Below are 52,787 nucleotides of genomic sequence, written 5' to 3'. Positions count from 1 at the left end.
TTCGAAAAAACTCGTACAAGTGATACAGTGCGCAGATGAAACGCACTTCTCTGCCTGAACCGGCTGCCGAGCCGGCCGATCTCCCTGAGCCGTTGCCGGAACCTGCCGTGGCGGATTTGCAGCTGGAAGCGATATTTGGTGCGCTGGCCGACCCGTTGCGCCTGACCATCGTGCGCAAGCTGATGCTGGAATCCGAGGCGTATGACCACCCGTGCGGCTGGTTCGGCTTCGATCGCCCGAAGTCGTCGCTGACCCACCATTTCAAGGCGTTGCGAGAAGCCGGCGTGCTGCGCCAGCGGCAATACGGGCTTGAACGGCGCAGCCGCGTGCGCACGGAGGATCTTGACGCCAGGTTTCCCGGCTTGCTGCAGTTGGTGATCGCGTGGGAGCCCTCCGGCGAGTAGCCGGGCCGCGCCGGCGGTGCGATTAGGGAGGGGCCTTAGCTTGCTGCCATGGCCCGCAACGTGCCGAGCAGCACCTGCCGGCAGTTGCGCACCATCTTCTCTTCGGGGTCCCGGTACCCCGTCAGCAGCCAGGCCGCTCCCACGTTGGTCATGGCGCCCACCAGTGCGAGGCCGATGATGCGGTGATCGGCGCGCAGGTCGGCATCATCGGCGCCAGGTGGCAGCGCGTTCGCCATGATCTGCTTGCCGAACTCCAGCAGGTTGCGCTGGTAGGTCGAATCCGTCTCCGGGCTCACGCCCATCACTTCCAGCAAAAGCACGCGCGCCGCGCACGGGTCACGCAGAAACGCAAAGAACGCGTGCAGGCCGGCGTCGACGCGCGCCTCCAGGGTGCCGTCCACGGCGGCCGTGGCTTGCGACACCTGGGCACGCAGGTCCTCGGCATGCTGTTGATAGGTTGCACGCAGCAGCGCTTCGGTGCTGTCGAACGCAGCGTAGAAGTAGCGATCGTTCAGCTTCGCTTCCTGGCAGATCGCCCGCACCGTGGCCTTGCGGAATCCCACCGTACCGAAGACGCATGTGCCGGCACGGATGAGCGCTTCTCGGCGCTCGGCCGCACGTGCTTCCGGCGCCACACCCCCATAGGGGCGGCCTTTCTTGGCCGGTGCGTTGGCCGTTTCAAATGTTTTCTCCATTTCGCTATTTGACGTCAGGACGCTGAAAAATTAAAGTGGTGACAACGTACACCACATTTAAGGCGAAAATCGCCGAGCCGCCAACCAGGAGGGCGCATGGAGACGACGATCGAGAGGGCAGCCGCTACGCAACCGCCCCGCAGCCGGGCGACTGCATCGGAGTCTGAGTTCGATGTGCTGATCGTTGGTGCCGGCCTGTCCGGCGTGGGTGCGGCCTACCACCTGCGTGAGCGTTGCCCATCGGCCCGCTTCGCCATCCTTGAGAGCCGCGCGACGATGGGCGGCACGTGGGATCTGTTCCGCTACCCCGGCATCCGCTCCGACTCCGACATGTTCACGCTCGGCTACAGCTTTCGCCCGTGGCATAGCGACAAGGCCATCTCCAACGGTCAGACCATTCTCGATTACATCCATGACACGGCGCGTGTGTTCGGTATCGACAAGACGATCCGGTACCAGCACAAGGTGACTGGTGCGAGCTGGGATTCGGCCGCCGCGCGTTGGACCGTGCGCGTGCTGCGCACCGATGGCGAGCGCCAAGAGGAGCTGCACTACACGTGCAAGTTCCTTTACATGTGCAGCGGCTACTACGACTACGAAGAGGGACACGCGCCAGCTTGGCCGGAGATGCAGCAGTTCCAGGGCCGCATCGTCCATCCGCAGCATTGGCCGCAGGACCTGGATTACGCAGGCAAGCGGGTCGTGGTGATCGGCAGCGGCGCGACCGCCGTCACGCTGGTGCCCGCGATGGCCGATACTGCACAGCACGTGACGATGCTGCAGCGCTCGCCCACGTACATCGTGTCGCGGCCGGAGCAGGATGCCGTGGCCAACTCGCTGCGCCGCTGGTTGCCTGCCGGGCTCGCGCACCGGCTCGTGCGCACTAAGAACGTGCTGCTGACGATGTACTTCTATGGCCTGGCGCGCCGCAAGCCCCGCGCGTTCAAGGACTTCATCATCCGCATGGCCGGCAAGCAGATCGGACCGGACTTCGACGTGCGCAAGCACCTTACGCCGCGCTACAACCCGTGGGACCAGCGCCTGTGCCTGGTGCCCGACGGCGATCTGTTCAAGACGATCCGCTCAGGCCGCGCATCCATCGCCACCGACGAGATTGAACGCTTCACGCCCACCGGCCTGCAGCTCAAGAGCGGTGAGCATCTCGATGCTGACGTGGTTGTCACTGCCACCGGGCTCAAGCTCAAGGTGCTGGGCGGTGCGTCGGTGACCGTTGACGGGCGCCCCGTCGACCTGTCGCAGACGGTGTCGTACAAGGGCATGATGTACAGCGGCATTCCGAACCTCGCATCGTCGTTCGGCTATACGAATGCATCGTGGACGCTCAAGGCCGAGCTGATTGCACAGTACGTGTGCCGGTTGCTCAACCACATGCAGGCACATGGCTACGACGTTTGCGTGCCCCGGCTCGACGATGAAGCGATGGGCCGCGAGCCCGCCGTCGACCTGACCTCGGGCTACATCCAACGTGCCGCGACCATCCTGCCCAAGCAGGGCACGAAGCAGCCCTGGAAGTCGTATCAGAATTACGCGCGCGATCTGATGATGCTCAAGTTCGGGTCGCTTGCCGACAGTGCGATGCAGTTCGAGCGCCGCGGTCAGCCGGTCGGCGCCGAGCAAACCGCTTCATTCACCTCGGGGGCATTGTGAACAGCATCATCCTGACTGCCGTCGCAATCTTGATTGCGGTGATCGCCGTACCGGTGGCGTTCACGTTTGTTACCGCGCGTCGCGTGACCAACGGGTTTCCGCCGGAGGGCAAGTTCATCGATATCGATGGGGATCGCGTGCACTACGTCGATCAGGGCAGCGGCCCGGCCATCGTGTTCGTGCACGGCCTGTGCGGGAACCTGCGCAACTTCGCGTATCTGGAACTGGAGCGGCTGACGCAATCGCATCGCGTGATCCTGATCGATCGGCCGGGGTCAGGGCGCTCGTTGCGCGGTGACGCGTCTCCCGCCAACGTCTACGCGCAGGCACGCACGATCGCGCGGTGCATTGAAAGGCTGGGCCTGGAAAAGCCTGTGCTGGTGGGACATTCACTGGGCGGTGCGATTGCGCTGGCGGTCGGGCTCAATCACCCGCAGGTGGTTCGTCGTCTGGCCTTGATTGCACCGCTCACGCATGCGGAGAGCACGCCGCCGGGCGCATTCAAGGGACTGGTGCTGCCGTCAGCGCTGGCGCGTCGGCTGGTGTCGTGGACGCTGGCGATTCCGATGTCGATCATTCATTCGCGCAAGGCCGTCGAGGCCGTGTTTGCGCCCGAGTCCATGCCGAAGAGCTTCCCGTTCAAGGGCGGTGGCCTGCTGGGGCTGCGTCCGCACGTGTTCTATGCCGCGTCGTCCGACCTGGTGTCCGCGCCGCAAGACTTGCCGGAGATGGAGCGCCGGTATGCGTCGATGACGGTGCCAGTGGACGTGCTGTACGGCAAGGGAGATCGCATCCTCAACGTCAAGCGTCAGGGCGAAGCACTCAAGCAGAAGCTCGACCGCGTGAACCTGCGCGTCGTGGCGGGTGGTCACATGTTGCCCGTGACGCAGCCTGCGTTGACGACGGACTGGGTGATGGGGGTTGCGGCACCGGCATCCGCGCCGGCGCAGCCTGTGGTGCTTGCCGGGTAGGCGCACAGCCGAAACTTCGGAACAACAAAGCCCCGTTGATGCGGGGCTTTGTTGTTTTTGCTGTCGCCAAGATGAGTGCGCCTGGGTTCACTCGCCAACGTTGATCCAGAGATGCCGTTATAGGCCGGAGCCCTGCCATTCCTTGCGGTCTATGGCCGCGTCCCCTGCGCAAGGGGTATCGCACCCGGACGACGTGCGCGGCACACTCCTCGCGGCCACGCAGCTGCACGCAACCCTCGTCAAGAACAACCATGCTCATCAAGCTCGCTTCCGGCGATCTCCGGTTTGACAGGCCCATCGACTTCGCCATCTACAACGCCGACGGTGCCCTGCTTCTCCAGAAGGGCCAGGTGATCACGTCCGACATTCTGCTGCAGCGCCTGTACCGTCTCGGCTATCGGCGCAACAGCGTGCATGCCGGAGGGTTTGGGCTGAAGCCCGTCCACGCACCGGCCATAGAGAAACATCCATCGCCGGAAGCGAACGAGCAGGACGCTGAGGGCACCGCACCCAGCAGCGATGCCGACGCGTTGCTCACCAAGCCGTCGTCGCTGCCGAATTTCACGCAGAAGGTGGAGTTCTTCCACCTGACGACCGGTGACACCAAGGATGTGCTGCGCGTGGAGTTGGTAGGCGTGATCCCCGGGCAGGCGTTGATCGTGCAATGCGTGGTGGACGAGCATGCCGCCGCGTTGACCGTGGGCGTGCAGTACGACGCGCGGCTCTTCACCGGCTCGCGGCTGTTCAAGTTTTCGACCGCGTTGCTGCCGGAAGCGGCAGGGCCGTTCGGCTGCTATTTCCTGCGCTATCCGGAGGCCGTTGCACAGGCGCTCGTCCGCAAGCATCAGCGCGTGACCACGGCGTTTCCGGGCGAGTTGTCCTCCGGCGAGTATCAGCGTGCGGCTGTCGATGTGGTGGTCGAGAACGTGAGCACCACGGGCGCTGGCGTCTCGGCCAAGGAAGACTTCCTGATCGTCGGCCGCACTGCAAGGCTCCGGGTGGACTTGGCCATCGAGCACCGCGTACGGCCCATCACGGTATTCGTCGAGGTACGCAACCGCCGGCAGGAGGGTGAGCGCTTTGTCTACGGCCTAGAGTTCTCCCGCATGCCCGAAGAGACGCGGCGCGATATCAAAGACTTCGTGCTGGAGAGCCTGGCGCTGCAATGAGCGCTGGCCACCTTGTCGGCAAACGTTTTGCCGTCTGACCCATAGCAGTTCCCCGGATTTCCGCCTTCTCAACTTCTTGCCAGAGTCGCCGATAGAACAGTGCCGACAAGGGCAACGGCCGACTGCAATGTCGCGCCGCTTGGGGGATGCGAGGAAATGCATAAGAAAGAAGGCGAGGTGGTGTTTCGCCGTGCGGGGCTATTGGACATTCCGTCGATCTATCGACTGATCCAATTGGGGAGCGTGAACGGTGCCTACACCGATCAGTATCTAAGCGGCAAAGGCCACGTCTTGCTGCTCAAGCAGTTGCTTGGCGCGTGCCTGTCTTTGTGGCTGGCCGATGCATGGATCGGCAGCGGGCTGTCGCCGCTTGCGGTGTTGGAGCACGGTGAGGAGTTCATCGGGTTCACCTGACTGCGCGGGGCGTTGGACAACGGGCAGCCGCTGGTGAGCGTGCTGATGTTGTCGATTGCCCCCGAGTATTCCGGCAAGGGATACGGACTCGCGTTGCTTGGCAACATCGTCCGGCGGGCGCCCAAGGGGGCGGTGGTACGCGCCGAGTGCACGCGATATGCCAACCACATGAAATCGCTGCTGCGCCGAGCCGGGTTTGTCCGGCGGCGGCACGGTGTGGTGCCTTCGGGCTGTGTTGGGCTCGATGTCTATGAAAAGACCGTCGAGTAGATTGGATTGACCGGAGGGGGGGGGGGGCGAGATTTAGTGAGCCCTTGAACGGGCGGAGCAGAAAAGACAAAAGGCCACAAGCTTGCGCTTGTGGCCTTTTGCTTTATTTGGTGGCGAATCAGGGACTCGAACCCCGGACCTGCGGATTATGATTCCGTCGCTCTAACCGACTGAGCTAATTCGCCGAAGAAGCGAGATTCTACTGTCTTCGGCGAAGATGTCAACCCCCTTCGGTCAGTCGTTGCGATAAATATCCACGTCCTTGGTCTCCCGCACGAACAGCACGCCGATCACGAAGGTGATGGCCGCGATCCAGATCGGGTACCACAAACCGTGATAGATATTGCCGTTCTGGGCCACCAGGGCGAACGAGATGGTCGGCAGCAGCCCCCCGAACCAGCCGTTGCCGATGTGATACGGCAGCGACATCGACGAGTACCGGATGCGTGTGGGGAACATTTCCACCAGCATCGCTGCGATCGGGCCGTAGACCATGGTCACGTAGATCACCAGGATCACCAGGATCACCAGCACCATGATCGTGTTCATCTGCGCCGGGTCAGCCTTGCTCGGGTAGTTGGCGGCCTTGAGCGACTCGCTTACCTGTTTCTTGAAGTCGGCGATCTTCGCCTTGCTCTCGGCGTCGAAGCTCTGGCCGTCTGCCGTGCGGCTGGCGTTGAGCGAGGCGATCTGCTTACCCGCAATCGACACCGAGGCGACCGTGCCGGCCGGGCCCTCAAGCGTTTCGTAGCTGGCCGACGACTGCGCCAGCGTGCGCTTGGCGATGTCGCACGACGAGCGGAAATCCACCTCGCGGGCGATCGGGCTGCCCTGGAACGAGCACTCCTTCGGGTCAACCGTGATGGTGATCTGCGCGGTCTGCTGGGCACGCTCCAGCGCCGGGTTGGCGTAGTGTGTGAGCGCCTTGAACAGCGGGAAGTAGGTCAGCACAGCCAGCAGGCAGCCGGCCATGATGATCTTCTTGCGGCCGATGCGGTCCGACAGCGAGCCGAAGAACACGAAGAACGGCGTGCCGATGGCCAGCGCCACCGCAATCAGCACGTTGGCCGTGAACGCGTCCACCTTCAGCACCTGCGTGAGGAAGAACAGCGCGTAGAACTGGCCCGTGTACCAGACCACAGCCTGGCCGGCGGTCAGGCCGATCAGCGCCAGGATCACGATCTTCAGGTTGCGCCATTGGCCGAAGGCTTCCGTCAGCGGGGCCTTGGAGGTCTTGCCCTCGGCCTTCATCTTCTGGAACGCCGGCGATTCGCTCATCGACAGGCGGATGTACACCGACGTGGCCAGCAGCAGGATCGACACCAGGAACGGGATACGCCAGCCCCAATCGTCGAAGGACTTGCCGGTCAGCTCGCGCACCACCAGGATGACGATCAGCGACAGGAACAGGCCCAGCGTAGCCGTGGTCTGGATCCACGACGTATAGGCGCCGCGACGGCCATGCGGCGCATGTTCGGCCACATACGTGGCAGCGCCGCCGTACTCACCGCCCAGTGCCAGACCCTGCAGCATGCGCAGCGCGATCAGGATGATCGGGGCCGCCACGCCAATCGTGCCGTAAGAGGGCAGCAAGCCGACGATGAACGTCGACGAACCCATGATGACGATGGTGACCAGGAACGTGTACTTGCGCCCGATCATGTCGCCCAGGCGGCCAAACACCAGCGCGCCGAACGGCCGTACCAGGAAGCCCGCTGCAAAGGCCAACAACGCAAAGATGAAGCCCGCCGTCGGATCGAGGCCCGAGAAGAACTGCTTGGCGATGACTGCCGCCAGCGAGCCGTATAGATAGAAGTCGTACCACTCAAACACCGTCCCCAGCGACGAGGCGAAGATGACCTTCTTCTCCTCCTTCGTCATGGGCGCGGGCTGAACGCGCCCGGTGGGCGCATTCGGTGCACTCTGCACGGTTGCCATGTTGTCTCCTGTTTTCGTCGAGTTCTCGTCGATTTGTCCCGCTGGGCATGGACATGACAACGCAAAGCAACCGCCCGCGGAATTGTGAACGATTGTGGAAAGCGAAACTTACTGCGTTCTGACACGAATGCCCCGCAAACGGGGCATTTTTATCGGGGTATACACGAGGATGTGCGCGTTGCGTCGCAGCGCAAATTCGCTGCTTCAGCGCATCAAATGGAGGGCGGTGCGGGCGGCTCGTGGGCGTCGGTTTGCGGTGCATCGACATCTTGCGATGCAGCATCGGCGGCGCGATTCGTGCGCCACGCATAGATCACCGTGATCAGCACATAGACGATGGGCGCGCCCTGGCCCGCCACCCAGTAAGCGAACGGCCAACCGAAGAAGCGCATCGACAGATCGCGCGCAAAGAACGCCACCACATAGGTGACGACGAACCACACGCCCAGCAGCGCAGCGATCCAGCGCATGTTGGCAATCCAGCGGCGGCGTGCGGGCGTTCCGGGCGTGATGCTCATGCGGTGGTCTCCCCATCCGGCGTGCATCGGTGCAGCGTGATGCGAAAGCGCGCCCCGGCCACGCGTGGCGAGGTCTGGTAGACGTTGTCGAGCACCTCGATATCGCCGCCGTGCTGCTGCACGATCTCGCGCACGATGGCCAGGCCCAGCCCGCTGCCCTCCGCCTGCGTGCCAAGGATGCGATAGAAGCGCTGCATCACACGTTCGCGTTCGGCCACGGGGATACCGGGGCCGGTGTCATCCACGTCGATGAACACGAACGGCTCGAACGGCGCGGTTGTCACGCGCACCGTCACATGGCCGCCGTCGGGCGTATAGCGGATGGCGTTATCGAGCAGGTTGTTGAGCATCTCGGCCAGCATCGTCGCGTTGCCGGAGATCAAGACCGGGGGGCCGGGTTCTTCGAAGCCGAGGTCGATCTGCTTGGCCCACGCCTTCTGCAGCCAGTCGGCCACCACCTCGCGCGATAGCGCACAGATGTCGAGCGGCACCAGGCCGTCGGTCGCGCCCATGTTCTCCATGCGCGCCAGCGAGAGCAGTTGCTTGACGAGGTGCGCCGTGCGATCCGAGCTGTCGGCGATATGGGCGAGCGTGCGGCGCAGCTCGTCGGGCGATTGTTCACGCTGGGCCAACTCGGCTTGCATGCGCAGGCCGGCCAGCGGCGTTTTCATCTGATGCGCGGCATCGGCAATGAAGCGCTTCTGTGTCTGTACCGACTGCTCCAGGCGCCCGAGCAGGTCGTTGAACGATGCCACCAGTGGTGTCAGCTCTTGCGGTGCAGCGCCTTCGTCGATGGGGCTGGTATCACCCGGGTTGCGCGCGCGGATGCGCTCCTGAATCGCATTGAGCGGCGCCAGCCCGCGCGTGAGGCCGAACCACACCAGGATGACCGCCAGCGGCAGGATCACGAACTGCGGCAGGATCACGCCCTTGATGATTTCGTTGGCCAGTTGCGCACGCTTGTCGAGCGTTTCCGCCACCTGTACCAGCGCGGGTTTGCCGCCGTTCATGCCGGGCCGCTGCACAAACGTATACGCCACCCGAATCTCCGCGCCGTGGATACGGTCGTCGCGCAATTGCACGAGGCTGCCGGCGTTGGCGTCTTCTTCGGGCGGCAGCGGCAGGTCGCGATCCCCCGAGACGAATTCGCCGTTCTCGCCCAGCACCTGGTAGTAGATGTTGTCGGTCTCATCGGCGCGCAGGATCTCGCGGGCGGAGATCGGCAGTTGCAGCGTCACGCGCCCGTTGACTTCGCGCAACTGCTGACTGAGTACGATGGCGCTCGATTCCAGCGCGCGGTCGTAAGGCGCATTTGCGATCGACTTGGCCACGAGGTACGTCACCGCAATGCTCATCGGCCAGAGCAGCAACAGTGGTGCGAGCATCCAGTCGAGAATCTCGCCAAACAGGGATCGGGCGACTGGCCCGGTGGCGTCGTCTTCGAGATGTGGGAGGGTGTCGGCGAGGTCGCGGTCGTCAGCCTGGGGCGCGGCGCTGTTGCGCGGTACGCTGGATGCGTGAGGTGCGCGGTGGCGACGCCACGGCCAGGCCAGCCGATCAGCCATGGGCCGCAGTCGAGGTGGCGGGGGTGGCGGCGCGCTCCAGGCAATAGCCCAACCCGCGCACGGTGGCAATGCGGATGCCGTCCACCTCGATCTTCTTGCGCAGGCGGTGGACGTACACCTCGATGGCGTTGTTGCTGACTTCTTCGCCCCAGCCGCACAGGTGGTCGACCAACTGCTCCTTCGACACCAGCCGGCCCACGCGCGCCAGCAGAATCTCCAGCAGCCCGATCTCACGCGCCGACAGGTCGATCATTTGGTCATGGATATAGGCAATGCGCCCGACCTGGTCGAACGCCAGCGGGCCGTGACGCACGAGCGTGGCGCCGCCGCCCGTACCGCGCCGGACCAGCGCACGGACACGCGCTTCCAGTTCGGACAGGGCGAAGGGCTTGGCCATGTAGTCGTCGGCGCCCAGGTCCAGGCCCTTGACGCGGTCTTCCACGCTGTCTGCGGCGGTCAGGATCAGCACCGGCAGCATGGCCCCGCGCGAGCGCAGGCGCCGGAGCACCTCCAGCCCCGACAGGCGCGGCAGCCCCACGTCGAGGATCAGCAGGTCATAGGTCTGGGCCGTTTGGGTGGCAAGCGCCGCGTCGGCGGCGGCCCCATCTTCGGCCCGGTCGACGGCATAGCCGGCCTGGCGCAGCGAACGGGTCAGCCCGTCGGCCAGGGTGGCGTCGTCTTCGGCTATCAGGATGCGCATGCGTGTCTCCCCGCGATGCCGGGCAGGGTGTCTGGCCTGCCCATCCCGCCTGCTACATTGTTTTCACGCGACAACTGCGTTGGAGACTTGTCAAAACCACTGGTTTTTTATACAGTACTCCGAACTCGCGGTGCTGTAGTCTTGGCGGCGCTAAAGTATCAAGATTGGTTCTAGCGTCAGGCCGTGCAGCTGATCCGCTGTTGCGAACAAACGCAGGAATCATCGGCCCTTGCGGCCCATTTATACACCAAATCGCACGAAGGACGACCATGGAAGACGGCAAGAAGGCAGCCACGATGAGCGCAGAAAAGCAGAAGGCGCTGGCTGCCGCGCTCGCGCAGATCGAAAAGCAGTTCGGCAAGGGCTCCATCATGAAGATGGGCGATGCTGAGGTGGAGCCGGTCCAGGTCGTGTCCACCGGCTCGCTGGGGCTGGACGTGGCGCTGGGCGTTGGCGGTCTGCCGCGTGGCCGTGTGATTGAGATCTACGGTCCGGAATCGTCTGGTAAGACCACGCTGACGCTGCAAGTGGTTGCCGAGATGCAGAAACTGGGCGGTACCTGCGCTTTTATCGACGCGGAACATGCGCTTGACGTCACTTACGCCGACAAGATTGGCGTGAGCGTGCCGGACCTGCTGATCTCCCAGCCGGACACCGGTGAACAGGCCCTGGAAATTGCCGATGCGCTGGTGCGCTCGGGTTCGGTTGATCTGATCGTCATCGACTCGGTGGCTGCCCTGGTGCCGAAGGCTGAAATCGAAGGCGAAATGGGCGACGCGCTGCCCGGCCTGCAAGCCCGCCTGATGAGCCAGGCACTGCGCAAGCTGACCGGCACCATCAAGAAGACCAACTGCATGGTCATCTTCATCAACCAGATCCGGATGAAGATTGGCGTGATGTTTGGCTCGCCGGAAACCACCACGGGCGGTAACGCGCTGAAGTTCTACGCTTCGGTGCGCCTGGATATCCGCCGCATTGGCTCGATCAAGAAGGGCGACGACGTGGTCGGCAACGAAACCAAGGTCAAGGTCGTCAAGAACAAGGTGGCGCCGCCGTTCCGCGAAGCCATTTTCGACATCCTCTACGGCCAAGGCGTGTCGCGCGAGGGCGAGATCATCGACCTGGGCGTCGAAGCCAAGATCGTTGAGAAGTCCGGCGCCTGGTACAGCTACGGCGGCGAGCGCATCGGTCAAGGTCGCGACAACTGCCGCGAATACCTGCGTGAGAACCCCGATCTGGCTCGCGACATCGAGAACAAGGTCCGTGAGGCGCTGGGCGTGACACCGATGAGCGCCATCGCAGTGGCCGAGGAAGTCGGAGAAGAGTAATTGGGTTGGCCGCCGGCGCAGATCGGCGGCTCTATCGAGCTTCATACGCCTGCCGTCCCCCAACGGTGGGCGTTTTCTTTTGGGGCGTAAAACCGCATGCCGTTGCCGCGTCAACCGCTATCACTCAAGGCGCGCGCGCTGGGCTATCTGTCCAGGCGCGAACACAGTCGTGTCGAACTGCGCCGCAAGCTGGCGCCGCACGCCGAGTCTGCGGAGGAGGTGGATGCGCTGCTGGATTGGCTGGAAGGTGAGAACTGGCTGTCCAACACGCGCTTTGCTGAAAGTGTGGTGCACCGCCGCGCGGGCCGCTACGGCACTGCCCGGTTGATGCAGGAGTTGAAAACCCACCAACTCGGCGAAGAGACGCTGGGCGAGGTTAAGGCACAACTGCAGAGTACCGAAACCGCCCGCGCCAAGGCACTCTGGGAAAAGCGCTTCGGCCGTCCACCGGCCGATCTGGCTGAGCGCGCCAAGCAAGTTCGCTACATGATGGCGCGCGGGTTTTCACGCTCGGTGGTGTCGCGCATTATTTCAGGTGCAGATGAATTGCTGGGCGACGATGACGAATCGGCCTGAACGTCGCTGATCTCGCAACAATTTCCGCAGACAATCCGCCTGTGCACCGATGTGACGGGTTGCACCCACGACGGTTGTTGCAACCCGTCTGACACTGCATTGCAGCATGTGACCCGGCGCGGTCGTTGCGACGTGTTAAAATCCAAGTCTTTGATACCGTCCTCTACTTCGGTTGCAGGGCGGTTGTGTTCGTGTGTGGCGGCTGATGCGCTGCTGCATACGTCCCGTAGGCGATGCGCGAGATCCGCGTGCGCCGCCTCCATCGGTCCTATCGGTCTGTCTGGTCCATGCCTCTGTCTGCTCCCGTCCCGCGCGTCATGCGCCACCGCCGTGCCATCACGGTGGAGGCTTATTTGCGAGAAGACGGCCTGTGGGACATCGAAGCGCGCCTGACCGACACCAAACCGCGTGATATCCCGCTGGCCAGCGGTGGCGTACGCCCCGAGGGTGAGCCGCTGCATGACCTGTGGCTGCGCGTGACCATCGACACCCGCATGAACGTCGTGGATGCCGAAGCGTGTTCCGACTGGGTGCCGTACCCCACACACTGTGACACGATCGGCCCGGCCTACCGCAAGCTCATCGGCCTGAACCTGATGAAGGGTTTTCGAAAGGCCGCGCGTGAGAGACTTGGCGGCGTGGCGGGCTGTACGCACCTGACCGAGCTGTGCGGCGTGCTGCCGACCGCTGCCATCCAGGCCTTCGCGGGTGACGTCTTTCCGGTGCGCGACAACTCCAACGACCTCCGGCCGATCGAGCCCGGCGAAAAGCCGCCTTACCAACTTCATGGCTGCCACGCTCTGCACTTTGAGGGCGAGGTGGTCCGCAAGCACTATCCGCGCTGGTATGCCTACCAGCCCGAAGCCAAGATCCAACCGCCACCCACCGAGCTGTCGCCTGAGCCCTCGTCCTGAAGGGCACCGCGCTGCTCGCGTTTTCAACACTCATCACACTCACTCTGCCTAGCAAAGGAAACACGCATGAATATCCATGAGTACCAAGGCAAGGAAATCCTGCGCAAATACAATGTGCCGGTTCCGCGCGGCATTCCGGCCTTCTCGGTCGACGAGGCTATCAAAGCCGCTGAAACCCTGGGCGGCCCGGTGTGGGTCGTGAAGGCACAGATTCATGCAGGTGGCCGTGGCAAGGGCGGCGGCGTGAAGGTTGCCAAGAGCATGGACCAGGTCAAGGAATACGCCAGCAGCATCCTGGGCATGACGTTGGTGACGCACCAGACCGGTCCGGAAGGCAAGCTGGTCAAGCGCCTGCTGATCGAAGAGGGCGCGGACATCAAGAAGGAACTGTACGTGTCGCTGGTGGTGGACCGTGTGTCGCAGCAGGTCGCGCTGATGGCCTCGAGCGAAGGCGGGATGGACATCGAAGAAGTTGCCGAATCGCACCCGGAAAAGATCCACACGCTGCTGATCGATCCGCAAGCTGGCCTGCAAGACGCGCAAGCTGACGACATCGCCCGCAAGATCGGCGTGCCCGACGCGAGCGTGCCGCAAGCCCGCCAAGCCCTGCAAGGCCTGTACAAGGCATTCTGGGAAACCGACGCTTCGCAAGCTGAAATCAACCCGCTGATCCTGACCGGCGACGGCAAGGTCATCGCACTGGACGCCAAGTTCAACTTCGACTCGAACGCGCTGTTCCGCCACCCGGAAATCGTGGCTTACCGCGATCTGGATGAAGAAGATCCGGCCGAAATCGAAGCATCGAAGTTCGACCTGGCCTACATCTCGCTGGACGGCAACATCGGCTGCCTGGTGAACGGCGCCGGTCTGGCCATGGCCACGATGGACACCATCAAGCTGTTCGGCGGCGAGCCGGCCAACTTCCTCGACGTGGGCGGCGGTGCCACCACCGAGAAGGTGACCGAAGCCTTCAAGCTGATGCTGAAGAACCCGGACGTGAAGGCCATTCTGGTCAACATCTTCGGCGGCATCATGCGTTGCGACGTGATCGCCGAAGGCGTGATCGCTGCGGCGAAGGCTGTGTCGCTGTCGGTGCCGCTGGTTGTGCGCATGAAGGGTACCAACGAAGACCTCGGCAAGAAGATGCTGGCTGACTCGGGTCTGCCCATCATCGCCGCTGACACGATGGCAGAGGCCGCCGAGAAGGTCGTGGCCGCAGCCGCCGGCAAGTAAGCCGCCCGCTGACCCAACCATACGCGAACGCGAGCGGCGCCCGCTGAACACGACGGCGCGGCTCGCTGCCTAAAAGGCCAACAAGGATTAAGCATGTCGATTCTGATCAACAAAGACACCAAGGTCATCACCCAGGGGATCACCGGTAAGACCGGCCAGTTCCACACCCGCGGTTGCCGCGACTACGCCAACGGCAAGAACGCCTTCGTGGCAGGCGTGAACCCGAAGAAGGCCGGCGAAGACTTCGAAGGCATTCCCATCTACGCAAGCGTCAAGGACGCCAAGGCACAGACCGGCGCCACCGTGTCGGTGATCTACGTGCCGCCCGCAGGCGCTGCTGATGCGATCTGGGAAGCCGTTGAGGCCGAACTGGATCTGGTGGTTTGCATCACCGAAGGCATCCCCGTGCGCGACATGATGATGGTCAAGGACAAGATGCGTAAGGCCGGCAGCAAGACGCTGCTGCTGGGCCCGAACTGCCCTGGCCTGATCACGCCGGACGAAATCAAGATCGGCATCATGCCGGGTCACATCCACCGCAAGGGCCGCATCGGCGTGGTGTCGCGCTCGGGCACGCTGACGTACGAAGCTGTGGGCCAGCTCACCGCGCTGGGTCTGGGCCAATCGTCGGCAGTCGGCATCGGCGGCGACCCGATCAACGGTCTGAAGCACATCGACGTGATGAAGATGTTCAACGACGATCCGGAAACGGACGCCGTGGTCATGATCGGTGAGATCGGTGGTCCGGACGAAGCCAACGCGGCTTACTGGATCAAGGACAACATGAAGAAGCCGGTGGTTGGCTTCATCGCTGGCGTGACCGCGCCTCCGGGCAAGCGCATGGGCCACGCCGGCGCGCTGATCTCGGGCGGTGCTGATACCGCGCAAGCCAAGCTGGACATCATGGAAGAGTGCGGCATCAAGACCACCAAGAACCCGTCGGAAATGGCACGTCTGCTCAAGGCGATGCTGTAATCGGCAAGGTTTGAGGTTGTGCGAGAACGGGAGGCCTAGCCTCCCGTTTTTGTTTGGGCGCGACGGTTTGCGAGCAATGCAGCGTGCGCACCCTGCATGACCTGTGTATAAGAAAAACCGTAGCTCTTTTTCCCATTCACCCCTATCCAACAAGAACATCCATGGCGCTCACCTCCAGCGCATTCTGGTTCGCGCTTGGCTCCATCATCCTGACCAATATCGTGCTGTCGGGGGACAACGCGGTGGTCATCGCCTTGGCTGCGCGCAACCTGCCACAGAGGCAGCAGAAGCAGGCCATCTTCTGGGGGAGTGCCGGCGCCATTGCGCTGCGCATCGTGCTGACGATTCTGGCCGTCAAGCTGCTGGCGTTGCCATATCTGAAGACGATCGGCGCGGTGCTGCTTGTCTACATCGGCGTCAAGCTGCTGGCCGAAGCCGATGAGGATGACGCGCATGGTCGCAAGCAACGCGATGGCCTGTGGCCTGCTGTCCAGACCATCCTGATTGCCGATCTGGTGATGTCGCTCGACAACGTGGTCGCTGTGGCCGCTGCGGCGGAGAAGGGGCCGCCGGGTACGACGTTTCTATTGCTCGTACTCGGCCTGGGGCTGTCGGTTCCGCTCATCATCTTCGGCAGCACGTTGTTGGTAGGGGTGATGGCGCGGTTTCCGATCATTGTGACGCTGGGGGCGGCGTTGCTCGGCTATTTGGCTGGCGACATGCTGGTCACAGATCCGGTGGATGCGGCGTGGTTCGCGAATTCAGTCCCGTATGCAGACATCGTGATTGGCTGTGCGGGCGCGCTGCTTGTGGTTGCAGCGGGCTGGTGGTTCAGCCGCCGGACGCTGCGGCAAGCCTAATCCGAAAGAATCCCCTCGAAAGTAGGTGATGACGCGATCTGTCGGGAATTCTGTCAAGAACGGTCAGATTCGCGTTCGAATGCCCGTCAAAGTGCGCCAGTTTTCGCCCGGAAACACAGTGTGTGCCTTGGCATAGTCCCTGCACCGTGGCCTCCCACAACAAAATGCCTTTTGGGGAGAGGTCATGGGTTTCCAACACAGTACGGGAACAAGGCGGCGGGGACGCGGCTTTACGCTGATCGAACTGATGATCGTGGTTGCGATCGTCGGCATCTTGGCGGCGATTGCGCTGCCGGCTTACAACAACTACATGGTCAAATCCAAGCTGACCGAAGCGACGACGATGCTGGATGCGGCGCGGGTTGCGATCACGGAAGTTTATACGTCGAGTGGAGGAGTCTTCCCATCACAATCCTCGCCGCCAATCGTCGTGCAGTCGGTGGCGAGCAATGCTCAAGTTGTCACGGGAATCAGCTACAACGTGAGCGGAGCTTCCAACGTTGGTGTGGTCATAACACTTGGCCATACCGGCGCTAGTCAGATCGATGGTGGGTATTTGGGTATGTTCGGGGTTGGTCAGCCTGATGGCACGGTGCAGTGGACCTGCGCCACGGCAAAGGCTAGCGCTGCCGCTGCGATCGCTGCAAACGGTGCTCCGGTGCCGGCGATGTTTCCCTATCTCCCGGTCGCATGCCAGAACTAAGTCGGCAGATCAGCCGATAGCCACTCTACCCGAACAGGCATCGCCGCCCGCTGGCCAAGCAACTTTGGTCAGTTGGTGGCGATGATTCTTTTGGTCCGCCACCACCCAGATCGAATGGCTGGGAATCGTCGATGTGCAGAGGCAGGCAATGAACATCCTTCATAATCGCATCAATTCAAAAGTAACTTTGTGATCTATTTGCCATAAAGCTAACGCATTACGTCATGTTGTGTCGAAAATTGTCAATGCGGGGGGCGTGAGTTGCCAAAATCGTGCCGGATTTGCTCGGTAAACCCACAAAGCTCACCTGGCACGGTCCGTGCTCCATGTCCCTCGCATCATCTTAACCACACATTCCGGGGGAATTTCATGAAGTCGATGCGTCAACTGAACAAGCGTGTCCAGAAGGGTTTCACGCTGATCGAACTGATGATCGTGGTCGCGATCGTCGGTATCCTGGCCGCCATTGCGCTGCCGGCCTACAACAACTACATGATCAAGTCGAAGCTGACGGAAGCAACGACCCTGCTGGATTCGGCACGGGCCGCCATTTCGGAAGCCTATGCGAACAGTGGTACCAACACGTTCCCGGCGACCGCAAGCGCACCGATCTCCACGACGACGCCGCAGAACGCCAAGGTTGTGCAGAGTATTGCTTACAACTCGGCTGGCGCCCAGGCGGTGAGCGTGATTGTCGGCATCGCGAGCACGGGCTCTGCGGTGGTTGACGGCAAGCTGTTCCTTGGTATGTTCGGCGCCGGCAAAAACGACGGCACCGTGAGCTGGACGTGCGGCACGGCAACGGCGTCGACTGCTACGGGAGCAATGGGGCAGCAAGCGTTCTACGCGTTCTTGCCGGCAGCCTGCCAGAACTAATCGTTGGGTCTCTGTTCATGCCAGTTATCTACCAAAGCTGATCTGGCGTGAAATATGAGAGCAAAGGGCGCCCTACAGGCGCCCTTTGCTTTTATGCGCCTTGCGCGCTGGCGCATACAAAAACGGATATGCGCGTTTGCATACCCGGTTTGGTTAAACTCGTGGGTCACATGTGGCGCTGCTGGGCGCCACTCCTTTCTCCCGCTGTCTTGCTATTTCCCCCATGCTTCGATCGCGTGTTGTTCTGATACCGCTCTGGCTTGTTGTCGCCATTTGCGGGGCGTTTCCATACCTGATGGCGTGGCATACGTATCCTTTGCCGACCTTCTATGCCGAGTTTGGGGCGGGCGTTTGTTGGGCCGCGCTGGCGGTTGCCGTACTCGCGCTGACATGGGGCAGCAAGACCGGATTACCAAGGATTGCGTTGGCGCCCCTCGCGCTGATTCTCGTCCTGTTTCTACAACTGCAGTTGGCACCGCCACTGAATCCCTTTCTTTCTCTGGCTGCTACGGTCTACCTGCTCGCGGCCGCCGTTGTGTGTGGCTTGGGCGCTCGCAGCCGGGAATTACCGGGTGTGCTGGAAGCGTTTGCCATCGGTGTCATCGTGGGCGGGTTGGCCACCGTGGCGGTCGAATTGCTGCATCTGTTCCACGTACCAAATTTGTCACCCGGCTTTTTCTATTCCTTCGAGCCCACTGGAACCAGCCGCCGCATGTGGGGGAACATGAATCAGCCCAACCATGTTGCGTCGTACCTCGCGTTCGGTTTGGCGGCCTGCGTGCTGCTGGAGTCAAAGTGCCGGCGGGTAAGGCTTTTGTTGGGAGTGATCGCACTGGCTTTCCTGTTTGGTATGTCACTGACCTTTTCACGCATCACGTGGCTGCACATCACTGTGATCGGTGGTTTGTCAGGTTTGGCTTGGACGGCTGACCAGCGGGGTTGGCGGCGTTGGATGATGGCTTGCACGCCGATTGTTGCACTGGCGATCGTGTATCAGCTATGCAACTGGCTGGTCGCTTATGCCAACGTGATCTGGCATCTCGACCTGCCTTCTTCCCTCGGCGAACGTATGGAGCAGGGGGCAGGATTGCGACCGTTACTGTGGAAGCACGCGTGGCACATGTTCATTGCACATCCGTGGCTGGGAGGTGGTTGGGGCGACTATGCATGGAACCAGTTCCTGCAGACCGATACGCTCGGCCATGTCGAGATGTCGATGAATGCCCACAACATCTTGCTGGACCAGTTGGCCAAGGTCGGTCTAGCTGGCTTGCTTGCCATAGCGTTGCCCTGTCTGGGGTTCATGTGGAGTCTGCGCAAGCGACAGGTCACGCCCACTTTAGTATTCCCGCTAGCCATCATCTTTGTGATGGGGGTGCATTCAATGGCGGAATATCCTCTGCACTACGTCTTTTTTTTGCTGCCAGTCGCGTTTGCACTAGGTTTCGTGGATGAGAGAAACATGCGCGTTCCTTCAGCTAGCATGACGTGGACGTCGTCTGCCATCTTGTCTGTTGGCGCGACGACGCTGCTGGCCCACCTCTGGGGGGACTACAAAGCGATAGAACGCCTCCAGTACAGTGCCGAGGGGTGGCCAAAGGAGTTGGCTCGATATCAGGAGCACGGCCAGACGTTGCTGCTGCCATATGAGCACTTGGCAATGGCAATCCACTGGCGAGTGACTCCGGAGATGGCCGCGTCGCTAGAGAAGCTGGAACTCCAGGCGGTGCAGTTCTATCCTGGCCCTGGTACCGTTGGGCCTTACGCCCTCGCACTCGCGTATCTTGGGAAGACTGACGATGCCGTGCTCCAGATCCGCCGCCTGCGTGACCAATATTGGACTGATTACGCTGTGCAGTCCCGGCCCATCGCGCAGACGTGTAAGCAGAAGAAGAATGAAGCGCTCAAGGTGTTCTGCGCTCGCCTTCAGTCAGAGAACCTGCTTGTGGGGGACGATGCCTCATCAGGAGAAAACTCACCCTCTGCATCGCAATAAGCAAAAGCGTCCTTTGGGCGCTTTTTTTTCACTACGCCGATTCTTATTGGAAACGATAAAAATCATTGCAATGACAATCGAGTGAATTCTACTCGCTTAATCTTCTCTACCGTAACTGCAAATTGAGGCAGTGACTAGGTGTCCGAACGGAAAGGAGAGGGCAATGTATTTGAAGCATAGATCGAACAGGCGAGTCCAAGCCGGTTTCACTCTAATTGAATTGATGATCGTGGTCGCCGTCGTTGGCATTCTGGCCGCGATCGCCGTGCCCGCATACCAGGACTACGTTACGCGCTCGCGCGTGACTGAAGGGCTGACATTGGCCTCGAGTGCCAAGACGCTGGTCTCCGAGAACGCGATCGCAGGTGTATCGCTTGACCAAGGTTACGCCTCCGATACCAAGGCGACAAAGAACGTCCAAGCGGGTGGTATTACGATTGATGCGTCGACAGGGGAAATCACCATTGCCTACGCGAGCAGCGTCGTTCCAGATGGTGAAAATACGGTGATTTTAAAACCAACGGCGAATGATGTTGCATTGAGCAGCGGCAATCGGCCCGTTGGTCCGATTCGCTGGGATTGCTACGCAAAGGGTGTTCAAATTCGTGCGGGATCCGACGAGTTGAAGGGTGCACCGACACTTGTGGCCAACCTCACCCCATCAGAGTGCCGCTGATCTGACTGGCACAAGAAAAAGAGCGTCCGGGGGCGCTCTTTTCATTGAGGCTCGGGACTCGTTACCCCGCCACCCAATCCCCCGACTTCCCCCCGTGCTTCTCCATCAACCGCACATCCCCAATCACCATCCCCCGATCCACGGCCTTGCACATGTCGTAGATCGTCAGCAGCCCAACCTGCACGGCGGTTAGTGCCTCCATCTCCACGCCAGTCTGCCCACGTGTCTCCGCACGTACGGTGCAGCGAATGGCGTGTTCAGCTTCGTTCAGCTCAAACTCAACCGCCACTTTGGTCAACGCCAACGGATGACACAGCGGAATCAAATCCGACGTCCGCTTAGAGCCTTGGATGGCCGCAATACGCGCAATCCCCAGCACATCGCCTTTCTTGGCCGTGCCATCGCGCACCAGCGCAAACGTTTCGGGCAGCATGCGGATCGTGCCGGTAGCCACCGCCACACGATGCGTGACGGCCTTGTCGCCGACGTCGACCATATGGGCTTGTCCGGCGGAATCGAAGTGGGTGAGTTGCGACATAAGTGACCGCTGGATTGCGGAGCAGAAGACGAAGCGTTTTATGATAGCAAGCGCCCGACGGTTCCCGATGCTGCTGGGCTGATCCCGCACACTGCGCTTTCCGTATGACGCATTTCCTCTCCCGGCCGCGCGCACGCAAGCTGACGGCTGTTGTGTTGTTGTCGACGTGGCTGATCCCATTGCCGTTGCCCGTGCTGGCGCAGGTGCCTGCTTCGGCGCCGGCGGCTTCGATCAACCTGGGTTTGGGTTCCGCCGCAGCAGCCGACCAGGTGCAGAGCAACCTGAACCGCAGCGTGCAGATTGGCCGCCAGTCGCCGTATCTGCAGAAAGACCCGACCGTCATTGACGCGCCAACGTACGAATTGCCCGACCTGGGCGATCCGTCCACGGCGGCACTGTCGCCCGATATGGAGCGCCGTCTGGGCGACCGGGTGATGCGTGAGATCCGCCGAGACCCGGATTACGTGCCGGATCCGTTGCTCAGCGATTACCTGAACGGCATCGGTTTCAAACTGATCGAGGCGGCGCGCCGGCAGCACGTGGCGGGCAGCACGTCGTCGTCGAGCTTCGAGCTGTTTGCGGTGCGTGATCCGGCCATCAATGCGTTTGCGCTGCCAGGCGGCTATATCGGCGTGAACACCGGCACGCTGGTGGCCACCGAGAGCGAATCGGAGCTGGCCTCCGTGCTTGGCCACGAGATCGGCCACGTGCTGCAGCGGCATATCGCGCGCGGCATCGACAAGTCAGGCGAGTCGATGTGGATTGCGCTGGCGTCGATCCTGTTGGCCGGTCTAGCCGCCACCAAGAGCGGCGACGCAGCGCAGGCGCTGGCGATTGGCGGGCAGGCGGCGGCGGTGTCGAACCAGCTCTCGTTCTCGCGCAGTGCGGAGCGCGAGGCGGATCGCGTCGGCTTCACACTGCTCACCGGCGCAGGCTATGACCCGGAGGGCATGCCGGACTTCTTCCGCCGCATGCAGCGGGTTACCAACATTGCAGATACCGGTGTCGTCCCCGGTTATGCACGTACCCACCCGCTCACCGGCGAGCGCATCGCCGACATGGCCGACCGCGCGCGCGGCCTGCCGCATCCGCGCCAACCGCGCCGGCCGGAGTTCGGCTTTGCCAAGGAGCGTGCGCGGGTGTTGCAGGAGACGTCGACCAGCGCCTACATCGACGTGCGCAATGCAATGCAATCGCAGTTGTCCTCAGCGCCGGATGCGCCTGTCGAGAAGCGTGCGGCGTTGTGGTACGGCGTGGCTGTTGCCAATCAGATGGCGGGGAAGCTGGACGAGGCTGAGCAGGCATTGCTTGAGGCACGACGCCTGTACGGCAACATTCCAGGCATCACCTCAGGCAGCGTCGATCTGGACGTGACGGCCATCGAGCTGGCGCGGGCCCGCAACCGCACGTCCGATGCGCTCACCTTGGCGCGCGCGGCGCTTGTCGCGTATCCGCTGTCGCGCGCAGTCGGCCTCACCTATGCGCAGACGTTGCTGATGGCCGGCCGGATCGATGATGCGATTCCGTATCTGAAGGACAAGACGCGCGAAGACACGGCGCAATCGATCTGGTGGGACATGCTTGCGCGTGCCTACGCCGACAAGGGAAAGCGCGTCGAACAGCACCGCGCGCTGGCCGAGAAATACGCGCGCGATGGTGCGTGGGGCTCAGCGGTTGAGCAACTCAAGCTGGCGCGTGAAGCGGGCGATGCGGATTTCTATACGCTGTCCGAAGTCGATGCGCGGCTGCATCAGATGGAACGGCAGTACAAGGAAGAGAAGATCGAGGATAAGGCGCTGCCGAAGTAGGACGGCACGCAATCGCCTCCACCGTTACGCCGTCGGATGCGGCACGAATCCGTAACGTTGCGCGACTTCTGTGCGAAGAATCGGCTCGATCTCGACGGTGCGGTCGCCGAGGGTCAGTGTGCCGAGCGCGGCGCCGCACGCCTGCCCATGCCATTGCGCGAGCGATGAAAACGGCTCCAGGTCGTGATCGTGCAGCACGGCGATGGTGTCTTCGGCATCCCACCCTGCCACGTGGCCAGGCAGCAGCACGTTGCCTTGCTCATCGGCAAAACAGCCGGTGGGTGTGAAGGCTGCGCTCGTGGTGGTCGTGAAGACGGGTGCCAGGTCACCGGGTGCCAGTCGCACAATCCACGGCGTGTAGTCCAACGCCACAAACACGCGCTGCGGGCCGTTCTGGAAGAACCATCGGCCCGTGTCGTCGTGCGCGTAGTTGCGGACGATGAAATCGATGAGCGGCGCATGACGGATCGGATCCCCCGACAGCTTGTGCTGCTGCGCGAACTCGTTGCGCATGCGCCATTGGCCGCGCCGGTCCAGCGCCAACCAGCCGAAGCAGTTCGGCACGTTTGGCCATTTGGCCATCGCCTGGCGGACGATGTCATCCACGGGAATCTGCGCCTCCGGCCTGCGTCTGGCGGCCGAGCACGTCATCAAAGAAACGCAGCACGCGCGCCGGCATCCAGTCGATGCGGCCGGTCATGTGGCGCAGGCCGCTGTCGTGGCGCAGCAGGAAGCCGACGTGGCCGCCATGTTGCGGCTGGTCGAGCACGATGTCGGATGACACATCGGCAGGGCCGGGCAGGTGCTGTCCGGGCAGGAAGGGATCGTTGCGCGCGTTGAGCACCAGCGCTGGCACGCGCACGTCGCGCAGGATCGGCTTGGACGACGCGCGTGTCCAGTAGTCCAGCACGTCGCTAAAGCCATGCAACGGCGCGGTGACGAGGTTGTCGAATTCGCCCAGCGTGCGCGTCGCCATCATGGCGGCGCGGTCGTACAGGCCGGGGTGCTGGTCGAGCTTGGCGTTGGCCTTGCTCTTGAGCGTCTTCAGGAACATGCGCGTGTACACCAGGTTGAAGCCGCGAGACAGCGCAGCGCCGCCAGCCCGCATGTCCAGCGGTGCGGAAACCGTTGCTGCAGCGCTCAGGTGGCGCGCGCCGGTGCCGTGCTCACCCAGATAGCGCAGCAGCGCGTTGCCGCCCAGCGAGATGCCGACGGCCAGCAGCTTGCGGCCCTGCGGTTGGCAAACCGTCCGGTAGAGCCGCTCAAGAATCCAGGCGATTTCCGCACCATCGCCACAGTGGTACATGCGCGGTGCGCGGTTCATCTCACCCGAGCAGCCACGGAAGTGCGGGATCACGCCGGGCCAGCGGCGCGCGCGCAGCGCGTCCATCAGCAGGCTCGCGTAATGGCTGCGTGAATCGCCTTCCAGGCCGTGGAACATGACGACGAGCGGCGCGTGCGCATCCGTGTCATGCGTGGTCCAGTCGAGATCGATGAAATCCTGGTCGGGCGTGTCCCAGCGCTCGCGCCGGTACGTGATGCGCGGAAAGCGCCAGAGGCGCGCCGGCACAATCGTCTGCGCGTTGCCGCCGATGAGCCACCACGGTGAGCGGAACGCGTGCGGCTCGAACGGCCCCGCCAGCATGGCGCCGAGGTTCAGTTCAACGGGGGCGGCTTGGCGGAGCGGGCGGTTCATCGTGACGATGCAACTGCCACGCCGGTGGTGGCGCGGCTCAGTGCAGGGAGTGTGTGGCGCTGGAGATGGAGGCGGCCACGCGTTCTTCCGCGGCCTGGCTGGAATGCACGTGGGCGATGCGCCAGCCTTCGTGGTTCTGCATCAGCACGTAGGTCGTGTGCACGTACAGATCGGCTTCGGTAGCGGTGGCGGAGAAGCGTAGCGCTTCGGTGGCCTCGAAGATCGACACGCCCAGCGACGAATGCACCTGCTGCGAGAGACATTCGATCCAGACCGGGTTCTTCTCGACCAGCGCGTCGAGGCAGCCGCGCAGTTGCTCGTGGCCGTGCAGGCGCTGGCCGTCAGGCAGGATGAAGCTCACCGAATCCTCATCCAGCCACAGCCTGAGCGCGCCATCGGCATCGCGGCGCTTGAGCGCATCGCGATAGGCTTCGAGGATGTCCTCGGCGGCTTCGAACAGGCGGGCAAATCGTGGCATGGCGGCTGGACGTTGAGGGAAAGACTGCGGACTCAAGCCGGCTGCAGCAGCCGGCGCAATTCATGAAACACCATCTCGGGGCCGATGTCGCGCAGGCAGCGCAGGTGGCCCAGCGGGCATTCGCGCGCAAAGCACGGACTGCACTCCAGATGGAGCCACATGATACTCGCAGCGGGCGACAGGGGCGGCGTGTGGCGCGGGTCGCTGGAGCCGAACACGGCCACCTGCGGGCGCCCGAGGGCGGCCGTTACGTGCATCAGGCCCGAGTCGTTGCAGATGGCGGCTTCGGAGCGGGCGAGCAGTTCGATGGCCTCGTCCAGCGAGGTCTCGCCGCACAGGTTGCGCACGAAGGGGGCGCGTTCGACGATGGCGTTGGCCATCTCGCGGTCCTTGCCCGAACCGAGCGCGACGATCTGCGCGTACGGAAACGAGCGGCGCAGCATCTGTGCAAGCTCGGCAAAGTGCTCGGCGGGCCAACGCTTGGCGGGGCCGTATTCCGCGCCGGGGCAGAAGGCGACCAGGCGTGCATTGCCAGGAATGTCGAACTTGGCAGACGTGGCGGCCACGCGCTGCACGTCAACGTTCAGCTTCGGGTCGGGCAGGGCGTCGGGCAGCTTGGCGCCGGGCTTGAAAGCCAGCGCGGCGTAATGCTGCACCATCGGCGGGCGCGCGTTCTTGGGCGGGTTCGGGTAGCGCACGTTCAGCACGCCCAGGCGCGATTCGCCCTTGTAACCGATGCGCAGCGGAATGCCAGCCAGCCACGGGATCAGCGCGCTCTTGAACGAGTTCGGCAGCACATAGGCCGCGTCGAACGTCTCGTTCTTGAGCTGCTGGGCGAACATCGTGCGGCTGCCGAGCTGCAGCTTGCCGTGCGCGAGGTCGGTCGGCAGCACGCGGGCAATCTCGGGCATGCGCGCGAGCACCGGTGCGACCCACTTGGGCGCGATGGCGTGGATCTGCGCGCGCGGGTGGCGCGCCTTGATCTGCGCAAACAGCGGCTGCGCCATCAGCGCATCACCGATCCAGTTGGGGGCGACGACGAGGATCTTGCGCATCATCGATTCGCCGGATGAGTGTTGCGACCGGCGTCGTACAGCGTGTGAAGACGGCTCAATGGTGGCCCTTCAGTTCAACGCCGGGGGCCAGCTTGTAGACGGTGCCGCAGTACGGGCACTTGACCTCGCCGGTGTCGGCGATGTCGAGGAACACGCGCGGGTGGTAGTTCCAGGTCGGGGTCTTGGCGGTCGGGCAGTGCAGCGGCAGGTCATCTGCGCCGATTTCGATTGTGGGTGCGGTTTGCGTGGTCATGATGAGTAGGAGTGCCGGTACGGTCTGAGCGGGTCAGCCGCGCCTTGATATGGGCCGCAAATTCAAATGCCGAAAATTTCGACGAAGAGGCGAAATTGTAAGGGGTGGGCGCGGGCGCGCCAACGCCGATTGTTGCAGTGCGTGGCGCCCGGCACGAATTGCTGCGCCGGACAGGGCGCATGCCCATCGACGTTAAGCGGACGCTTAACATCAAAAGTATAATCGTCCGTTTCCTACGAGCCACCCATGTCGCCCCCGACGCATCCGCGCCCGCGCGCTGCCGGCAGCCTCTGGCCGGACCAAAAAAAAGAGACGAATGCGCCGCTTAAGGGGGTGTCATGCCACTAGTTCGCTGGAGCACTGCGCTGCAACGCCGCTGGCAGGCCATCGACCCCGCTGAGCGTGCCGGCTTCGTTGCCGGCATCCGGGCGTACATGCCGTCGCTGCCGCCGGTGTTCACCTGGGGCGTGGTGACGGGTGTAGCGATGAGCAAGTCGGTGCTGACCATTCCGCAGGCGATCGGCATGACGATCTTTGTCTATGCGGGGTCGTCGCAACTGGCGGTGTTGCCGCTGCTGGCCGCGGGGTTGCCGATCTGGACGGTGCTGCTGACGGCGTTCATCGTCAATGTGCGCTTCATCATCTTTAGCGCGGGGCTTGCACAGCATTTCGGGCATCTGCCGTTTGTGCGGCGGGTGGTCCTGGGCGTGTTCAACGGCGATCTGCCGTTTGTGCTGTTCACCCAGCAATATCCGTCCGCGGCGCCGGAGGCGGGCAAGGAAGGGTACTACTGGGGCATGGTCCTGCTGAGCTTCGTGGCCTGGCAGGTGTCATCCATCCTGGGCATCGTCGCGGCGAGCCTGTTTCCTGACGCGTGGGGCCTGGCGCTGGCCGGGACGCTCGCGTTGATTCCTGTCATGGTGTCGACCATTCGTAGCCGTGCCACCCTCATGGCGGTGGCCGTGGCGGCGGTGCTGGCGCTGGTTGCCTTCAAGCTGCCGTATCGATTGAGCCTGGTGATTGCAGTGACCGGTGCGATGGCCGCAGGCCTGGCCGCCGATGAAGCCGCCGCGCGCCTGCAGTGGCAGCGTCGCCGCGGCGCGCAGGCACCGAAGGAAGACGACGCATGAGCGCGCTCGAGATCTGGCTGGTCATTGCCGGCATGACGGTGGTGACGATCGTCACGCGCTCGCTGTTCCTGATCGTTGGGGACAAGGTCACGCTGCCCATGCGCCTGCAGCACGCATTGCGCTTTGCGCCGGCCGCCGCACTGATCGCCATCGTGCTGCCCGACCTGCTCTGGAACCACGGCCACTTTGATGCGACCTGGACCAACCCGCGCCTGATGGCCGGCGTTGCGGCCACGGCGTTCTACGTGGCGACGCGGCGCATGCTGGGCATGATTTTCGTCGGCATGGGTGTGTTCACCGTGCTGCGTCTTTGGGGATGAATGTGTCGGGCTCTGCTTCCACGCGCAACGGCGTGATCTTCGCGTTTCTGGCCTACACGATGTGGGGCCTGTTCCCGCTGTACTTCAAGCTGCTCAAGGCGGTGTCACCGGTGGAGATCTTGTCGCACCGGGTGATCTGGTCGTTGGCGGTGATGGTGGTGATCCTGCTCATCAAGCGGCATTGGGCGTGGCTGTGGGCGCTGCGCACGCAGCCGCGTGTGGTGGGGCGCTACGCCGCCAGCACCGCATTGCTGGCGGCCAACTGGCTGACCTACATCTGGGCCGTCAACCATGACCACGTGCTCGACGCGAGCCTGGGCTACTTCATCAACCCGTTGGTGGTGGTGATGCTGGCCGCGCTGGTGTTGGGCGAGCGGCTGCGACCGGTGCAGTGGGTGTCGGTGGCGCTGGCCGCAGCCGGGGTGGCGTGGCTGACCTGGCAGGCCGGCACGCTGCCGTGGATTGCGCTGGCGCTGGCGTTTTCGTTTGGGTTCTATGGCCTGCTGCGCAAGACCTCGCCGCTGGGCGCGCTGGAAGGGCTGACGCTGGAGACGCTGCTGCTGTTTCCGCTGGCGCTGGCCTACCTTGGCTGGCTGGCCGCGCAACAGCAGAACGCTTTCCTGGCCGCGTCACCCGGCATGCAACTGCTGCTGGCACTGGCCGGCCCGCTGACGGCGTTGCCGCTGCTGCTGTTCGGCGCCGGGGCGAAGCGCATTCCGCTGTCGCTGCTGGGGCTGTTGCAGTATGTGAGCCCCACGCTGCAGCTGCTGCTGGGCGTGTGGCTCTACAACGAGCCGTTTGCCGGGCCGAAGGTGGCGGGCTACGCGCTGATCTGGATCGGCCTGGCGCTCTACAGTGCCGAGAGCGCGCTGCGTCTGCAGCGCCGCCCTCAGGTGTTACCGGCTAAGTAGCACGGTCGGCGTGGCGGGCAAGCCGTTCCACGCCATCGGCGTATCGAGCAGTTCCACCTTGGTGATGGCCTTGTCGCCGGGCACGTTGATCGTCCACAGCTTGAAGCTGTCACCGCTGGTCGGGTCCGTTGTGCTGGTGGCTGGTGTGCCGGTCGGGCTGAACCACGGGCGGAAACCGCCTTGCAGCACCCGCGTGATCTGCGAGCCGTCGGCGTAGGTCACGCGCACGGTGTAATCGCAGCCGCTGGCGTGGCAGTACCACGCATACGTGCCGGTGTTGGGCACGATGGCGGCGCGGTCCGCAGCGTTGGTCGGGTCAAACGTCTGGATCAGGTTGCCGGTGAACGGCAGCGGCGGATAGATCTGCGAGACACCCGCCGTGCCCGCACGGCTGAGCGTGATGGCGATGGCGTACACCGGCACGTTGGTCTGCGTCGGCAGGTTCTGGTTGATGCCGTACAGGCCGTTGCTGGTGGTTGCGGGCGTGTAGGTCACGCGCGCCTGTGTGGTGGCATTCCACTGGCTGTAGCCGGTGGGTGAGGCCGCGTCGACCAGGATGCGGCCCTGCAGCCAGGCCTGCATCTTCCCCGTATTGAAATCCGAGAACGTCGCGAACTTGTAGCCGGGCGATTGATCGCCCGCGCCGCCCTGCATCGGGTCTTGCTTGATGCAGCGGCCGGCGGAGTCGCTCTGATGACCGCTCGCGCAATTGGCGTAGCTGCTGGCCGTGGTCGGCACGCGGATGTCCAGGAACTGGTTCTTGTTCGGGTCATAACCCCACACCGAGCCTGTCAGGCTGCCGCCCGCGTACGGATACGTGCCGGCGGTGTAGGCATCGCCCGCGTGCGGTAGGCCGAACGCGTGGCCTTGCTCGTGGATGAAGACACCGGTGTAGTTCTGGTCGCCCACGCCCGCATTGCCGCCGCCCAAGCCGCCGCCAAGAAACACCGGCTTGTTCGTCACCGGGTCGACCGGCAGGATCGGCGCGTAGTACTGGTTGTTGGTCGGGCCTTCGCCGTTGGCGTTGCGCAAGCTCTGGATCAGGCTGAGCACCGAACTCATCACCGCGTAGCCCTCCTTCTGCTGGCTCATGGCCGTGACCACATAGGCCGACTGCGCCACGTTGGCGCTGTCCGCACGTGGCGCAATCACCATGCTCGGCCACGACACACGCCCGATCGGGTGGTTGGCGGCCGTCAGTGCCGAGACCGGCCACTTGGCGAAAATCTCCTGCTGCGTCACGGCGTCCGGCGCCTTGACGGTCGACAGCGGCGTCGTATTCGAATCGTTCGCACCGAACAGGTAGAACGGCAGCACACGCAACGTAATGTCGGCATTGGTACCGAAGCTGGGCGTGTGGCCGGTGCTGGCGGTGTAGTTGGCTGCCGATACGCGGAACGACGTGCCGGGCACCATCCACGCCGCGGGCACGGTCACGCTCCAGCGGTCGGTGGCATACGGGCGGCCGTTGGATTCGGTGGGCGGCAAGGCCGAGGGCGCATTCAGCACCAGGCTGCCGACCAGTGCCCCGTTGCGCCAGGCTTCCAGCTTCGGCTGCTGCACATCCACCTGGCCGATCGACACCAGCGCCAGCGCCGCGCGGTTGCCGGTGAGCTGCAGCGTGCCGGTGGTGTTGGGCAGCGTCCAGGTCAGGCCGCCCTCGGGCAGCACGTGCGTCTGCGCGAACTCCAGCTTGTTCAGCGCCAGCGGGCCTGCTGCTGGCGTGGTGGGCGAAGTTGGGGTGCCGGTCGATCCGCCGTCCGGTTGGGTGCTGGTCGTGGTGCCTGTGGAGGCACCGTCACCGCCGCCGCAAGCGGTCAGCAGGAGAGTGGTCAAGGCGGCCGCCAGCGTGGCGCGGCCCAGGATTGGCGCTTGGCTCATGGTGAAACTCCCGACGTATTTATGTTTATTGGCGCGCACATTCTAGCTTTGTGGAGAATTGTGGAGCTAGGTGCGCTCCCCTAACCAGGGGATTCGTCGGTTCGTTCGTCCGTTTTACGGCAGAGGTGCAAGGGCGATCAGGTAAAATCGTCGTTTTCCGCGATTCCAACTGTTGCTGCCATGCCTCACGTTCTGCGTCTGTCCGATCTCATCTCCGAAGGCAAGCTTGCCGGCAAGCGCGTCTTTATCCGCGCCGACCTCAACGTGCCGCAAGACGACGCGGGCAACATCACCGAAGACACGCGCATCCGCGCCTCCGTGCCGGCCATCGAGGCTGCGCTGGGCGCCGGCGCTGCCGTGATGGTCACGTCGCACCTGGGCCGCCCGACTGAAGGCGAATTCAAGCCGGAAGACTCGCTGGCACCGGTTGCCAAGCGCCTGTCCGAACTGCTGAGCCGTGACGTGAAGCTGGTGCAAAACTGGGTCGACGGTGTGGAAGTCGCGCCCGGCCAGGTCGTGCTGCTGGAAAACTGCCGCGTGAACAAGGGCGAGAAGAAGAACAGCGACGAACTGGCCCAGAAGATGGCCAAGCTGTGCGACATCTACGTCAACGACGCGTTCGGCACCGCCCACCGCGCGGAAGCCACCACCCACGGCATCGCCAAGTTCGCACCCGTAGCGTGCGCTGGCCCCCTGCTGGGCGCGGAGCTGGATGCGCTGGGCAAGGCCCTGGGCGCGCCGAAGCGCCCGCTGGTTGCCATCGTGGCGGGCTCGAAGGTGTCGACCAAGCTGACCATCCTGAAATCGCTGGCCGACAAGGTGGACAACCTGATCGTTGGCGGCGGCATTGCCAACACGTTCATGCTGGCCGCCGGCCTGAAGATCGGCAAATCGCTGGCGGAGGCTGATCTGGTGGGTGACGCCAAAGCCATCATCGACATGCTGGCTGCACGCGGCGCCTCGGTGCCCATTCCCGTGGATGTGGTCTGCGCCAAGGAATTCAGCGCCACCGCTGCCGCCACCGTCAAGGATGTGAAGGACGTGGCGGACGACGACATGATTCTCGACATCGGCCCGAAGACGGCTGCCCAACTGGCTGACCAGCTGAAGGCTGCCGGCACCATCGTGTGGAACGGCCCGGTCGGCGTGTTCGAGTTCGACCAGTTCGGCAACGGCACCAAGGTGCTGGCCGAAGCCATCGCCGCTTCGTCGGGCTTCTCGATCGCAGGTGGCGGCGACACGCTGGCTGCCATTGCCAAGTACAACATCGCCGATAAGGTGGGCTACATCTCCACTGGCGGCGGCGCATTCCTGGAGTTCCTGGAAGGCAAGACGCTGCCAGCTGTGGAAATCCTGGAGCAGCGCGCACAGAATCAGGCAGCAACGGCCTGATTACGCTTCATCCCGCATCGCCCCACAACACCAACGAGACACCGCCCATGACCCGCGCTACCAAGATCGTCGCAACGCTCGGCCCTGCATCGAGCACGCAGGAAGTCCTGACCCGCATGATCGCTGCCGGGGTGGACGTGGTGCGGTTGAACTTCTCGCACGGCACGGCGCAGGATCACATCGATCGCGCGCAGCTCGTGCGTGAGGTGGCGCGCTCGGTGGGTCGCGAGGTCGCCATCATGGCCGACCTGCAAGGCCCGAAAATTCGTGTGGGCAAGTTCGAGAACGGCAAGATCACGCTGGAGCCGGGCGACCGCTTTACGCTGGACGCCCGCTGCGAACTGGGCAACCAGGAGCGCGTCGGCCTCGACTACAAGGAACTGCCGCGCGACGTCGGCCCTGGCGACTTGCTGCTGCTCAACGACGGCCTGATCGTGCTGCAGGTCGAGCGCGTGGTGGGTGAAGAGATCGAAACCATCGTCAAGATCGGCGGTGACTTGTCCAACAACAAGGGCATCAACCGCCAAGGCGGCGGGCTGTCGGCCCCGGCGCTCACCGCCAAGGACATGGAAGACATCAAGACCGCGATGGCGCTGGGCGCCGACTACGTCGCGGTCAGCTTCCCCAAGAACGCCACCGACATGGAAATGGCGCGCCAACTGGCGGTGGTGGCGGGGCAGCCGCACAACCACAAGCCGCGCATGATCGCCAAGATCGAACGCGCCGAGGCCATCCGCCCGGGCGTGCTCGAAGAGATCCTGGCCGCGTCCGACGGCATCATGGTTGCCCGCGGTGACTTGGCCGTGGAAGTCGGCAACGCAGCCGTGCCGGCGCTGCAGAAGCGCATGATCAAGCTGGCGCGTGAAGCCAACAAGCTGACCATCACCGCCACGCAGATGATGGAGTCGATGATCGTGAACCCGGTGCCGACGCGCGCCGAGGTGTCGGACGTCGCCAACGCCGTGCTGGATGGCACCGATGCCGTGATGCTCTCCGCCGAGACCGCCGCTGGCCGCTACCCGGTCGAGACCATCGAAGCCATGGCAGCCATCTGCGTGGAAGCCGAGAAGTCGCAGCCGGTGCACCTGGATACCGATTTCCTGGAACAGACCTTCAGCCGTATCGACCAATCGATCGCCATGGGGGCGCTGTTCACGGCCTACCATTTACAAGTGAAGGCGATTGCCGCACTGACCGATTCCGGCGCCACCGCGCTGTGGATGAGCCGCCACGGCATCAACGTGCCGATTTATGCGATGACGCCCAACGTGGGCTCGCAACGCAAGATGGCGCTGTACCGCAACGTGCAGGCGCTGCCGATGGCCACCAGCAACGACCGCGACGAGGCACTGCACCAGGCGGAAGAGCTGCTGGTCGCGCGCGGCGTCGTACAGCGCGGCGACTTCATCGTGCTGACCGTCGGCGAGCCGATGGGGCAGCCGGGCGGCACCAACACACTCAAGATTGTCCGCGTCGGCATGCACTGACGCCCGAGGGAATGCCGCTTGCTAGGGCGTTCCTGAGAACCGAATACAGATCGACCCATAGGAGAAAACCATGCCACTCGTTTCCATGCGCCAACTGCTGGACCACGCCGCTGAAAACGGCTACGGCCTGCCGGCGTTCAACGTCAACAACCTGGAGCAAGTCCAGGCCGTGATGGAAGCGGCCAAGGAAACCGGCGCGCCGGTGATCCTGCAGGCCAGCGCAGGCGCCCGCAAGTACGCCGGCGAGTCCTTCATCAAGCACCTGATCCAGGCGGCTGTGGAAGCCTATCCGGAGATCCCGCTGGTCATGCACCAGGATCACGGCCAAAGCCCGGCGATCTGCCAGGGTGCCATTGATCTGGGCTTCGGCTCGGTCATGATGGACGGCTCGCTGCGCGAAGACGGCAAGACCCCGGCCGACTTCGACTACAACGTCGACGTGACGCGCCGCGTGGTCGAGATGGCACACAAGGTTGGCGTGACCGTGGAAGGCGAACTCGGCTGCCTGGGCTCGCTGGAAACCGGCATGGCCGGCGAGGAAGACGGCCACGGCGCTGAGGGCAAGCTCGACCACTCGGCCCTGCTGACGGACCCGGAAGAGGCTGCCCAGTTCGTCAAGGCCACCCAGCTCGACGCCCTGGCCATCGCCATCGGCACCAGCCACGGCGCCTACAAGTTCTCGCGCAAGCCCACCGGCGACATCCTGGCGATCAGCCGCGTGAAGGAAATCCACGCGCGCATCCCGAACACCCACCTGGTGATGCATGGCTCGTCCTCCGTGCCGCAAGAGCTGCTGGCCATCATTAACCAGTACGGCGGCAAGATGAAGGAAACCTACGGCGTGCCGGTCGAAGAGATCCAGGAAGCCATCAAGTACGGCGTGCGCAAGATCAACATCGACACCGACATCCGCCTGGCGATGACCGGCGCGGTGCGCAAGTTCCTGGCCGAAAACCCGGACAAGTTCGATGCCCGCGAATGGCTCAAACCCGCCCGCGAAGCTGCCAAGCAAGTCTGCAAGGCGCGCTACATCGAGTTCGGCTGCGAAGGCCAGGCCGGCAAGATCAAGCCGATCGGCCTGTCGGTCATCGCTGCTGACTACGCGAGCGGCAAGCTGGCGCAAGTGGTGCAATAAGCATTTTGCGTCACAAGTAGAACAACGGCTGGCACTGCGCCAGCCGTTTTGCATTGCATGGGCCAAAGGGCCTGTTGGCACGCCAAACGCACGCACGCTAGGTGGCTTGAAGCCACCTAGCCCTTCGGGTTGACCCGATCAGGGGCCATCTGCTTTGTCGGCGCGCCTTGCAAAGGGAAGGCCCTTTGCGGCGGCGTCCTCCGCGCATCTGACCCCCGCTCGGGCCAACGTGCGCGCGTTTGGCGTGCCAACAGACCCTATATAATGCTGGCCTTCCACGTTTTCTCATCTCCTCTCGGGTTTCGCCGTGTCCGCCACCCCTGCTGCCTCCGCCCTTTATCAATCGTCGATCACCAGCCTGCCGTTGCTCGGCCGCGGCAAGGTGCGCGAGAACTACGCTGTCGGCGACGACAAGCTGCTGATGGTCACCACCGACCGCCTGTCGGCGTTTGACGTGATTCTCGGCCAGCCGATTCCGGACAAGGGCCGCGTGCTCGCACAGATGTCGGACTTCTGGTTCAACAAGCTGCGCCATATCGTGCCGACGCACGAGACGGGCATCGCCCCGGAAACCGTGGTGGCCGCAAACGAGGTCGACCAAGTGCGCGGCCGCGCCATCGTGGTCAAGCGCCTGAAGCCGATCCTGGTGGAAGCTGTTGTGCGTGGTTACCTGGCCGGCAGCGGTTGGAAGGATTACCAAGCGACCGGTGCTGTCTGCGGCGTGCACCTTGCCCCCGGCCTGCAGAACGCGCAGAAGCTGCCCGAGCCGATCTTCACCCCCGCCGCCAAGGCCGAGATGGGTGAGCATGACGAGAACATCTCCTTCGATGAAGTCGTGCGCCGCATCGGCCCCGACCTCGCCGCGCAGATCCGCGACGTGAGCATCCGCCTGTACAAGGAAGCCTCCGACTTTGCTGCCACGCGCGGCATCATCATCGCCGACACCAAGTTCGAGTTCGGCCTGGACGAGAACGGCACGCTCACCCTGATGGACGAGGCGCTTACCGCCGATTCGTCGCGTTTCTGGCCGGCCGATTCGTACCAGGTGGGCACCAACCCGCCGTCGTTCGACAAGCAGTTCGTGCGCGATTGGCTGGAGGCCGTGCGCATCGACGGCAAGCCGTGGCCGAAGACGGCCCCAGCGCCGCAACTGCCTGCCGACGTGATCGAAAAGACCGCTGACAAGTACCGCGAAGCGCTCACGCGCCTGACCGGTGAGACGCTGCGCTAAGGAGCGATGACGATGACCGCACAGCAATCTGCTCCGCTCGTTGGCGTGGTGATGGGCTCCAACTCTGACTGGGAAATCATGCGCCACGCGGTGGACATGCTCACCCAGTTCGGCATTCCATTCGAGGCGCAGGTTGTCTCCGCGCACCGCATGCCGGACGACATGTTCCGCTACGCCGAAGCCGCACGCGGCCGGGGTTTGCGCGCCATCATCGCCGGTGCCGGCGGGGCAGCGCATCTGCCAGGCATGATCGCTGCCAAGACGATCGTGCCGGTGTTCGGTGTGCCGGTGCCGTCCAAGTACCTGCGCGGCGAAGACTCGCTGCTCTCCATCGTGCAGATGCCCAAGGGCATTCCGGTGTCGACGTTCGCCATCGGTGAAGCGGGAGCGGCCAACGCGGCGCTGGCGGCCATCGCCACCATCGCGACTACCGACGCAGCGCTGGCCGACAAGCTCGAAGCCTTCCGCGCGCAACAAACCGAAGTGGCACGCGGCATGACGCTGCCCGTGCATGGCGCCTAAGTACCTGACGACCCCCGCGACCTGATCCATGGCCGACGACCTGAACCCGCGCCTGGCGCAAGCCCACACCGCGGAATCCCGCGCGCTGAACGTTCCCAACGCAATCCTGCCCGATGCCTGGCTGGGCATGCTGGGCGGCGGCCAGCTCGGCCGCATGTTCACGCACGCCGCGCAGGCGATGGGCTACAAGGTCTGCGTGCTCGACCCGGACCCGGACAGCCCCGCCGGCACCATCGCTGAGCGCCACATCTGCGCTGGTTATACCGATGAAACCGCACTGGCCGAGATGGCCGCGCTGTGCCCGGCCGTCACCACCGAATTCGAGAACGTGCCGGCGCTCGCGCTCGACCGCCTGGAGCAACTCGGCGCGTTTGTCGCACCGCGCGCCAACTGCGTATCGATCGCACAGAACCGCATCGCCGAGAAAAAATTCTTCGCGCTGTGCGCTGCACGCACGGGCATTCACCCGGCGCCGAGCTGGGTGATCGAGCACGAAGCCGACATCGAGCAACTGCCCGCCGACCTGCTGCCCGGCATCCTGAAGATTGCCCGCATGGGCTATGACGGCAAGGGCCAGGCGCGCGTTTCCACCATCGAAGAATTGCGTACCGCCTGGGGCGCCATGCAGCACGTACCGTGCGTGCTGGAAAAGATGCTGCCGCTGGCCTACGAGGTGTCTGTGCTGGCTGCCCGTGCCGCCGATGGCACCACTGCCACGTGGCCGCTGGCAGAGAACGCGCACCGCGAGGGCATTCTGTTCTCGACCATCATGCCGTCGCGTAGCGTGTCGGATGACATCGCCACGCGCACGCGTGCCGCTGCCGCGATGATCGCCGAAGAGATGGGCTACGTCGGTGTGCTGTGCGTTGAATTCTTCGTGCTGCAGGATGGCTCGCTGGTCGCCAACGAAATGGCGCCGCGCCCGCACAACTCCGGCCACATCACCATGGATGTGTGCGAGACCAGCCAGTTCGAACAGCAGGTGCGTGCCATGGCCCGCCTGCCGCTGGGCAGCACGCGTCAGCACTCGCCGGGGCGTATGCTGAATGTGCTGGGCGACGTGTGGTTCGAATATGGTCTGGAACGGTCGCCTGCGTGGCACGAAGTGATGGGCCATAGCGGAGCGAAGGTTCACCTGTACGGCAAGGCTGACGCCCGCCCGGGCCGCAAGATGGGTCACGTGAACTGCGTTGGCACCTCGCCGGAAGTGGTGGACGAGGCCTTCCGCCACGCCGCACACGTGCTCGGTCTGCAGCCGGATTGATCGCGAGCGTCATCATGCACAAGTCGACCACGCCCTACGTCATGCCTTCGCGCGAGCGCCTGGATGAAGCTGCGCGCAAGCTGGAGGCGGGCGAGCTGGTCGCCTTCCCGACCGAGACCGTCTACGGTCTCGGTGCCGATGCCGAAAGCCCGCAGGCCATCGCCAAGATCTACGCCGCCAAGGGGCGGCCGTCCAACCACCCCGTGATCGTGCACGTGGTGGATGGCGCAGACATTTCCTACTGGGCCGATGATGTGCCCGGCATCGCGCTGCAACTCATCGAAGCCTTCTGGCCCGGTCCACTCACGCTCATCCTGAAGCGTGCGCCGCACATTCCGGCAGCGGTGGCAGGCGGGCAGGACAGCATTGGGCTGCGTTGCCCGTCGCATCCGGTGGCGCAGGCGTTGCTCTCGCGCTTCAAGCGCGGGCGCGGCGGCATTGCTGCGCCGTCGGCCAACAAGTTCGGTCAGGTCAGCCCGACCACCGCGCAGCACGTGCGTGACGAATTCGGCGATGCCGTGTTCGTGCTCGAAGGCGACGGCGTGGACGTTGGCATTGAATCGACCATCATCGATCTCTCGCGCCTGGACCAGGGGATGGGCCCGGTGCTGCTGCGTCCGGGTGCCATCACGCCTGAGGACATCGAGCGCGTGACGGGCGAGCTGCCTGCGCTGCCGGATGCCGCTGCGCCGCGTGCTTCCGGTACGTTGAAGGCGCATTACGCGCCGCGTACACCGCTGTACTTGCTCTCCGCCGCTGACGTGCCCGTGCGTCTGACAGCGTTGCAACCTGGTAAGCGCATCGTCTGGCTGGGTGCTCCTGTAGCGTTGCCCGCCGGCTGCGACCAGCATGCCGCGCCTGCGACACCCGCGGCGTATGCCAATGCGTTGTATGCGCTGCTGCGTGATCTCGATCGCGGTGGCTACGACGCCATCTGGGTAGAAACCCTAGCCGATACGCCCGCCTGGGCAGCGGTCAATGACCGCCTGCGTCGCGCCGCCGCCGCGTTCGCTGCTTAGTTCGAGTCGAGCCTCTAATTCTTAAGGCGCACGCGTTCGCCGTGCGCCCGCCAACCTCGCTACACTTGGTCGGTGTGTCGTTCCGCGTGCTTCAAACGCGCGGCGAGGTTACGCATCGCGGCACCACAGATCATAAAAATTCCATACGGGAGACAGACCATGAAGTTGCGTCAATGGATGGGGCTCGCATCGGCGGCCCTTGCATTGGGCCTGACCGCTTGCGGCGGCGAATCCGATCAGAGCGGTAACAGCAGCAGTACCCCCCAGGTTCAGCGCATGGTGGTGTTTGGCGACAGCCTGAGCGACGCGGGTACCTACACGCCGGCGGCAGCCCCTGTGGGCGGTGGCAAGTTCACCACCAACCCCGGCCCGATCTGGGCGGAAACCGTGGCATCGCAGATGGGCGTGGCACTTACGCCGGCTGTGATGGGCTACGCGAACCAGGTGCAGACGTGTCCGAAACCCGGTTGCTTCGACTATGCGCAAGGCGGCTCGCGCGTGACCGATCCGAACGGTATCGGCCACAACGGCGGTGCAGGGGCGCTCACGTACCCGGTCAAGCAGCAGCTCGCCAATTTCTACGCGGCCAGCAACAACACGTTCAACGGCAGCAGCGACGTGGTGTTCGTGTTCGGCGGCAACAATGACATCTTCTACTGGGCTGCCGCCGTGGCGACGCCGAATTCGGGCGTGACGCCGGCCATTGCCACCGCACAGGTGCAGCAGGCCGCAACCGACCTGGTCGGCTACATCAAGGACATGATCAGCAAGAACGCGACGCAGCTCTATGTGTTCAACCTGCCCGACAGCAGCCTGACGCCGTTCGGCGTGTCTGGTGGCCCGGCAGGTCAGGCGCTGTTGCATGCGCTGGTGGGCACGTTCAACACCACGCTGCAAACCGGCCTGGCGGGCACGACCGCGCGTGTGATCGACTTCAACTCGCAACTGACGGCCGTGATCCAGAACGGCGCGCAGTTCGGCTTTGTCAACACCAGCACGCCCGTGTGCGATGCGACCAAGATCAATGCCTTGGTACCAAGCGCCGGCGGCAGCTCGCTGTTCTGCTCGGCCAATACGCTGATTACGGGCGGGAATGTCCAGACCTACCTGTTTGCTGATGGTGTGCACCCGACTACGGGCGGCCATCGCCTGATCGCGAGCAACGTGCTGCAGCGTTTGCTGGCAGACAGCCTGATGCACTGATCTGGCAAGTACCGGCTCAAGCAAAAAACGCCCGCGCAAGCGGGCGTTTTCATTGGTGGCGATGCCGCGTATGCGGGCTTACTGTGCAGTCGCTGTCGGCAACGTGACTGCCAGGCGTGCCAGCGTCGCCTTCAATGCTTCGCTGGTCGGCAAGATGGCGAGGCCCTGCTTGAAGGCCTCCTGCGCTTCGTCGGTCCGGCCGAGTTTCCACAGCACCTCGCCCTTGTGTGCGAGACCTTCCGCACGCGCCTCGCGCACCACATCGTCGCTGACGCCATAGCTGCCGTCCGGCTGGCTGAAGATGGCGATGGAGCGATCGAACCACGTGAGTGCTTCTTCATTGCGGCCCAACCGATATAGCGCCCAGCCCTTGCTGTCGAGGGCAAATGGATCGTCCGTGTTCTTGTCCAGATAGGCTTCGATCATCGACAGGCCACGCTCCACGCGCAGTCCTGCATCGACGAGGTCATAGCCGTAGCCGTTGAGCTTGTCGTCCGGCAACGGACGCAGATTGAGTGCGAAGTCGATGTGTTCGAGGTTGCGCTCGGCAATCGCCAGCGAGATCAGCTTGCGGGCGATGCGGTTTTGAAAGCCTTCGCTCAGCGTTGTGCCGTTGGCAGTCAGCGCACCGAGGTACTGCGCGTAGAGTGCCGACGGGCTTTGCGCTTCGTCTGCGTTGGCGATGGCTCTGCCGGGGCCTGCGCACCAGGCGTAGTCCTGCGGCGTGAACTGCATGTCGATATCGAGCTGCACCCCGCGCGCCTCGCGCGACTGCGCGTAGTACGAATACCCCCCGTCATTGGCACGGCCGCAGATCAGGTATTCGTCTGTCACATCCAGCAGGTACGGGAAGTTGCTCAACGGGACGTGATCGAGCGTGCTGACCAGGTGGAAGGATTCGCCAAATTCACCGTGGCCGATGATCGGGTTGAGTATCCAGCGCTCGGCTGGATAGCGCTTGGGCAGACGGACCTTGACCGTACGCCCCGCGCTATCGGTGGTGCCGAAGATCACGCTATCGTGTTCGCCCGGCTTGGGCGGTTTGCCGGCGATGGTGTGGTCCGGCAGGAGCAGGCGGTAACGTGCATTGGGCATCGGCTTCCCGGTCGACGGGTCGATCAGCACGAATTGGTGGACCTGTGCGCCGCGGCCGAGGGTGGCTGTCGGGGCGATCCAGTCGCGCGCAGCAGCAGGCAGCGCGGAGCAAAAAAATGCCGCGCCAAGAAGCGCGGCTGACAGACGGGAAAGCATATTGTTAGGAGGGGGCTGGCAAAAATTTCAACACCCCATCATAGCCAAGCTGCTTCGCGCAGATGTTAAGAGTGCTTCATGTTGAGGCTTGCGCGATCTGCTGTACGGCAAACCGGTACACCGCATCGACATCGTTGAGATCGAGCACGGTGATGCCTTCAGGCACCTGTATGGCATCGGCCGCATCCGTGGCCACGGCGATCACGCCACCAATCTCCGGCCACAGCGGTGGACGACCCAGCGAAGGACGGAACACCTCGATCTTCGGGAAATCGCTGCGCTTGTAGCCTTCCACGATTACCACGTCGGTATCGGGAGAGAGCAGTGCCAGCACGTCGGCCAGTTCCGGTTCCTGTGCCGGCGCAAACTCGCGCATCAGCACGAGGCGCTCGCCGCCCACCAGCACCACGTCGGCGCTGCCGGCCGAGCGCATGCGGTGCGAATCCTTGCCCGGCGTATCGAGGTCGAAACCGTGATGCGTGTGCTTGACGGCAGCCACGCGGCGCCCATCGCGCACGAAGCGCGCGATGAGCTGCTCGACGAGCGTGGTCTTGCCGCTGCCCGAGGTGCCGGTGATGCCCAGAAGTGCCGTGCGTGGGTTCGGCCGAGTCATCGCGGCGCGCCCTGGTAGATCCATTGCAGCAGCGCGTCGTGTGCAGCCTGGCCGCCGCTCGCGTTCGGGTGGTTGATCATGCTGACGACCACGAAGCGCTCGCCGTTCTCGCCTTCCACGTAGCCGGCGATGGCGCGCACGTCATTGAGCGTGCCGGTCTTGATCTCGGCGTTGCCGGCCACGCCGGCGCGCGTAAGGCGGTTGCGCATGGTGCCGTCCACGCCCACCACGGGCAGCGCATCGCGCAGGATGCCGCCGTTCGGGTTGGCGTCGGCCTGTTGCAGCAGGCGCCCCATGTTGCGCGCGCTGATGCGCTCGGTGCGCGACAGGCCCGAGCCGTTCTCCAGCACCAGCTCCGGCATTGTCAGGTTCTGCTTGGCCAGCCAGCGGTTGATGACTTCGGTCGACTGCGGCACCGAGGCAGGTTTGCGGCCGATCTCCGCACCGATGGTGAGGAAGAGCTGGCGCGCCATCACGTTGTTCGAGTACTTGTCGATGTCATGCACGACCTCCGCCAGCGTGGGGCCGTAGTGTGTGGCCAGCAGCACGGCCTGGCGCGGCACCTTGCCTTCACGCAGGCCGGGGGTGAAGCGTGTCGTGCCGCCAGCTTGCTGCCACAGCGCCAGGAAGCCGCCCCAGATGAAGTCGGCATGCGTGAGCGCGGCAATGTTGTAGACGCGTTCTCCGCAGGCGGCGGCGTAGCGGCCGTCGAAGCTGGCGAGTACGTGGCCATCGGTCTGAGTGCTGATGTTGGCGCCGGAGTTGGTCTTCCAGTCGCCACAGCCGCCGCGCGTGGTGCGCAGCTGGTTGTCGATCTGCAGTTGTGCCAAGGGTGGCGACACGTCGATGTTGACTGCGCCGTTGCCCGCGTCCGGCGTGAGCGTGAAGGTGAGCGTCTTGAACGAGTAGAGCAGCGCATCGGGCGCCACGTTGTAGGCGCGTCCGCTATCGCCATCGAGCGGCGGCGCTTCAGACAGGCCATTCTCGAAGTACGTGCGGTCCAGCACGACGTTGCCGGCCAGCTCATCTACGCCGGCGCGGCGCACATCGCTCACCAGCTTGACCAGCTCTTCTGGGATCAGCTTCGGATCACCCTGGCCGCGCAGGTAGAGGTTGCCGGTGAGTGTGCCGTTGACGGGCTGGTTATCGGCGTAGGCCGAGGTCTTCCAGCGGAAGTTGGGGCCCAGCAGATCCAGTCCGGCAAAGGTGGTCAGCAGCTTCATGGTCGACGCCGGGTTCATGCCGGCATCGGCGTTCCACTGCAGGATGGGGTTGGCGGTGCCGGTGCGGATCACGAACACGCTCACCGCGTCGAGCGGGATGTGCGCACGGGCAAATGCCAGTGCCACATTGGCCGGCAGCCCGGCCGGATTGCGTGCCGCTTGGCGCTTTTGTGCTGCGGTTGCAGCGGGCGTAGCGTGTGCAGTGTGGGCCTTGGGTTTCTTGGCATGCGCCAGCGGCGCGGCCGTGAGGGTAAGGAGCGTCGCGCAGGCAAGTGCACAGCGCGACAGGTTCAGCAAACGGGTCGAGCGAATTCGGGCCATCGGGCGGGGGGCAGAGTGGGGCACACGTGCGTGCGCCAAGTGCGGATGCAGGCATGTTAACGCAGTGACCCCATGCTTCGGACGACAAGCAATGCGGCGTTCACCGTCCAATTCCTGAAGAATCATCCGCGTGTGACGGCGGCGTCATCGCGTGGGCAATCTGGCGCAAAGCAGTGATCAGCTTGGCGCGGTAGCATGGCACCTTTGCTGCGCGACGTTCGTGCGGCAAGCGCATTCCTCGTTGTCCTCATGTCTTCCGAATTCGTGCAATCTGCCGGCGTGCTGCAGCCTCGCCGGCTTCCCCTGTCAGCCCGCGCGGCGACGATGGCCCTCTTTTTCGTCAACGGTGCAACGTTTGCGACCTGGGGTATCCACATTCCCACCGTGAAGGCGCGCTTTGGCTTGTCCGAGGCATCGTTGTCATTGGCGATGTTCATGGTTGCCTTTGGCGCCATCCTCTCCATCAAATTTGTGGGCCGCTGGGTGGCGCGCGTTGGCACGCAACACGCCAGCGTGCGGGGCGGCATCGCGTTCAGCGCGATGCTGGCGTTGATCATGCTGATGCCCAGCTACCCGGCGCTGCTGGTGGCGCTTTTTCTGTTTGGCATCAGCACCGTAGGGTTTGACGTGGCCATCAATGCACAGGCCACCACGGTGGAAGCCAACCACCACAAGCCGATCATTTCGTCTTTGCACGGCATGTTCAGCCTGGGCGGCATGGTGGGTGCAGCCGTGGGCGGCGTGCTCTTGGAACTGGGGGTGCCACCGGCCGTGCACTGTGGCGGTATGGCGCTGGTCTTGATGGCGACCGCGCTGTGCGCCGGGCCGTTCATGCTGCCCGACCACGTGCATGCGGAAGGCGAGCCCGCACACCCGACCACCGGTCGCACGCTGTTCGTACTGGGTCTCCTGGCCTTCTTCGGGCTGCTGGGTGAAGGCGCGATGTACGACTGGACGACGGTGTACATGCGCGAGATCGCGCAATCGCCCGAGGCCGTTGCCAGCGCGGGGTACGCCGCGTTTTCAGGCGGCATGGCGCTGGCGCGTTTCGGCGGCGATTTCGCGCGCGGGCGCTGGGGCAACATGCGCGTGCTGGGCGCCAGCGGCGTGCTGGCCACGGGCGGCATCCTGCTGGCGCTGCTGTGGCCGGACCCGGCTGCTGTACTGGCCGGTTTTGCGCTGATGGGCGTGGGCGCGGCCAACATGGTGCCGATCTTCTTCATTACTGCATCGCGCCTGCCGGGCGTGCCGGCTGCGGAGGGCATCGCGGCGGTGGCGCGCTTCGCCTATGTGGGCTTGCTGATCGGCCCGGTCATCATCGGCTTGATTGCCCATCGGTCGGACTTGCGCTGGGGGCTGTCAGTGGTGGCACTGACGATGGCGCTGATTGCGGTGGCGGGCCCGGGGGCGATTCGGCAGAAGGGCCAGAAGGACCAGAGGGACAAAAGGGGCTAGAAAGGGCTTAAGGGTCAACACCGATTGAGTGCGGATCGCCAAAAAAATAGGCACTTCCTGTGCGTTGACTTTCGCGTGCGCTTGCCATAGCGTACGACGAGGAGAGGGGGTTCCCCGGCGCGTTGTCATGGCCAAACCGTGGTGACGGCACCGGGATACGTTCAAAACGAGGCTGCACCATGTGATCAGCCCAAACGACCCATAGGAAAGGAGCTTCAGATGCCGTACAAACGTCTCAACCTCGTGGCAGCGGTTGCTGTCGTGGCAGCCATCAGCGGTGTGGCGCACGCGCAAACCGACAAGAAGTTCGACCCCTACAGCCAAGGCGCCAACGCCGACAAGAAGTTCGACCCGTACACCCAGGGCGCAAAGGCCGGCGACAAGTTCGACCCGTATTCGCAGGGTGCCAACAAGGACGACAGTACCGCCAGCGCGCTCAACCCGGGCGCACAGCCGGCCAACGTCGAGAAGGGCAAGTACGATACGTACACGCAAGGTGCTCGCCAGGGCGACGCCACCAGCCCGTACTCCCAGGGTGCCAAGGCGGGCGGCAAGTTTGACCCGTACAGCGAAGGCGCCAACAAGAAGGATGCGCCCAAGCAGTAAGCCCATGCCGCTCGGGTTCATGAAGACGCTGATGCATCGCCAGATGCATCGGCGTTTTTCTTTGTGGGTGGCAGCCGTGGCGGCCTGCATCACGCTGCCTGCGCACGCTGGCGGCCTGTGCACCGCGTCGTGGGTGCACGATGGCAGCCGCCTGCGGCTGGACGGCAACGGCAAGACGCCGATGATCGTCGAGTTCACGCTGCACGACGTCAACCGCGATATCCAGGACGGCTGCGAGATCGGCCTGCACATCTACGCCAAGTCGGGCCTCGTGGCGCTGGGCGGTCGGCCCATCGAGACGGTGCAGGAGCATCAACTGCTGGTGGACGAGGCGGGCGTCGTCACGCGCGTGGTCAGTATCAACGGGCGTGTGTTTGCGCAAAGCGAGCATGCCGATCTGGTCGGCACCGTCAGCACCGCCATTTCCGGCATGTTCCTGTACGGCGCGGGCCTGGCGCCCGAGGCCGAGATGCTGCCGGGCGACACCTACGAATCGAGCTTCGACTTTGATGTGGTATCGCCGCGCCTGGGCATTTCCGTCGGGCACATGCGTGCCGAGCACGCCAAGGTGGTGGTGTCCGAGCGCGAGGTCGGGCGGCCGCAACCGATGAACACGGTTGTGGGCATCCTGCAGTGCCGGCCGATCCGCTATACGCGCACGGCCACGCTGGGCGTGCTGCAGCTGGGTAATGAGTCGCTTGAGCCGGACCCGACCGTCGCCCACATCACCGATTGGTTCTGCCCGGAAGCCGGCGTGGTGATGCGTCAGGAGGTCGAGCAGCACGGCCAGACGCAGACGATCGACGTGGTCGATCTCACGCGCTGAGCATCAATACCTGTCGCGACATCATTCAACGCTGCCGTCGAAGCGGTACACGCGCGCCACCGTAAAGGGCGCCTCGGGCTCGAGCTGCGTGAACAGCGCGATGTTGTCGATGGACATTGTGGGCGGCAGCACTACGCTGCCGGCTTCCAGCGCGCGGTAGCAGGCCAGCTGTTCGGTATGGCCCAGGAGCCCGGTCAGCGTGATGTGGAAGGTGAACGTGTCGAATACGTACGGATAGCCCCAGCGCTGCAGATGGCGCTCCTGTGCATCGGACAGGCCGGCCATGCGCCGGCGAGCGAGTTCGGTAGCGGGGGCCGGCGCGCGGAAGGCGTCGAACTCGCGTACGCACGCATCGGCGAATTCGTGAAGCGCATCGCGGGCCGGATCGCCGTGGCGTAGGCGCCACGCCAGGAAGCCGCGCAGCGTTTGCAAGGCCGGCTCGATCGTGAACGGGGAATGCTGCCGCGCGAACCGGCGCAGCGCCGCATCCAGGTCATCAACCGTGTGGGTCTCTGCCAGGCGGAAGGGCGGCTTGAAGGTGGCGTGCAGGCCGTAGTGGCGTGGGTCTGCGGTCCAGCGGTCGAGCGTGGTGAGGTCGACACGGGCGTCGCTGGCCAGCGGCTGGCGCGCATGGGTGTCGATCTGCTCGCCGTGCAGCACGCAGCGGCCGAGCCAGCGGGTGCCGAGCGTATACCAGGGCTCGGGCGGCAGCAGGTAGAGCGCGTATCGCCAAGCCTTGGACAGTGCGGGCGGAGGTTGCAGCGGCGCGTCCATTGGCACGAGGCCCTCAGGCAATGAGGGGCAGATGCCCGGTGGCGTGGCGCAGGCGCCCACCCACCACCGCAGCCACCACGCGCGGCAGGCCGGGACGGCGGTCATCGACCACGATGGCATCGGCACGTAGGCCGGCGGTGAACCTGCCACGGTCGGTCAGCCCGGCGGCTTCTGCCGGGTTGGCGGACACCAGGTCCCACGCCTGTGCCAGCGGCACGACGCCGCGTTCGGCCAGCTTGAACGGTGCGGCCAGCAGAGCGGGGTAGTAGTAGTCGGAGGCCAGCACCGTGCCCAGCCCGGCCGCCACCATGGCCGCTGCGTTGGGGGCGCCGTTGTGGCTGCCGCCGCGCACGACGTTAGGGGCGCCGAAGACGATGTGCCCACCGTGCGCACGCGCCGCACGGGCCACATCCTCGGTCAGCGGGAATTCGGTGACGGTGCAGCCATGCGCGTGGAAGGCGTTGCGCGTGGCGATGTCGGGCTCGTCGTGCGAGGCCATGCGGATGCCGCGTTGCTGTGCCGCCCGTGCCAGCACGCCGAGCACCTCGTCGAGCTTGTGGACGTTGACGGCGGCGGTGTCCAGGCGGGTGCGGAATGTGTCGACATCGCACTCGGCGCGGTCGGCGTATTGGGCGAGCTTGCGCGCGTCGCCCAGCTTGTCGCGCATCACCGGCAGGTGGTCGTTGAATGACAGGAAGTGCACGCGGCCGGCGGCCATCCAGGCCAGCGCATCGGCCACGCCATCGGCGTGGTGCAGCTCGAAGCGCAGGTGCATCAGGTGCTCGGCACCCAGGTGCGGGCGCATGGCTTCGAGCGTGTCGAGCATGCGCAGCGCATAGGCGTGGCCGCGCAGGCCGCCTTCCCAGGAGTAGGTCACGCCGTGGAATTCAGTGGTGATGCCGTTGGCGAGCAACTGGCCGTCCACATCTGCCAGCGCCGTGTCGTACGGAAACGCCACACCGGGGCGGGGCATGACGGCGCGCTCAAAGGCATCGCCATGCAGATCGACGATGCCGGGCAGGACAAGCAGGTCACCACAGTCGAGCATGCCGCGCGTCGGGTCGGCATCACACGCGGCGATGCGACCGTCGCGAAACTGGACTGCCGCCTCCGCCAGGCCTTCGGCCAGGAGCGTGCGGCGCGAAACGAGGCCGGCCAAGTGACCGACAGAGGACGAAAACGATTGCATAGCCCGTGCCTGAGAGAAAGTGTGCGCGATGCAGTGCTCGCGCGCATCGAAGTTGTGCTGGCATTGTGCCGCAACTCACGTGCCATTCGACCTGACCTCGGTCATTTGCACCACTCTGAAGTAGGGAGGACCATCCAAACGCCTTAACTTTCCTGAAACCATTGTCGATAGCAAGAGAAACAGGCCCCCCAGCCCATATGGACGCCACTTCTGCAGAGCGGCCCGAACGTCCCGAACCGGACGCTGCCAGGCCGCTACCGCTTGCTGATGATCGCTACGAGGCGCTTGTCCGGCAGATGCCGGATGCGCTGTACATCGTCGCGGACGACATCATCGTTTTCATCAACGAGGCGGGTGTTCGGCTGTTTGGCGCGCAGCACGCCCGCGACATCGTCGGCCACGAGCTGGACGAGTTCGTGCATGGCGACTCGGTGCACCTTGCCCGCCAGCGCCGCGAGTGGATGGTTGCGCACGGCGCAGGCCTGCCGCCGGTAGAGCAGACCTTGCTGCGCCGCGACGGCACACCGGTCGACGTGGAGGTGTTGTCTGCCCCCGTACAGTTGGGCTGGCGCACCGCCATCCAGGTGGTGGCCCGCGACATCACCCAACGCAAGCAGGCCGAGCAGGCCCTGCGTGAATCCGAAGCCAACTACCGCGCCCTGGCCGCAGAGACGGCACGCGCCAAGGAGTTGCTGCGCTGCGAAAAGACGGTGCTCGAACTGAGCTCGCGCAACGTGCCGCTGCCCGATCTGCTGGCCGAGGTCTGCCGGCTGGTTGAAGTGCTGCTCGACGACGGGGCGATGTGCTCCGTCCTGCTGTGCGGCGATGGCGAGCACGTCACGCAGGCGGTCGCGCCCTCGCTGCCGTTCATGCTCTCGCAGGTGCTGATCGGGCTGTCGATCGGGCCGGCGCACGGCTCGTGCGGCACGGCCATGTTCCACAACAAGCGCGTGGTGGTGGAAGACATCGACACCGACCCGCTGTGGGACGACCACCGCGACATCGTGCAACCGCTTGGCCTGCGTGCCTGTTGGTCGACCCCCATCCGCGGCGACAACGCGCAGATGATCGGCGCGATGGGCATTTACTACGACACGCCGCGCGCCCCCACGCACGACACGATGGGGCTGCTTGACGGCATTACCGACATTGTCGGCGTGGCGATCCAGAAGGCGCACATCGCGCGTGAGTTGCAGGAGAGCGAAGAGCGCTACCGCCTGGCCGTCGACAACCTGACCGAAGGCATCGTCGTGCAGGCGGCCGACGGCACCATCCTCGCGTGCAACCCGAGTGCGCGGCGCATCCTGCGGGCGGGCAACGCGTCGCCGGTCGGCACCAGCCACCTTGCGCTGATGCGCCGGTCCTTGCGTGAAGACGGCAGCGAGATCCCCTTCAACGAGCGGCCGACGCACGTGGTGCTGAGCACCGGCCGCCCGCTGCTGGGCCTGACGATCGGCCTGGAACTGGTGGACGGCGACGTGGTGTGGGTGCACGAGAACGTGCTGCCCATCGCACGCCCCGGCGACGACGCGCCCACCGCCGTGCTCATCTCGTTCAACGACATCGGCCCCGCGCGCCAGGCCCAGCAGCAGCTCAAGTTCCTCGCGCAGCGCGATGCGCTCACTGGCCTGTACAACCGCGCCTATTTCTCGCAACGCATGCAGGCCGTGCTGGACGAGGCCACCACCGATGGCCATCAGGTTGCCGTGCTATTTCTGGATCTGGACGGCTTCAAGAAAGTCAACGACACCGCTGGCCACGAAGCGGGTGACCATCTGCTGCGCATCGTCGCGCAGCGGTTGTCGGCCTGCGTGCGCCAGAGCGATACGCTGGCGCGTCTGGGCGGCGATGAATTCGTCGTGCTGCTCGATAACGTGCGCTCGCTGGGCGAGGCCGAGCGCCTGGCCCAGCGCATCGTCGGCGCCATCGCGCAGCCGTTCTCCACCAGCGGCACGGAGTACTACCTGGGGGCATCGATCGGCATTGCCGTGTATCCCGAGCACGGCAGCGACGCCGCCACGCTGCTGCGCTGCGCCGATACCGCGATGTACAACGCCAAGCAGAACGGGCGCAACCAGCACCGCGTGTACACCGCGCGGCTGTCACAGCGGGCGCAGCGGCGCTTCCAGCTGGAATACCACCTGCGCCGCGCGCTGGCTGCGGAAGAGCTGTCGCTGCGTTTTCAACCCATCGTCGATGCAACGTCGATGGAGATTGTCGGTGCCGAGGTGCTGCTGCGCTGGCACAGCACGGAGTTGGGCGAGGTGTCGCCCGCCGAGTTCATCCCCGTGGCCGAAGACTCCGGGCTCATTGGCGCGATCGGCGAATGGGTGCTGGCGCAGGCGTGCCACCAGGCCGCGCACTGGCGCGCCACCTGCATGCCGAACTTCTTCGTGGCCGTGAACCTGTCGCCGCGCCAGTTTGGCGAGGGGCTGGTGCCGACCATCTCGCGGTGCCTGGCTGAAGCCGGTCTGCCCGCGTGTGCACTGGAGATGGAGATCACCGAAGGCCTGCTGATGCGCGACACCGCTGCTGTGATGCCCGTGCTCGACGCGCTCACCGCGCTGGGCATCCGCATCTCGGTCGACGATTTCGGCACGGGGTATTCATCGCTGTCATATCTGCAGCGCTTCCCGATCGACAACCTGAAGGTGGACCGCTCGTTCGTCTCTGGCATTCCGCGCCATCGCGATTCGGTGGTGATCTCGCGTGCCATTGTGGCGATGGCTGCGTCGCTGGACATGACCGTGACCGCCGAGGGTGTCGAGACGCTGGAGCAGGCCGAGTTTCTGCAAGCCGCCGGCTGCGACAAGCTGCAGGGCTTCCTGTTCGGCCCGCCGATGACCGCTGCTGCCTACGAGGCACGGCTGCGACGCGGCTGCACCGCGCAGCCCAGTACCGACGTAATGCCCACGTAAGTCAGGGCGCGTAGCGTCTCTCAAGCGCGCATTCGCCCGCGCCGATATGCCCCATAGAGGGATGCCCCGCCAACGTTGCGAGGGCGCACAAAACAACACTTGGAGACCACCGCACGTGAAGCCATTCGCCTGGGGCCGCGGCCCCAAAGCCTCTCCTGAACTTGTCGCCCGCATTGCCGAAGAAGCCGGCCGCGTGGGCATGGGCATCTGCGAGGTGTCCGGCAATGTGGAAGACGTGGCCGTGCGCCTGCGCCGCCAGGCCGATGTGTTCGACCAACTACGCAGTGCCGCCGACGCCACCATGCGTGGCAACCACGACATTGCCGTGGCGGCGCGCCATGCGCGTGAAGTGGCCTCGCATGCCACCGAAGAGGTGAGTGGTTCACGCGCCACGGTGGAGGCGTCGCTGCGCGACATCCGCGAACTGGCGATCGGCGTGGCCAGCATGGAGCAGCAGATTGCGGCGCTGCGCGAAGCACTGGTGCAGGTGGCGCAGGCATCCGAACAGATTTCGCAGATTGCCAAGCAGACCAACCTGCTGGCCATCAATGCCGCTATCGAGGCGGCGCGCGCTGGAGAATCGGGCCGCAGTTTTGCGGTGGTGGCGGGCGCGGTCAAGCAGCTTGCCGGTCAGACCGCAGAGGCCACCCAGCGCATCGAGACCACGCTGGCGGATCTGTCTGGCCAGACCGACAAGCTGATCGGCGACAGCAGCGCCAACGTGGCGCGTGCCCAGCGCGTGGATACGGGCACGCAGGCCATCGGCGCGGTGATCGGCGTGGCAGGCGAGGCCATCGCGCGTTTTGATGCCGAGGCCACCAGCATTGCCGATTCCACCGCCGCTATCGAAGATGAATGCGCCTCGCTTGCACGCGAAGTGGAGGCCATGGCTGAGGGCGTCAAGCAATCGAGCCACAACATCGACAATGCGCAGCAGCAGCTGTCGGGTTTGCTGGCGGTATCGGAAGCGCTGATTCGGCACACGGCTGCCACCGGTGTGCAGAGTGCCGATACGGCGTTCATCGACGCCGTGCAGGCGACGGCGCGCAAGATCGGTGCACTGTTTGAATCGGCTGTCGCGCGGGGTGACATCAGTGAGGGTGACCTGTTCGACCGTGCGTATCAGCCCGTCGCCAATACCGACCCGCCGCAGCATCTGGCGCGTTTCACCGCGTTTACGGATCGCGTGCTGCCTGCGCTGCAGGAGCCGCTGCTGGGGCTCGACCCGCGCGTGGTGTTCTGCGCGGCGGTGGATGCCAACGGCTACCTGCCGACGCACAACCTGAAGTTCTCGCAGCCGCAGGGCAGTGACCCGGTGTGGAACGCCGCTAACAGCCGCAACCGCCGGATGTTTGCCGATCGCACGGGCCTGGGTGCCGCCCGCAACACCGAGGCTTTCCTACTGCAGACCTATCGCCGTGACATGGGCAACGGCAGCTTCGCGATGATGAAGGATGTGTCAGCGCCCATCTACGTCAAAGGGCGCCACTGGGGCGGGTTGCGGATTGGGTACAAGGTGGCGGGGTAGGGTGCCGAACTGCATGGATGGCGTTCGGGACATCGTCGACGGCGTTTGGAACGGCATTGGCCGGGTTCGGAACCGCGTGCATGGGGTTCCGAACCGCATGCATGGCGTTTGGAACTCAAACCGTTGGTGTTCGGAACGCTGGGGGCGGCGTTGGGAACCTCGCGGGTCAGGTTCGGAACTTCATCAATAAGGTTCGGAACTTCGAGGGGTGGGGTTTGGAACGCCGCGTGCGGGGTTCGAAACCCTGCTGGTGGGGTTGGATGCGGAACGGTTGATGCTGGTGGTGCATCCGGTGTTTCGTCCCCTGCCGG

At 64.2% G+C, this 52,787-nt stretch carries 50 protein-coding genes and 1 tRNA gene; 33 read left to right on the top strand and 18 right to left on the bottom strand.

The features are described from left to right. Positions 1 to 35: 35 nt before the first annotated feature. Complete coding sequence (locus tag PI87_RS26435) at positions 36 to 404, top strand: ArsR/SmtB family transcription factor (protein ID WP_039600720.1); 369 nt, start codon at positions 36 to 38, stop codon at positions 402 to 404. 35 nt (positions 405 to 439) lie between these two features. On the opposite strand, the gene PI87_RS26430 is transcribed toward PI87_RS26435, so the two are convergent. Next, positions 440 to 1,099 (bottom strand): TetR/AcrR family transcriptional regulator, encoded by a 660-nt coding sequence (locus PI87_RS26430; RefSeq protein ID WP_039600719.1) that lies wholly within the window; start codon positions 1,097 to 1,099, stop codon positions 440 to 442. A 96-nt stretch (positions 1,100 to 1,195) separates the two neighbouring features. Between PI87_RS26430 and PI87_RS26425 the strand changes: the two genes are divergently transcribed. The 5 genes from PI87_RS26425 to PI87_RS29765 all read left to right on the top strand — a co-directional run bounded on the left by PI87_RS26425 (position 1,196) and on the right by PI87_RS29765 (position 5,591). Continuing rightward, positions 1,196 to 2,767, top strand: coding sequence for a flavin-containing monooxygenase (locus PI87_RS26425; protein ID WP_039600718.1), 1,572 nt, complete (start codon positions 1,196 to 1,198; stop codon positions 2,765 to 2,767). A gap of 5 nt (positions 2,768 to 2,772) precedes the next feature. Then, complete coding sequence (locus tag PI87_RS26420; protein WP_052321781.1) at positions 2,773 to 3,738, top strand: alpha/beta fold hydrolase; 966 nt, start codon at positions 2,773 to 2,775, stop codon at positions 3,736 to 3,738. Between the two features lie 251 nt (positions 3,739 to 3,989). Beyond that, positions 3,990 to 4,907: a PilZ domain-containing protein gene (locus PI87_RS26415; protein ID WP_039600717.1), complete on the top strand. Its 918-nt coding sequence runs from the start codon at positions 3,990 to 3,992 to the stop codon at positions 4,905 to 4,907. Positions 4,908 to 5,063: 156 nt separating this feature from the next. After that, on the top strand, positions 5,064 to 5,321 hold the full coding sequence (locus tag PI87_RS29770; RefSeq protein WP_232314096.1) for a hypothetical protein: 258 nt from the start codon (positions 5,064 to 5,066) through the stop codon (positions 5,319 to 5,321). Positions 5,322 to 5,354: 33 nt separating this feature from the next. Next, positions 5,355 to 5,591 (top strand): hypothetical protein, encoded by a 237-nt coding sequence (locus PI87_RS29765; RefSeq protein WP_232314095.1) that lies wholly within the window; start codon positions 5,355 to 5,357, stop codon positions 5,589 to 5,591. Positions 5,592 to 5,699: 108 nt separating this feature from the next. Here PI87_RS29765 and PI87_RS26405 read toward each other — a convergent pair. The 5 genes from PI87_RS26405 to PI87_RS26385 all read right to left on the bottom strand — a co-directional run bounded on the left by PI87_RS26405 (position 5,700) and on the right by PI87_RS26385 (position 10,312). After that, positions 5,700 to 5,776: transfer RNA gene (locus PI87_RS26405), tRNA-Met, on the bottom strand. 49 nt (positions 5,777 to 5,825) lie between these two features. After that, complete coding sequence (locus PI87_RS26400; RefSeq protein ID WP_039600716.1) at positions 5,826 to 7,529, bottom strand: MFS transporter; 1,704 nt, start codon at positions 7,527 to 7,529, stop codon at positions 5,826 to 5,828. Positions 7,530 to 7,741: 212 nt separating this feature from the next. Next, complete coding sequence (locus tag PI87_RS26395; protein WP_039600715.1) at positions 7,742 to 8,047, bottom strand: DUF4212 domain-containing protein; 306 nt, start codon at positions 8,045 to 8,047, stop codon at positions 7,742 to 7,744. Further along, the gene (locus tag PI87_RS26390) at positions 8,044 to 9,612 is read right to left on the bottom strand and encodes a sensor histidine kinase (protein WP_039600714.1); all 1,569 of its coding nucleotides are present in this window, start codon (positions 9,610 to 9,612) and stop codon (positions 8,044 to 8,046) included. The genes PI87_RS26395 and PI87_RS26390 overlap by 4 nt, the downstream gene beginning before the upstream one ends. Then, entirely contained in the window at positions 9,605 to 10,312 is a 708-nt protein-coding gene (locus PI87_RS26385; protein WP_039600713.1) for a response regulator, read from the bottom strand. Before PI87_RS26385 ends, PI87_RS26390 begins: the two co-directional genes overlap by 8 nt. Positions 10,313 to 10,581: 269 nt before the next feature. On the opposite strand from PI87_RS26385, the gene recA reads away from it, so the two are divergent. From recA to PI87_RS26335, 10 genes are all read left to right on the top strand, one after another. Then, positions 10,582 to 11,640, top strand: coding sequence for a recombinase RecA (gene recA, locus PI87_RS26380; RefSeq protein ID WP_039600712.1), 1,059 nt, complete (start codon positions 10,582 to 10,584; stop codon positions 11,638 to 11,640). A 96-nt stretch (positions 11,641 to 11,736) separates the two neighbouring features. Further along, on the top strand, positions 11,737 to 12,216 hold the full coding sequence (gene recX, locus PI87_RS26375; RefSeq protein WP_039600711.1) for a recombination regulator RecX: 480 nt from the start codon (positions 11,737 to 11,739) through the stop codon (positions 12,214 to 12,216). A gap of 287 nt (positions 12,217 to 12,503) precedes the next feature. Then, positions 12,504 to 13,130 (top strand): DUF2889 domain-containing protein, encoded by a 627-nt coding sequence (locus tag PI87_RS26370; protein WP_039600724.1) that lies wholly within the window; start codon positions 12,504 to 12,506, stop codon positions 13,128 to 13,130. Between the two features lie 66 nt (positions 13,131 to 13,196). Then, a complete protein-coding gene (gene sucC / locus PI87_RS26365) occupies positions 13,197 to 14,363 on the top strand; it encodes an ADP-forming succinate--CoA ligase subunit beta (protein ID WP_039600710.1) in 1,167 nt (388 codons plus the stop codon). A 93-nt stretch (positions 14,364 to 14,456) separates the two neighbouring features. Next, the gene (gene sucD, locus PI87_RS26360) at positions 14,457 to 15,338 is read left to right on the top strand and encodes a succinate--CoA ligase subunit alpha (protein ID WP_039600709.1); all 882 of its coding nucleotides are present in this window, start codon (positions 14,457 to 14,459) and stop codon (positions 15,336 to 15,338) included. A gap of 161 nt (positions 15,339 to 15,499) precedes the next feature. Continuing rightward, positions 15,500 to 16,198 (top strand): TerC family protein, encoded by a 699-nt coding sequence (locus PI87_RS26355; RefSeq protein ID WP_039600708.1) that lies wholly within the window; start codon positions 15,500 to 15,502, stop codon positions 16,196 to 16,198. A 184-nt stretch (positions 16,199 to 16,382) separates the two neighbouring features. Next, a complete protein-coding gene (locus tag PI87_RS26350; protein WP_039600707.1) occupies positions 16,383 to 16,901 on the top strand; it encodes a pilin in 519 nt (172 codons plus the stop codon). A 369-nt stretch (positions 16,902 to 17,270) separates the two neighbouring features. Next, on the top strand, positions 17,271 to 17,777 hold the full coding sequence (locus PI87_RS26345; protein WP_039600706.1) for a pilin: 507 nt from the start codon (positions 17,271 to 17,273) through the stop codon (positions 17,775 to 17,777). A gap of 223 nt (positions 17,778 to 18,000) precedes the next feature. Next, on the top strand, positions 18,001 to 19,773 hold the full coding sequence (locus PI87_RS26340) for a PglL family O-oligosaccharyltransferase (protein WP_039600705.1): 1,773 nt from the start codon (positions 18,001 to 18,003) through the stop codon (positions 19,771 to 19,773). Positions 19,774 to 19,936: 163 nt separating this feature from the next. Continuing rightward, the gene (locus tag PI87_RS26335) at positions 19,937 to 20,449 is read left to right on the top strand and encodes a pilin (protein WP_039600704.1); all 513 of its coding nucleotides are present in this window, start codon (positions 19,937 to 19,939) and stop codon (positions 20,447 to 20,449) included. Between the two features lie 61 nt (positions 20,450 to 20,510). Here PI87_RS26335 and moaC read toward each other — a convergent pair whose 3' ends face one another. Next, positions 20,511 to 20,987 (bottom strand): cyclic pyranopterin monophosphate synthase MoaC, encoded by a 477-nt coding sequence (gene moaC, locus PI87_RS26330; RefSeq protein ID WP_039600703.1) that lies wholly within the window; start codon positions 20,985 to 20,987, stop codon positions 20,511 to 20,513. A gap of 104 nt (positions 20,988 to 21,091) precedes the next feature. Here moaC and PI87_RS26325 point away from each other — a divergent pair, with 104 nt between their 5' ends. Next, on the top strand, positions 21,092 to 22,795 hold the full coding sequence (locus tag PI87_RS26325) for a beta-barrel assembly-enhancing protease (protein ID WP_039600702.1): 1,704 nt from the start codon (positions 21,092 to 21,094) through the stop codon (positions 22,793 to 22,795). Positions 22,796 to 22,819: 24 nt separating this feature from the next. On the opposite strand, the gene PI87_RS26320 is transcribed toward PI87_RS26325, so the two are convergent. From PI87_RS26320 to PI87_RS26300, 5 genes are read right to left on the bottom strand one after another with little or no spacing between them, the layout of a single operon-like run. Then, positions 22,820 to 23,401 (bottom strand): DUF2946 family protein, encoded by a 582-nt coding sequence (locus PI87_RS26320; protein WP_039600701.1) that lies wholly within the window; start codon positions 23,399 to 23,401, stop codon positions 22,820 to 22,822. After that, positions 23,394 to 24,491, bottom strand: a complete 1,098-nt coding sequence (locus PI87_RS26315; protein WP_039600700.1) for a YheT family hydrolase — start codon at positions 24,489 to 24,491, stop codon at positions 23,394 to 23,396. The genes PI87_RS26320 and PI87_RS26315 overlap by 8 nt, the downstream gene beginning before the upstream one ends. A gap of 37 nt (positions 24,492 to 24,528) precedes the next feature. Beyond that, positions 24,529 to 24,969: a YybH family protein gene (locus PI87_RS26310; protein WP_039600699.1), complete on the bottom strand. Its 441-nt coding sequence runs from the start codon at positions 24,967 to 24,969 to the stop codon at positions 24,529 to 24,531. Positions 24,970 to 25,001: 32 nt separating this feature from the next. After that, complete coding sequence (gene waaF / locus PI87_RS26305) at positions 25,002 to 26,027, bottom strand: lipopolysaccharide heptosyltransferase II (protein ID WP_039600698.1); 1,026 nt, start codon at positions 26,025 to 26,027, stop codon at positions 25,002 to 25,004. A gap of 52 nt (positions 26,028 to 26,079) precedes the next feature. Further along, positions 26,080 to 26,277, bottom strand: coding sequence for a zinc-finger domain-containing protein (locus tag PI87_RS26300; protein WP_039600697.1), 198 nt, complete (start codon positions 26,275 to 26,277; stop codon positions 26,080 to 26,082). Between the two features lie 338 nt (positions 26,278 to 26,615). On the opposite strand from PI87_RS26300, the gene PI87_RS26295 reads away from it, so the two are divergent. The 3 genes from PI87_RS26295 to rarD are packed head-to-tail and all read left to right on the top strand — an operon-like array spanning position 26,616 to position 28,638. Then, positions 26,616 to 27,407, top strand: coding sequence for an AzlC family ABC transporter permease (locus PI87_RS26295; RefSeq protein ID WP_039600696.1), 792 nt, complete (start codon positions 26,616 to 26,618; stop codon positions 27,405 to 27,407). Beyond that, complete coding sequence (locus PI87_RS26290; protein WP_039600695.1) at positions 27,404 to 27,727, top strand: AzlD domain-containing protein; 324 nt, start codon at positions 27,404 to 27,406, stop codon at positions 27,725 to 27,727. Before PI87_RS26295 ends, PI87_RS26290 begins: the two co-directional genes overlap by 4 nt. Further along, complete coding sequence (gene rarD / locus PI87_RS26285) at positions 27,724 to 28,638, top strand: EamA family transporter RarD (RefSeq protein WP_039600694.1); 915 nt, start codon at positions 27,724 to 27,726, stop codon at positions 28,636 to 28,638. The genes PI87_RS26290 and rarD overlap by 4 nt, the downstream gene beginning before the upstream one ends. Here rarD and PI87_RS26280 read toward each other — a convergent pair. Next, the gene (locus PI87_RS26280) at positions 28,624 to 30,519 is read right to left on the bottom strand and encodes a M66 family metalloprotease (protein ID WP_084210110.1); all 1,896 of its coding nucleotides are present in this window, start codon (positions 30,517 to 30,519) and stop codon (positions 28,624 to 28,626) included. The two genes, rarD and PI87_RS26280, sit on opposite strands and share 15 nt — an antisense overlap. A gap of 180 nt (positions 30,520 to 30,699) precedes the next feature. On the opposite strand from PI87_RS26280, the gene PI87_RS26275 reads away from it, so the two are divergent. From PI87_RS26275 to PI87_RS26240, 8 genes are all read left to right on the top strand, one after another. Continuing rightward, on the top strand, positions 30,700 to 31,911 hold the full coding sequence (locus tag PI87_RS26275; RefSeq protein WP_039600693.1) for a phosphoglycerate kinase: 1,212 nt from the start codon (positions 30,700 to 30,702) through the stop codon (positions 31,909 to 31,911). Positions 31,912 to 31,958: 47 nt separating this feature from the next. After that, positions 31,959 to 33,398 carry a pyruvate kinase gene (pyk, locus tag PI87_RS26270; RefSeq protein WP_039600692.1) on the top strand — a complete coding sequence of 480 codons (1,440 nt, stop codon included), beginning with the start codon at positions 31,959 to 31,961 and terminating at the stop codon, positions 33,396 to 33,398. A gap of 70 nt (positions 33,399 to 33,468) precedes the next feature. Next, positions 33,469 to 34,533 carry a class II fructose-bisphosphate aldolase gene (gene fba / locus PI87_RS26265; RefSeq protein ID WP_039600691.1) on the top strand — a complete coding sequence of 355 codons (1,065 nt, stop codon included), beginning with the start codon at positions 33,469 to 33,471 and terminating at the stop codon, positions 34,531 to 34,533. 307 nt (positions 34,534 to 34,840) lie between these two features. Beyond that, complete coding sequence (locus tag PI87_RS26260; protein WP_039600690.1) at positions 34,841 to 35,764, top strand: phosphoribosylaminoimidazolesuccinocarboxamide synthase; 924 nt, start codon at positions 34,841 to 34,843, stop codon at positions 35,762 to 35,764. 12 nt (positions 35,765 to 35,776) lie between these two features. Then, a complete protein-coding gene (gene purE, locus PI87_RS26255; RefSeq protein WP_039600689.1) occupies positions 35,777 to 36,286 on the top strand; it encodes a 5-(carboxyamino)imidazole ribonucleotide mutase in 510 nt (169 codons plus the stop codon). Positions 36,287 to 36,314: 28 nt separating this feature from the next. Then, positions 36,315 to 37,550, top strand: a complete 1,236-nt coding sequence (locus PI87_RS26250; protein WP_039600688.1) for a 5-(carboxyamino)imidazole ribonucleotide synthase — start codon at positions 36,315 to 36,317, stop codon at positions 37,548 to 37,550. 14 nt (positions 37,551 to 37,564) lie between these two features. Continuing rightward, entirely contained in the window at positions 37,565 to 38,569 is a 1,005-nt protein-coding gene (locus PI87_RS26245; protein WP_039600722.1) for an L-threonylcarbamoyladenylate synthase, read from the top strand. A gap of 159 nt (positions 38,570 to 38,728) precedes the next feature. Then, positions 38,729 to 39,772 (top strand): SGNH/GDSL hydrolase family protein, encoded by a 1,044-nt coding sequence (locus tag PI87_RS26240; protein ID WP_039600687.1) that lies wholly within the window; start codon positions 38,729 to 38,731, stop codon positions 39,770 to 39,772. Between the two features lie 78 nt (positions 39,773 to 39,850). Here PI87_RS26240 and PI87_RS26235 read toward each other — a convergent pair whose 3' ends face one another. The 3 genes from PI87_RS26235 to dacB form a co-directional block, all read right to left on the bottom strand. Then, on the bottom strand, positions 39,851 to 41,023 hold the full coding sequence (locus tag PI87_RS26235) for a tetratricopeptide repeat protein (RefSeq protein ID WP_039600686.1): 1,173 nt from the start codon (positions 41,021 to 41,023) through the stop codon (positions 39,851 to 39,853). Positions 41,024 to 41,099: 76 nt separating this feature from the next. Continuing rightward, complete coding sequence (gene mobB / locus PI87_RS26230) at positions 41,100 to 41,636, bottom strand: molybdopterin-guanine dinucleotide biosynthesis protein B (RefSeq protein ID WP_039600685.1); 537 nt, start codon at positions 41,634 to 41,636, stop codon at positions 41,100 to 41,102. Continuing rightward, positions 41,633 to 43,180, bottom strand: a complete 1,548-nt coding sequence (gene dacB, locus PI87_RS26225) for a D-alanyl-D-alanine carboxypeptidase/D-alanyl-D-alanine endopeptidase (RefSeq protein ID WP_039600684.1) — start codon at positions 43,178 to 43,180, stop codon at positions 41,633 to 41,635. Before dacB ends, mobB begins: the two co-directional genes overlap by 4 nt. 249 nt (positions 43,181 to 43,429) lie before the next feature. On the opposite strand from dacB, the gene PI87_RS26220 reads away from it, so the two are divergent. The 3 genes from PI87_RS26220 to PI87_RS26210 all read left to right on the top strand — a co-directional run bounded on the left by PI87_RS26220 (position 43,430) and on the right by PI87_RS26210 (position 46,067). After that, positions 43,430 to 44,635: an MFS transporter gene (locus PI87_RS26220; protein ID WP_039600721.1), complete on the top strand. Its 1,206-nt coding sequence runs from the start codon at positions 43,430 to 43,432 to the stop codon at positions 44,633 to 44,635. A gap of 219 nt (positions 44,636 to 44,854) precedes the next feature. Next, on the top strand, positions 44,855 to 45,241 hold the full coding sequence (locus PI87_RS26215) for a hypothetical protein (protein WP_039600683.1): 387 nt from the start codon (positions 44,855 to 44,857) through the stop codon (positions 45,239 to 45,241). A gap of 43 nt (positions 45,242 to 45,284) precedes the next feature. Then, a complete protein-coding gene (locus PI87_RS26210) occupies positions 45,285 to 46,067 on the top strand; it encodes a hypothetical protein (protein WP_442965534.1) in 783 nt (260 codons plus the stop codon). 21 nt (positions 46,068 to 46,088) lie between these two features. On the opposite strand, the gene PI87_RS26205 is transcribed toward PI87_RS26210, so the two are convergent. Both PI87_RS26205 and PI87_RS26200 read right to left on the bottom strand, forming a co-directional pair. After that, the gene (locus PI87_RS26205) at positions 46,089 to 46,841 is read right to left on the bottom strand and encodes a DUF1045 domain-containing protein (RefSeq protein ID WP_039600681.1); all 753 of its coding nucleotides are present in this window, start codon (positions 46,839 to 46,841) and stop codon (positions 46,089 to 46,091) included. A 13-nt stretch (positions 46,842 to 46,854) separates the two neighbouring features. After that, positions 46,855 to 48,030, bottom strand: coding sequence for an alpha-D-ribose 1-methylphosphonate 5-triphosphate diphosphatase (locus PI87_RS26200; protein WP_039600680.1), 1,176 nt, complete (start codon positions 48,028 to 48,030; stop codon positions 46,855 to 46,857). A gap of 197 nt (positions 48,031 to 48,227) precedes the next feature. Here PI87_RS26200 and PI87_RS26195 point away from each other — a divergent pair, with 197 nt between their 5' ends. Continuing rightward, positions 48,228 to 50,948, top strand: coding sequence for a sensor domain-containing protein (locus tag PI87_RS26195; protein ID WP_039600679.1), 2,721 nt, complete (start codon positions 48,228 to 48,230; stop codon positions 50,946 to 50,948). Between the two features lie 115 nt (positions 50,949 to 51,063). Beyond that, complete coding sequence (locus PI87_RS26190; protein WP_039600678.1) at positions 51,064 to 52,476, top strand: methyl-accepting chemotaxis protein; 1,413 nt, start codon at positions 51,064 to 51,066, stop codon at positions 52,474 to 52,476. The last annotated feature ends 311 nt before the right edge of the window (positions 52,477 to 52,787 follow it).

Source organism: Ralstonia sp. A12 (assembly GCF_000801955.1).
Taxonomy (GTDB): domain Bacteria; phylum Pseudomonadota; class Gammaproteobacteria; order Burkholderiales; family Burkholderiaceae; genus Ralstonia.
Note: the sequence above shows the minus strand (reverse complement) of the source record. Positions and strands in the feature narration are given on the sequence as shown.

What these genes read in the sequence shown, in the direction of transcription:
- sucD (WP_039600709.1), top strand. Translation starts at nt 14,457, where the DNA reads ATGTCGATTCTGATCAACAAAGACACCAAGGTCATCACCCAGGGGATC.
- PI87_RS26195 (WP_039600679.1), top strand. Translation starts at nt 48,228, where the DNA reads ATGGACGCCACTTCTGCAGAGCGGCCCGAACGTCCCGAACCGGACGCT.
- PI87_RS26315 (WP_039600700.1), bottom strand. Translation starts at nt 24,491, where the DNA reads ATGAACCGCCCGCTCCGCCAAGCCGCCCCCGTTGAACTGAACCTCGGC.
- PI87_RS26220 (WP_039600721.1), top strand. Translation starts at nt 43,430, where the DNA reads ATGTCTTCCGAATTCGTGCAATCTGCCGGCGTGCTGCAGCCTCGCCGG.
- PI87_RS26395 (WP_039600715.1), bottom strand. Translation starts at nt 8,047, where the DNA reads ATGAGCATCACGCCCGGAACGCCCGCACGCCGCCGCTGGATTGCCAAC.
- fba (WP_039600691.1), top strand. Translation starts at nt 33,469, where the DNA reads ATGCCACTCGTTTCCATGCGCCAACTGCTGGACCACGCCGCTGAAAAC.
- PI87_RS26300 (WP_039600697.1), bottom strand. Translation starts at nt 26,277, where the DNA reads ATGACCACGCAAACCGCACCCACAATCGAAATCGGCGCAGATGACCTG.
- PI87_RS26240 (WP_039600687.1), top strand. Translation starts at nt 38,729, where the DNA reads ATGAAGTTGCGTCAATGGATGGGGCTCGCATCGGCGGCCCTTGCATTG.
- PI87_RS26335 (WP_039600704.1), top strand. Translation starts at nt 19,937, where the DNA reads ATGTATTTGAAGCATAGATCGAACAGGCGAGTCCAAGCCGGTTTCACT.
- PI87_RS26250 (WP_039600688.1), top strand. Translation starts at nt 36,315, where the DNA reads ATGGCCGACGACCTGAACCCGCGCCTGGCGCAAGCCCACACCGCGGAA.
- PI87_RS26350 (WP_039600707.1), top strand. Translation starts at nt 16,383, where the DNA reads ATGGGTTTCCAACACAGTACGGGAACAAGGCGGCGGGGACGCGGCTTT.
- PI87_RS26280 (WP_084210110.1), bottom strand. Translation starts at nt 30,519, where the DNA reads ATGAGCCAAGCGCCAATCCTGGGCCGCGCCACGCTGGCGGCCGCCTTG.
- PI87_RS26400 (WP_039600716.1), bottom strand. Translation starts at nt 7,529, where the DNA reads ATGGCAACCGTGCAGAGTGCACCGAATGCGCCCACCGGGCGCGTTCAG.
- PI87_RS26345 (WP_039600706.1), top strand. Translation starts at nt 17,271, where the DNA reads ATGAAGTCGATGCGTCAACTGAACAAGCGTGTCCAGAAGGGTTTCACG.
- PI87_RS26200 (WP_039600680.1), bottom strand. Translation starts at nt 48,030, where the DNA reads ATGCAATCGTTTTCGTCCTCTGTCGGTCACTTGGCCGGCCTCGTTTCG.
- PI87_RS26215 (WP_039600683.1), top strand. Translation starts at nt 44,855, where the DNA reads ATGCCGTACAAACGTCTCAACCTCGTGGCAGCGGTTGCTGTCGTGGCA.
- PI87_RS26430 (WP_039600719.1), bottom strand. Translation starts at nt 1,099, where the DNA reads ATGGAGAAAACATTTGAAACGGCCAACGCACCGGCCAAGAAAGGCCGC.
- PI87_RS26340 (WP_039600705.1), top strand. Translation starts at nt 18,001, where the DNA reads ATGCTTCGATCGCGTGTTGTTCTGATACCGCTCTGGCTTGTTGTCGCC.
- PI87_RS26295 (WP_039600696.1), top strand. Translation starts at nt 26,616, where the DNA reads ATGCCACTAGTTCGCTGGAGCACTGCGCTGCAACGCCGCTGGCAGGCC.
- PI87_RS26325 (WP_039600702.1), top strand. Translation starts at nt 21,092, where the DNA reads ATGACGCATTTCCTCTCCCGGCCGCGCGCACGCAAGCTGACGGCTGTT.
- moaC (WP_039600703.1), bottom strand. Translation starts at nt 20,987, where the DNA reads ATGTCGCAACTCACCCACTTCGATTCCGCCGGACAAGCCCATATGGTC.
- dacB (WP_039600684.1), bottom strand. Translation starts at nt 43,180, where the DNA reads ATGGCCCGAATTCGCTCGACCCGTTTGCTGAACCTGTCGCGCTGTGCA.
- PI87_RS26235 (WP_039600686.1), bottom strand. Translation starts at nt 41,023, where the DNA reads ATGCTTTCCCGTCTGTCAGCCGCGCTTCTTGGCGCGGCATTTTTTTGC.
- PI87_RS26425 (WP_039600718.1), top strand. Translation starts at nt 1,196, where the DNA reads ATGGAGACGACGATCGAGAGGGCAGCCGCTACGCAACCGCCCCGCAGC.
- PI87_RS26390 (WP_039600714.1), bottom strand. Translation starts at nt 9,612, where the DNA reads ATGGCTGATCGGCTGGCCTGGCCGTGGCGTCGCCACCGCGCACCTCAC.
- PI87_RS26385 (WP_039600713.1), bottom strand. Translation starts at nt 10,312, where the DNA reads ATGCGCATCCTGATAGCCGAAGACGACGCCACCCTGGCCGACGGGCTG.
- PI87_RS26205 (WP_039600681.1), bottom strand. Translation starts at nt 46,841, where the DNA reads ATGGACGCGCCGCTGCAACCTCCGCCCGCACTGTCCAAGGCTTGGCGA.
- PI87_RS26290 (WP_039600695.1), top strand. Translation starts at nt 27,404, where the DNA reads ATGAGCGCGCTCGAGATCTGGCTGGTCATTGCCGGCATGACGGTGGTG.
- waaF (WP_039600698.1), bottom strand. Translation starts at nt 26,027, where the DNA reads ATGATGCGCAAGATCCTCGTCGTCGCCCCCAACTGGATCGGTGATGCG.
- rarD (WP_039600694.1), top strand. Translation starts at nt 27,724, where the DNA reads ATGAATGTGTCGGGCTCTGCTTCCACGCGCAACGGCGTGATCTTCGCG.
- recX (WP_039600711.1), top strand. Translation starts at nt 11,737, where the DNA reads ATGCCGTTGCCGCGTCAACCGCTATCACTCAAGGCGCGCGCGCTGGGC.
- PI87_RS26355 (WP_039600708.1), top strand. Translation starts at nt 15,500, where the DNA reads ATGGCGCTCACCTCCAGCGCATTCTGGTTCGCGCTTGGCTCCATCATC.
- PI87_RS26310 (WP_039600699.1), bottom strand. Translation starts at nt 24,969, where the DNA reads ATGCCACGATTTGCCCGCCTGTTCGAAGCCGCCGAGGACATCCTCGAA.
- mobB (WP_039600685.1), bottom strand. Translation starts at nt 41,636, where the DNA reads ATGACTCGGCCGAACCCACGCACGGCACTTCTGGGCATCACCGGCACC.
- PI87_RS26245 (WP_039600722.1), top strand. Translation starts at nt 37,565, where the DNA reads ATGCACAAGTCGACCACGCCCTACGTCATGCCTTCGCGCGAGCGCCTG.
- pyk (WP_039600692.1), top strand. Translation starts at nt 31,959, where the DNA reads ATGACCCGCGCTACCAAGATCGTCGCAACGCTCGGCCCTGCATCGAGC.
- PI87_RS29770 (WP_232314096.1), top strand. Translation starts at nt 5,064, where the DNA reads ATGCATAAGAAAGAAGGCGAGGTGGTGTTTCGCCGTGCGGGGCTATTG.
- PI87_RS26415 (WP_039600717.1), top strand. Translation starts at nt 3,990, where the DNA reads ATGCTCATCAAGCTCGCTTCCGGCGATCTCCGGTTTGACAGGCCCATC.
- PI87_RS26210 (WP_442965534.1), top strand. Translation starts at nt 45,285, where the DNA reads ATGCATCGGCGTTTTTCTTTGTGGGTGGCAGCCGTGGCGGCCTGCATC.
- recA (WP_039600712.1), top strand. Translation starts at nt 10,582, where the DNA reads ATGGAAGACGGCAAGAAGGCAGCCACGATGAGCGCAGAAAAGCAGAAG.
- PI87_RS26275 (WP_039600693.1), top strand. Translation starts at nt 30,700, where the DNA reads ATGCCTCACGTTCTGCGTCTGTCCGATCTCATCTCCGAAGGCAAGCTT.
- sucC (WP_039600710.1), top strand. Translation starts at nt 13,197, where the DNA reads ATGAATATCCATGAGTACCAAGGCAAGGAAATCCTGCGCAAATACAAT.
- purE (WP_039600689.1), top strand. Translation starts at nt 35,777, where the DNA reads ATGACCGCACAGCAATCTGCTCCGCTCGTTGGCGTGGTGATGGGCTCC.
- PI87_RS26435 (WP_039600720.1), top strand. Translation starts at nt 36, where the DNA reads ATGAAACGCACTTCTCTGCCTGAACCGGCTGCCGAGCCGGCCGATCTC.
- PI87_RS26370 (WP_039600724.1), top strand. Translation starts at nt 12,504, where the DNA reads ATGCCTCTGTCTGCTCCCGTCCCGCGCGTCATGCGCCACCGCCGTGCC.